Origin of the sequence: Microbacterium elymi (assembly GCF_021582895.2) — a bacterium.
GTDB lineage: Bacteria > Actinomycetota > Actinomycetes > Actinomycetales > Microbacteriaceae > Microbacterium > Microbacterium humicola.
The window spans coordinates 975,151-1,032,821 of the sequence record NZ_CP091139.2 but is presented as its reverse complement, the minus strand read 5'-3'; the positions used below and the strand labels follow the sequence as shown (position 1 = coordinate 1,032,821).

The 57,671-nt window shown below is 68.9% G+C and carries 39 protein-coding genes, 3 rRNA genes and 16 pseudogenes (2 of these 58 only partly in view); 54 read left to right on the top strand and 4 right to left on the bottom strand.

Going from position 1 to position 57,671, the window contains the following annotated elements; all coding sequences use genetic code 11:
• Both L2X98_RS05525 and L2X98_RS05520 read left to right on the top strand, forming a co-directional pair.
• On the top strand, positions 1-1,345 hold the 3' portion of the coding sequence (locus tag L2X98_RS05525; protein ID WP_259612581.1) for an ATP-binding protein. It extends 272 nt beyond the left edge of the window; only the last 1,345 of its 1,617 coding nucleotides appear in the window; its start codon lies off the left edge, out of view; its stop codon occupies positions 1,343-1,345.
• The gene (locus tag L2X98_RS05520) at positions 1,318-2,100 is read left to right on the top strand and encodes a hypothetical protein (protein WP_259612580.1); all 783 of its coding nucleotides are present in this window, start codon (positions 1,318-1,320) and stop codon (positions 2,098-2,100) included. The genes L2X98_RS05525 and L2X98_RS05520 overlap by 28 nt, the downstream gene beginning before the upstream one ends.
• A gap of 32 nt (positions 2,101-2,132) precedes the next feature.
• Here L2X98_RS05520 and L2X98_RS05515 read toward each other — a convergent pair.
• The 3 pseudogenes from L2X98_RS05515 to L2X98_RS05505 form a co-directional block, all read right to left on the bottom strand.
• Positions 2,133-2,958: pseudogene (locus tag L2X98_RS05515) on the bottom strand (ABC transporter permease).
• Positions 2,955-3,955, bottom strand: a pseudogene (locus tag L2X98_RS05510) (ATP-binding cassette domain-containing protein). The pseudogenes L2X98_RS05515 and L2X98_RS05510 overlap by 4 nt, the downstream one beginning before the upstream one ends.
• A 100-nt stretch (positions 3,956-4,055) precedes the next feature.
• Positions 4,056-4,861: pseudogene (locus L2X98_RS05505) on the bottom strand (spermidine synthase).
• Positions 4,862-5,069: 208 nt separating this feature from the next.
• Between L2X98_RS05505 and L2X98_RS05500 the strand changes: the two are divergent.
• The 6 genes and pseudogenes from L2X98_RS05500 (at position 5,070) to L2X98_RS05465 (ending at position 16,001) form a co-directional block, all read left to right on the top strand.
• Complete coding sequence (locus L2X98_RS05500) at positions 5,070-5,825, top strand: LamB/YcsF family protein (protein ID WP_259612579.1); 756 nt, start codon at positions 5,070-5,072, stop codon at positions 5,823-5,825.
• 10 nt (positions 5,826-5,835) lie between these two features.
• Positions 5,836-6,900, top strand: a pseudogene (locus L2X98_RS05495) (5-oxoprolinase subunit B family protein); the annotation flags it as partial.
• Positions 6,872-7,519 (top strand): 5-oxoprolinase subunit C family protein, encoded by a 648-nt coding sequence (locus L2X98_RS05490; RefSeq protein ID WP_259612578.1) that lies wholly within the window; start codon positions 6,872-6,874, stop codon positions 7,517-7,519. The pseudogene L2X98_RS05495 and the gene L2X98_RS05490, both read left to right, overlap by 29 nt.
• Before the next feature lie 266 nt (positions 7,520-7,785).
• A pseudogene (gene rpoB, locus L2X98_RS05485) lies at positions 7,786-11,284 on the top strand (DNA-directed RNA polymerase subunit beta).
• A gap of 48 nt (positions 11,285-11,332) precedes the next feature.
• Positions 11,333-15,211, top strand: a pseudogene (gene rpoC, locus L2X98_RS20120) (DNA-directed RNA polymerase subunit beta').
• A 172-nt stretch (positions 15,212-15,383) separates the two neighbouring features.
• Entirely contained in the window at positions 15,384-16,001 is a 618-nt protein-coding gene (locus L2X98_RS05465) for a hypothetical protein (RefSeq protein ID WP_259612576.1), read from the top strand.
• Positions 16,002-16,098: 97 nt separating this feature from the next.
• On the opposite strand, the pseudogene L2X98_RS05460 reads toward L2X98_RS05465, so the two are convergent.
• Positions 16,099-17,574, bottom strand: a pseudogene (locus L2X98_RS05460) (glutamate-cysteine ligase family protein).
• A 113-nt stretch (positions 17,575-17,687) separates the two neighbouring features.
• On the opposite strand from L2X98_RS05460, the gene L2X98_RS05455 reads away from it, so the two are divergent.
• The 46 genes and pseudogenes from L2X98_RS05455 to rpsE all read left to right on the top strand — a co-directional run.
• The gene (locus tag L2X98_RS05455) at positions 17,688-18,293 is read left to right on the top strand and encodes a M20/M25/M40 family metallo-hydrolase (RefSeq protein ID WP_259612575.1); all 606 of its coding nucleotides are present in this window, start codon (positions 17,688-17,690) and stop codon (positions 18,291-18,293) included.
• A gap of 137 nt (positions 18,294-18,430) precedes the next feature.
• Complete coding sequence (locus L2X98_RS05450) at positions 18,431-19,099, top strand: M20/M25/M40 family metallo-hydrolase (RefSeq protein WP_259612574.1); 669 nt, start codon at positions 18,431-18,433, stop codon at positions 19,097-19,099.
• An 815-nt stretch (positions 19,100-19,914) separates the two neighbouring features.
• A complete protein-coding gene (locus L2X98_RS05445; RefSeq protein ID WP_259612573.1) occupies positions 19,915-20,718 on the top strand; it encodes an ABC transporter in 804 nt (267 codons plus the stop codon).
• 3 nt (positions 20,719-20,721) lie between these two features.
• Positions 20,722-21,228 (top strand): DUF6121 family protein, encoded by a 507-nt coding sequence (locus tag L2X98_RS05440; protein WP_259612572.1) that lies wholly within the window; start codon positions 20,722-20,724, stop codon positions 21,226-21,228.
• A 54-nt stretch (positions 21,229-21,282) separates the two neighbouring features.
• Positions 21,283-21,927 (top strand): annotated as a pseudogene (locus L2X98_RS05435) (spermidine/putrescine ABC transporter substrate-binding protein).
• A gap of 395 nt (positions 21,928-22,322) precedes the next feature.
• On the top strand, positions 22,323-23,426 hold the full coding sequence (locus tag L2X98_RS05430) for a serine/threonine-protein kinase (RefSeq protein WP_435526251.1): 1,104 nt from the start codon (positions 22,323-22,325) through the stop codon (positions 23,424-23,426).
• A gap of 574 nt (positions 23,427-24,000) precedes the next feature.
• Positions 24,001-25,176, top strand: a pseudogene (locus tag L2X98_RS22125) (Ig-like domain-containing protein); the annotation flags it as partial.
• 500 nt (positions 25,177-25,676) lie between these two features.
• Entirely contained in the window at positions 25,677-26,180 is a 504-nt protein-coding gene (locus L2X98_RS22120) for an Ig-like domain-containing protein (RefSeq protein ID WP_435526269.1), read from the top strand.
• The gene (locus tag L2X98_RS05420) at positions 26,174-26,698 is read left to right on the top strand and encodes a cadherin-like domain-containing protein (protein ID WP_259612569.1); all 525 of its coding nucleotides are present in this window, start codon (positions 26,174-26,176) and stop codon (positions 26,696-26,698) included. The genes L2X98_RS22120 and L2X98_RS05420 overlap by 7 nt, the downstream gene beginning before the upstream one ends.
• Before the next feature lie 2,764 nt (positions 26,699-29,462).
• Complete coding sequence (locus tag L2X98_RS05415) at positions 29,463-30,428, top strand: AAA family ATPase (protein ID WP_259612568.1); 966 nt, start codon at positions 29,463-29,465, stop codon at positions 30,426-30,428.
• Entirely contained in the window at positions 30,425-31,147 is a 723-nt protein-coding gene (locus tag L2X98_RS05410; protein WP_259612567.1) for a hypothetical protein, read from the top strand. Before L2X98_RS05415 ends, L2X98_RS05410 begins: the two co-directional genes overlap by 4 nt.
• Positions 31,102-31,854: a DUF58 domain-containing protein gene (locus L2X98_RS05405; RefSeq protein ID WP_259612566.1), complete on the top strand. Its 753-nt coding sequence runs from the start codon at positions 31,102-31,104 to the stop codon at positions 31,852-31,854. Before L2X98_RS05410 ends, L2X98_RS05405 begins: the two co-directional genes overlap by 46 nt.
• 1,504 nt (positions 31,855-33,358) lie before the next feature.
• On the top strand, positions 33,359-33,898 hold the full coding sequence (locus L2X98_RS05400; protein WP_259613202.1) for a transglutaminase-like domain-containing protein: 540 nt from the start codon (positions 33,359-33,361) through the stop codon (positions 33,896-33,898).
• Between the two features lie 466 nt (positions 33,899-34,364).
• Positions 34,365-34,991: a DUF5684 domain-containing protein gene (locus L2X98_RS05395; RefSeq protein WP_259612565.1), complete on the top strand. Its 627-nt coding sequence runs from the start codon at positions 34,365-34,367 to the stop codon at positions 34,989-34,991.
• Between the two features lie 747 nt (positions 34,992-35,738).
• Positions 35,739-35,933, top strand: coding sequence for an FHA domain-containing protein (locus L2X98_RS05390; RefSeq protein WP_259612564.1), 195 nt, complete (start codon positions 35,739-35,741; stop codon positions 35,931-35,933).
• A 1,211-nt stretch (positions 35,934-37,144) separates the two neighbouring features.
• The gene (rpsL, locus tag L2X98_RS05385) at positions 37,145-37,513 is read left to right on the top strand and encodes a 30S ribosomal protein S12 (RefSeq protein ID WP_017201609.1); all 369 of its coding nucleotides are present in this window, start codon (positions 37,145-37,147) and stop codon (positions 37,511-37,513) included.
• 5 nt (positions 37,514-37,518) lie between these two features.
• Positions 37,519-37,989, top strand: a complete 471-nt coding sequence (gene rpsG, locus L2X98_RS05380) for a 30S ribosomal protein S7 (RefSeq protein WP_259612563.1) — start codon at positions 37,519-37,521, stop codon at positions 37,987-37,989.
• A 166-nt stretch (positions 37,990-38,155) separates the two neighbouring features.
• Positions 38,156-38,872, top strand: a pseudogene (locus L2X98_RS05375) (GTP-binding protein); the annotation flags it as partial.
• Between the two features lie 64 nt (positions 38,873-38,936).
• Positions 38,937-39,437, top strand: a pseudogene (locus L2X98_RS05370) (EF-Tu/IF-2/RF-3 family GTPase); the annotation flags it as partial.
• Positions 39,438-39,495: 58 nt separating this feature from the next.
• Positions 39,496-40,221, top strand: a complete 726-nt coding sequence (locus tag L2X98_RS05365; protein WP_259612562.1) for a translation factor GTPase family protein — start codon at positions 39,496-39,498, stop codon at positions 40,219-40,221.
• Positions 40,222-40,414: 193 nt separating this feature from the next.
• A pseudogene (gene tuf / locus L2X98_RS05360) lies at positions 40,415-41,606 on the top strand (elongation factor Tu).
• Positions 41,607-41,748: 142 nt separating this feature from the next.
• Entirely contained in the window at positions 41,749-41,961 is a 213-nt protein-coding gene (locus L2X98_RS05355) for a hypothetical protein (protein ID WP_259612561.1), read from the top strand.
• 525 nt (positions 41,962-42,486) lie between these two features.
• Positions 42,487-44,012 (top strand): 16S ribosomal RNA (locus L2X98_RS05350).
• A gap of 367 nt (positions 44,013-44,379) precedes the next feature.
• Positions 44,380-47,487 (top strand): 23S ribosomal RNA (locus L2X98_RS05345).
• 114 nt (positions 47,488-47,601) lie between these two features.
• Positions 47,602-47,718, top strand: a 5S ribosomal RNA gene (gene rrf / locus L2X98_RS05340).
• Together the 16S, 23S and 5S rRNA genes form the textbook arrangement of a ribosomal RNA operon.
• Before the next feature lie 236 nt (positions 47,719-47,954).
• Complete coding sequence (locus L2X98_RS05335) at positions 47,955-48,233, top strand: hypothetical protein (RefSeq protein WP_259612560.1); 279 nt, start codon at positions 47,955-47,957, stop codon at positions 48,231-48,233.
• A 58-nt stretch (positions 48,234-48,291) separates the two neighbouring features.
• Positions 48,292-48,594 (top strand): hypothetical protein, encoded by a 303-nt coding sequence (locus tag L2X98_RS05330; protein WP_259612559.1) that lies wholly within the window; start codon positions 48,292-48,294, stop codon positions 48,592-48,594.
• 11 nt (positions 48,595-48,605) lie between these two features.
• Positions 48,606-48,923, top strand: a complete 318-nt coding sequence (locus L2X98_RS05325) for a hypothetical protein (RefSeq protein ID WP_259612558.1) — start codon at positions 48,606-48,608, stop codon at positions 48,921-48,923.
• A 611-nt stretch (positions 48,924-49,534) separates the two neighbouring features.
• Positions 49,535-49,843, top strand: coding sequence for a 30S ribosomal protein S10 (gene rpsJ, locus L2X98_RS05320; RefSeq protein ID WP_029145857.1), 309 nt, complete (start codon positions 49,535-49,537; stop codon positions 49,841-49,843).
• An 8-nt stretch (positions 49,844-49,851) separates the two neighbouring features.
• Positions 49,852-50,511 (top strand): 50S ribosomal protein L3, encoded by a 660-nt coding sequence (rplC, locus tag L2X98_RS05315; RefSeq protein WP_259612557.1) that lies wholly within the window; start codon positions 49,852-49,854, stop codon positions 50,509-50,511.
• 4 nt (positions 50,512-50,515) lie between these two features.
• Positions 50,516-51,174 (top strand): annotated as a pseudogene (rplD, locus tag L2X98_RS05310) (50S ribosomal protein L4).
• Positions 51,171-51,470, top strand: a complete 300-nt coding sequence (gene rplW, locus L2X98_RS05305) for a 50S ribosomal protein L23 (protein WP_259612556.1) — start codon at positions 51,171-51,173, stop codon at positions 51,468-51,470. Before rplD ends, rplW begins: the two are co-directional and overlap by 4 nt.
• 26 nt (positions 51,471-51,496) lie before the next feature.
• Complete coding sequence (rplB, locus tag L2X98_RS05300) at positions 51,497-52,336, top strand: 50S ribosomal protein L2 (protein WP_259612555.1); 840 nt, start codon at positions 51,497-51,499, stop codon at positions 52,334-52,336.
• Between the two features lie 13 nt (positions 52,337-52,349).
• A complete protein-coding gene (gene rpsS, locus L2X98_RS05295) occupies positions 52,350-52,631 on the top strand; it encodes a 30S ribosomal protein S19 (protein ID WP_259612554.1) in 282 nt (93 codons plus the stop codon).
• Between the two features lie 22 nt (positions 52,632-52,653).
• A pseudogene (gene rplV, locus L2X98_RS05290) lies at positions 52,654-52,980 on the top strand (50S ribosomal protein L22); the annotation flags it as partial.
• Between the two features lie 66 nt (positions 52,981-53,046).
• Complete coding sequence (gene rpsC / locus L2X98_RS05285; RefSeq protein ID WP_259613201.1) at positions 53,047-53,790, top strand: 30S ribosomal protein S3; 744 nt, start codon at positions 53,047-53,049, stop codon at positions 53,788-53,790.
• Positions 53,790-54,209 carry a 50S ribosomal protein L16 gene (rplP, locus tag L2X98_RS05280; protein WP_017201586.1) on the top strand — a complete coding sequence of 140 codons (420 nt, stop codon included), beginning with the start codon at positions 53,790-53,792 and terminating at the stop codon, positions 54,207-54,209. Before rpsC ends, rplP begins: the two co-directional genes overlap by 1 nt.
• Positions 54,209-54,520, top strand: coding sequence for a 50S ribosomal protein L29 (rpmC, locus tag L2X98_RS20115; RefSeq protein WP_354002929.1), 312 nt, complete (start codon positions 54,209-54,211; stop codon positions 54,518-54,520). The genes rplP and rpmC overlap by 1 nt, the downstream gene beginning before the upstream one ends.
• A 3-nt stretch (positions 54,521-54,523) precedes the next feature.
• A complete protein-coding gene (gene rpsQ / locus L2X98_RS19445) occupies positions 54,524-54,859 on the top strand; it encodes a 30S ribosomal protein S17 (protein WP_274637617.1) in 336 nt (111 codons plus the stop codon).
• On the top strand, positions 54,860-55,228 hold the full coding sequence (rplN, locus tag L2X98_RS05260) for a 50S ribosomal protein L14 (RefSeq protein ID WP_259612553.1): 369 nt from the start codon (positions 54,860-54,862) through the stop codon (positions 55,226-55,228).
• A 2-nt stretch (positions 55,229-55,230) separates the two neighbouring features.
• Positions 55,231-55,572, top strand: a complete 342-nt coding sequence (gene rplX / locus L2X98_RS05255; protein WP_259612552.1) for a 50S ribosomal protein L24 — start codon at positions 55,231-55,233, stop codon at positions 55,570-55,572.
• Positions 55,572-56,161 (top strand): annotated as a pseudogene (gene rplE / locus L2X98_RS05250) (50S ribosomal protein L5). Before rplX ends, rplE begins: the two are co-directional and overlap by 1 nt.
• 85 nt (positions 56,162-56,246) lie before the next feature.
• Positions 56,247-56,645, top strand: a complete 399-nt coding sequence (gene rpsH, locus L2X98_RS05245; protein WP_259612551.1) for a 30S ribosomal protein S8 — start codon at positions 56,247-56,249, stop codon at positions 56,643-56,645.
• Between the two features lie 6 nt (positions 56,646-56,651).
• Entirely contained in the window at positions 56,652-57,188 is a 537-nt protein-coding gene (gene rplF, locus L2X98_RS05240) for a 50S ribosomal protein L6 (protein WP_259612550.1), read from the top strand.
• 2 nt (positions 57,189-57,190) lie between these two features.
• Positions 57,191-57,550 (top strand): 50S ribosomal protein L18, encoded by a 360-nt coding sequence (gene rplR / locus L2X98_RS05235; protein WP_259612549.1) that lies wholly within the window; start codon positions 57,191-57,193, stop codon positions 57,548-57,550.
• A 20-nt stretch (positions 57,551-57,570) separates the two neighbouring features.
• Positions 57,571-57,671 (top strand): annotated as a pseudogene (gene rpsE / locus L2X98_RS19440) (30S ribosomal protein S5); it runs 592 nt beyond the window's last position.

The window sequence follows — 57,671 nt, the reverse complement described above, 5'->3', positions numbered from 1 at the left end:
GCTGCGCGTCCTCACCACGAGCCGCACCCCGCTCGCGGTCGCCGGCGAGGTCACCTATCCGCTCCCGCCGCTCTCGGTCGACGGCGCGGAGGCCCGCGACGGCGCGGATGCCGGCGGCCCGGCCGATACCGGCGACGAGGCGTCCACGGCGGGCGAGATCGAGAGCCCCGCCGTCCGGCTGTTCCTGGATCGCGCGCGCGCCGTGCGCCCCGGCGCGACGCTGCCGAAAGACGTGATCACCCGGCTGTGCACGCACCTGGACGGCCTGCCGCTGGCGATCGAACTGGCGGCGGCCCGGGTGCGGACGATGACCCCCGAGCAGATCGAGGCGCGGCTGCAGGACCGCTTCGCGCTGCTGACCACGGGCGACCGCACCGCGCCCGAACGCCATCGCACGCTCGAGGCCGTGATCGGCTGGAGCTGGGACCTGCTGGACCAGCAGGCCCGCCGCGCGATGGCGATGCTGGCCGTGCTGCCGGCCGGATTCACGGTCGAGACCATGGCCACGGTCCTCGGCGAGCCCGCCGACGACGTCGTCGACCGGCTGGTGTCGCAGTCGCTGCTGCTGGTGGGCGAGCGTCCCGACACCGGGCAGGTGCGGTTCCGGATGCTCGAGACCGTCCGCGAGTACGCGCTGGCGCGACTGGCCGACACCCCCGGGGGTGTCGAGGATGCCTGGGCCCGCGTGACCGATTGGGCCTGCCGGTTCAGCACCGACCGCCTGGGGCAGGTCTTCGAGCGCGAGGTGAACCGTCAGGTGCGCGCCGAACACGACAACCTGATCTCGGTGCTGCGCCGCTCCATCGACGCGGACGACGACGCGGTCACGGTGCTGCTGTTCGCCCTGCTCGGCCAGGGCTGGATGGTGCAGGGCGCATTCACCGAGCTCGCGGCGTTCGCCCCGGTCGTCTTCGACGCGGTCGCCCGCACCGGCGAGCGCGAAGTCCCGGTCGACGCCCTCATCGTGACCCTCATCTTCGGCGCATTCGTCCTGCGCGCCGAAGGCGAGCCGCGCGCGCTGCGGTTCCTCGCGCGCATCCGTATCCTCCGTCGCCGCCATCCGGACATGGACAGTCTGCTCGGCGCGTTCGCCGATGCGGTCCTGGCGATCCTCCAGGCCGGCGCATCGCGCCGCACCGATCGCATCTTGGCGGCGTTCGAGCGGCTCCGCGCCGCGCCCGATCTCGCGACCCGACTGCTCGGCGAATCGCTGCTGTCGCAGTTCGCCGAGAACTCCGGCGACATGCACACCGCGCTCGAGTCGGCCACCCGCGCGTGGCAGCTGGCGAACGCAACCCGGCACAGTGGTTCGCCGCGATGGCGGCGTCCTCGATCGCCCAGCTGAGCAGTCAGATGGCCCAGCCCGCGGCGGCGCTGAAATGGCTCGCGATCGCGGCGGAGGAGTACGCGCAGTTCGGTGCGTTCGAGCAGGATCGGCAGCTGGAATGGCTGCGCGGGGCCAACCTGGCCGCTCTCGGCGAACTCGACGCCGCCCGCGACGTGTTCCAGGCCCTCACCGAGGGGCGCGAGATGACCGAGGACGGGCTGGAGGCGGCATCCATCGGCTGGTACGGACTGGCCGAGATCGATCGCGCCTCCGGAGCCGGTGCGGACGCCGGTGCGGCATTCGAGCGCGCGCTGTCGATGTTCCGGTCCGGTGACCAGCGCGGATCGCCGTGGTACCTGATGCTGATGGCCGGCACCCTGTCGGCCGCGACGTTCGACGACCTGTTCACCGAGCCGGCGCGCAGCCGCTGGGCGCGCCGACTGCGAGGACGGATGCTGGCGGTCGCGCGGATGCGGTCGGAGTTCCTCGACGCCCCGGTGGTGGGCACCGTCCTGATGGGGTGGTCGGCGTGGGCGATGGATCACCCCGAGCGCCGTGATCGGGCGCTGGCGGCGCTCGCGCTCGGCGAGCGGCTCGGCGCCCGGCAGGATCTGCTCAGCCTGCACTGGACCGAGCACTTCGCACACGCCGAGCGCGTGGCCGGCGCCGAGCGGGTGGCCGCGGCGCGGGACGCGATCGCCGGGCTGCCACGGGAGGACGCGGTGCTCCGCGGACTCGCCGTGCTGCGCGAGCCGAGCGCCCCCGGCCGCTGAGCGACCGGGGGCAGGGCGGCGAGTGCCGCCGGTCAGGCCTTGCGCATGTAGGCGCGGACGGTCAGCGGGGCGAAGATCGCCACGATCACGGCGGCGCCCAGCAGCGACACCCACGCATCCGAGGTGAAGGCGCCGTTGTTGGCCAGTTCGCGCACCGCGGTGACCAGATGCGAGACCGGGTTGATGTTTGCGAACCAGGCCAGCCAGCTGGGCATGCTGTCCACGGGCACGTACGCGTTGGACAGGAACGTCAGCGGGAACAGCACGAGCATCGAGATGCCCTGCACGCTGCCGGCGGTGCGGGCGATGACCCCGAAGAACGCGAAGATCCAGCTGATCGCCCATGAGCAGACGATCACCAGCAGGCCGGCCAGGACGACTTCGCCCAGACCTCCGGCGGGGTGGTAGCCGATCACGAAGCCCATCGCGAACGTGAGCGTGGTCGCGATGGCGTAGCGCACGGTGTCGGCCAGGAGTGCCCCGGACAGCGGGGCGATGCGCGCGATCGGCAGCGACCGGAACCGGTCGAACACGCCTTTGTCCATGTCCTCGCGCAGCTGGGTGCCGGTCACGACCGAGGTGGTGATGACGGTCTGCACCAGGATGCCCGGGATCAGCGACGGCAGGTAGCTCTGCACGTCGCCGGCGATCGCGCCGCCGAACAGGTACGCGAACATCAGGGTGAAGATGATCGGCTTGCACCGTCACGTCGACCAGCTGCTCGGGCGTGCGGCGGATCTTGATCAGTCCGCGGTACGCCATGGTGAAAGTGTTGGCCACGCTCTGGCGGATGCTGGGGCGGTTGCTCAGCCGGCGATCGGCTGCCGGGACGATCCGGTCGGCGGTGAGGGTGGTCATGCCGGTACCTCTTCCTTCTCTGCGTTCTTCTGCGCGGCCTCGGCCTGATCGGTCGCGTCGTGTCCGGTGATCGCCAGGAACGCCTCGTCCAGGGTCGGCTTCTGCACGCTCATCTCGGTGAGGTGGATGCCCTCGTCCCGCAGCGTGATCAGCAGGTCGGCGACGCGGTCGGCGTCGGCCATGGGGGCGGTGAGGCGGGATGCCTCGGGGAGAGCGTCGCCGTCGTCCCGAGGACGCGCTCGATGGCGCGCAGGGCGTCGGCGGTGTCGGCCGGATCGGCCAGCCGCAACTGCAGGCTCGAGGTGCCCACCGATGACTTCAGCTCGTCGGCGGTGCCCTCGGCCGCGACCTTGCCACGGTCGATGACCGCGATCCGGTCGGCCAGCTGGTCGGCCTCGTCCAGGTACTGCGTGGTCAGCAGCACCGTCGAACCGGTGGATACCAGCTCGCGGATCGTGTCCCACATCTGCCCGCGGGTGCGGGGGTCCAGCCCGGTCGTCGGCTCGTCCAGGAAGATCAGCGGAGGCTGGGCGATCAGGGATGCCGCCAGGTCGAGGCGGCGGCGCATGCCGCCGGAGAACTTCTTCAGCGGCCGGCGCGCGGCATCCGTGAGTCCGAACCGCTCGAGCAGGTCGACGGACTTGCTGCGGGCCTCGGCCCGCGACAGGCCCAGCAGGCGCGAGAAGATGATCAGGTTCTCGGTGGCCGACAGCGTCTCGTCGACGGACGCGAACTGTCCGGTGACGCCGATCAGCTGGCGCACGATGTTCGGCTCGCGCACGACGTCGTGGCCGAAGATGCGGCCGGAGCCGCCGTCCGGACGCAGGAGCGTGGCGAGCATGTTGATGGTGGTGGTCTTGCCGGCGCCGTTCGGTCCGAGCACCCCGTAGACGGTGCCGGTCTTGACCCGCAGGTCGACGCCGTCGACCGCGCGGTTCTGCCCGAACACCTTCACCAGGGAGTCGGCCTCAACGGCCCAGTCAGTGGAAATTGTCATGCGACAAGGATCAGCACCCGGCCTGTCATGGCGCTGTCGCGGCGCTGTCGCGGCGCTGTCGCCGGCTTTCACCTGCTGTCGCCGGCGCCCGGCCCGCGTGTCAGCGCTCGAACAGCGAGGAGTTCGGCTTCGGCGACGGGACGGCATCGGCATCCGTCACCGGCGCCAGCGACCCCACGAACTCGTCGAGCTCGCGGCCCTCGGCGACCTTGGCCGGGTGGGGGCCGGCGGCCATCAGGCGCGGCAGCCAGCGGGTGGGCAGCTCGGCTGCGGATGCCGCGACCACCAGATTGCCGAAGCGGCGGCCCTTCAGCGTCTGGACCTCGGCCAGCACGATCACGTGCGGCAGCACCGCCCGCACCGTCGCGACCTGCCGCCGCGCGAACGCGAGTCCGGCGCCGTCGGCGACGTTCACCAGCAGCACCCCGTCGGGGGCGAGCAGGCGGGATGCCGCGGTGTAGAACTCGACGGTGGTCAGGTGCGCGGGGGTCTGGGCTCCGGCGTACACGTCCGAGACCAGCAGATCGACCGTGCCGGTCAGCGCGGTGGGCAGGCGGGCCAAGCCGGCGCGGGCGTCTGAGATGCGGATCCGGATCGATGCGGCGCGGGCAGCGGGAGCTCGGCGCGCACCAGGTCGACCAGCGCCTGCTCGAGCTCGATCACCTGCTGCCGCGAACCGGGACGCGTGTGCTCGATGTAGCGGGGGATGGTCAGGGCGCCGGCCCCGAGGTGCACCGCGGTCAGCGGCTGGCCCGGCATCCCCAGCTGGTCGATCACCGCGCCCATCCGAGCCACGTACTCGAAGTGCAGGTGGGACGGGTCATCCAGATCGACGTGCGACTGGGGCGTCGCCCCGACCAGCAGCTCGAAGCCCGAGGCGAACGGGCTCGGCACGATCCCGGCCATCGTCCCGTCGGACAGGCGCGCCTTCGGGAACTCCGCGTCCCGCTGTCTGGTCCTGCCCACGCGACCACCGTACCGTCGCGGCGGCGTGCAGAACTCCGGAGAAATCGACCGGGCGGCGCCGTATCAGCCCCTGAGCCGGCCGCCCGCGCGCGAATCTCCGGAGTTCTGCACGGGTGACCCGCCGCACGACCCGGGCTACCGTGGAGATATGGACGCGATCGACCTGAACGCCGACCTCGGCGAGACCGTGGACGGGGCGCCCACGGCCGACGACGAGGCGATGTTCGCCCTCGTCTCCAGTGCCAGCATCGCGTGCGGGGGGCACGCGGGGGATGCCGCATCCATGCACGCCGCCGTCGAACGCGCCGACCGCACCGGCGTGGCGATCGGCGCGCATCCGTCCTACCCGGATCGGGCCGGCTTCGGCCGCTCGCCGATGCGGATCGGGCAGTTCGAGCTGCATGCGGTGCTGGCCGAGCAGCTGTCGTCCCTCTCGGACGCCGGCGCCGACATCCGGTACGTCAAGCCGCACGGCGCGCTCTACCACGCCGCCGGCGCGGACCCCGAGCAGGCCGGGGCGGTCGTGCAGGCGGTCGCCGAGCTCAGCGAGCGGGTCGGCCGCGGCATCCCGATCCTCGGTCTCGGCGACGCGCTCGCCGAGGCGGCGACCGCGATCGGCCTGCCGTTCTTCCGCGAGGCGTTCCTGGACCGCGGCTATCTGCCCGACGGCTCGCTCGTGCCGCGCGGCGAGCCCGGCGACCTCGTGCACGATCCGGCCGCGGTGGCCGCGCGCGCGGTGCGGCTGGCCCGCTCCGGCGAGGTCGAGGCGACCGACGGGACCGTGGTCGAAGTCGACGCGGCATCCTTCTGTCTGCACGGCGACACCCCCGAATCCGTCGAACTGGCGCGTGCGGTGCGGGCGGCGCTGGACGCCGCCGGCATCGCCGTGCGCGCGCCCTGGTGAGGTGACCCCGATGCGCATCCTTCCGTTCGGTGATCTCGCGGTGCTGATCGAAGCGGATGCCGCGGACCCGTCGCACGCCCTGCGCGAGGTGCTCGCCCTCAGCGCCCGGCTGGCGGCATCCCGCCCGGCCGGGGTCGTCGACGTCGTGCCGGCCGCGCGGACGGTGCTCGTGCAGGTCGACCCGCAGGTGCTGGCGCTGTCGGCGGCGCGGACCTGGATCGAGCGCACTGCGGAGGCGCCCGAATCGGCGGCAGCCGCACCCGTGCCGCGCACGGTGGAGCTGCCGATCGTCTACGACGGCCCGGACCTGGCCGAGACCGCCGCGCTGCTCGGGCTGAGCCCGGAGGCGCTCGCGCGCCGGCACCTCGAGGCGGACTGGACCGTCGCCTTCACCGGGTTCGCCCCCGGATTCGGGTACCTGGTCAGCGAGGACTGGCCGTTCGACGTGCCGCGACGGAGCGCCCCGCGCACCCGCGTCCCGGCCGGCGCGGTCGGGCTGGCCGGCGCATTCTGCGGCGCCTACCCGCGCGCGACACCCGGCGGGTGGCGCCTCATCGGCACCACCGGTGCGCCGCTGTTCGACCCGGATGCCGCCGATCCGGCCCTGCTCGCGCCGGGGAACCGCGTCCGGTTCGTCGAGGCGGCCGCCGCGCGTGTGCAGAACTCCGGAGATCCGGCCCGCGCCGGCGCCGTTCGGGCCGATTCTGGGCCATCCGCGGCGGAATCTCCGGAGTTCCGCACGCCGCGCACGCCGCGCGGCGCCCCCGGACCGGAGGACGCGCCCGGACCGGAGGACGCCCCCGGACCGGAGGACGCGCCAGAAGCGGCGCTGCGGGTCGTCGACCCGGGGCTGCTGGCGACCGTGCAGGACCTCGGCCGTCCCGGCCATGCGGCGCAGGGCATCGCCCGCTCGGGCGCGCTCGACCGCGGCGCCCTGCGCACCGCGAACCGGCTGGTCGGCAACCCCGAGGACGCGGCCGGGATCGAGATCACGATGGGCGGCTGGCGCGCCGTCGCGCAGCGCGACCTGTGGTTCGCCGTGGCCGGTGCGTGGGGCCCGGTCCATCTGGACGGGCACGAGCTCGATCCGTACGAGTCCTACGCCTGGCCGGCCGGCGCCGAGCTCGCACCTGGACTGGTTCGCCCACGGCGCCCGCGCCTACCTCGCCGTCCGCGGCGGCATCCGGGCGCCCCTCGTGGCCACCTCGCGGGCCAGCGACATCCTGGCCGGGATCGGGCCGTCCCCGCTCGCCGCCGACGATGTGCTGGCCACGGCGGATGCCGCGGCTGTGCCGATCCCTCCGGCCGAGGTGATGCCGTGGGGTGCGCCGGATGACGAGGACCTCGAGATCCGGCTGGCCCCCGGCCCTCGCGGGGACTGGTTCACCGCCTCCGCCCGGACCGCGCTGTTCGACGCCGTGTGGACCGTCTCGGCGCGGGCCGACCGGGTCGGGCTGCGGCTGGACGGCCCGGCGCTGGAGCGCGCCCGCACCGACGAGCTGCCCAGCGAGGGGATGCTGCCGGGGGCGATCCAGGTGCCGCCGGACGGCCGGCCGACCATCCTGCTGGCCGACGGTCCGGTCACGGGCGGCTACCCGGTGATCGCGGTCGTGACGGATGCCGCGCTCGACCTGATCGCGCAGGCACGGCCGGGCACCCGCATCCGATTCCGGCACGCGCCGCCCGCCGTCTGAGCGGAATCGGCGGGTTATACCGCAGGATCGGACACTCGTCAAGAATCCGACTGGACATGAAGGGCCTGGCGGCCTATAGTTGGTAGTTGCGCTCTGGTTCCCCCTGCCTTCATATGGTGGTCGGCCGTGCCCGTGTGCCCCCGCTGTTCCCGATGGACCTGGCATCCGATGGGCGGCGACGTGAGGCGCTCGGGGTTCGGGGATCCGAGCACGCCATCTGTCGACAAGGAACCGAAGCCCGCCCCGGGCTCATGGAGGTTATCCCCTTGGTCGCTGCGCCCAACGCATCCACCACCACCCCCAAGAACGGCCGCGGAGCATCCCGCCTCTCGTTCGCCAAGATCTCAGACACGCTGACCGTCCCCGATCTGCTCGCGCTGCAGACGGAGTCGTTCGACTGGCTCATCGGCAACGACGCGTGGAAGGCGCGCGTCGCCGAGGCGCAGGCCGCCGGCCGAGGCGATGTCCCCGAGCACAGCGGTCTGGAGGAGATCTTCGAGGAGATCTCGCCGATCGAGGACCTCAGCGAGACGATGCAAGCTGAGCTTCACGAACCCGTACCTGGAGCCGGAGAAGTACTCGATCGAGGAGTGCAAGGAGCGCGGCAAGACCTACGCCGCCCCGCTGTACGTCGAGGCCGAGTTCATGAACCACCAGACCGGTGAGATCAAGACCCAGACGGTCTTCATGGGCGACTTCCCGCTGCAGACCGGCAAGGGCACGTTCATCATCAACGGCACCGAGCGCGTCGTCGTCTCGCAGCTCGTCCGCTCCCCGGGCGTCTACTTCGACCGGACGCCGGACAAGACCAGCGACAAGGACATCGTCTCGTCGCGGATCATCCCCAGCCGCGGCGCCTGGCTCGAGTTCGAGGTCGACAAGCGCGACCAGGTCGGCGTGCGCATCGACCGCAAGCGCAAGCAGTCCGTCACCGTGTTCCTGAAGGCCCTGGGGCTGACCAGCGAAGACATCCTGAACGAGTTCGCGGGCTTCGAGTCGATCGAGGACACGCTGTCCAAGGACACGATCCTCACCAAGGAGGACGCGCTCCGCGACATCTACCGCAAGCTCCGTCCGGGCGAGCAGGTGGCCGCCGAGGCCGCCCGCGCCCTGCTGGACAACTTCTACTTCAACCCGAAGCGCTACGACCTGGCCAAGGTCGGCCGCTTCAAGATCAACCAGAAGCTGGGCGTCGAGTCGCCGCTGTCCGAGTCGGTGCTGTCCGTGCAGGACATCGTCGCCACGATCAAGTACCTCGTCCGCCTGCACCGCGGCGATGTCACGTTCGAGGGCCGCCGTGGCGGCAAGGACGTCGAGATCCGCCTGGACATCGACGACATCGACAACTTCGGCAACCGCCGCATCCGCGCGGTCGGAGAGCTGATCCAGAACCAGGTCCGCACCGGACTGTCCCGCATGGAGCGCGTCGTCCGCGAGCGCATGACCACGCAGGACATCGAGGCGATCACCCCGCAGACCCTGATCAACGTGCGCCCCGTCGTCGCGGCGATCAAGGAGTTCTTCGGCACCTCGCAAGCTGTCGCAGTTCATGGACCAGAACAACCCGCTCGCGGGACTGACCCACAAGCGCCGCCTGTCGGCGCTGGGCCCCGGCGGTCTGTCGCGTGAGCGCGCCGGCGTCGAGGTCCGCGACGTCCACCCGTCGCACTACGGCCGGATGTGCCCGATCGAGACGCCGGAAGGCCCGAACATCGGCCTGATCGGCTCGCTCGCATCGTTCGCCCGCATCAACGCGTTCGGGTTCATCGAGACCCCGTACCGTCGCGTGCTGGGCGGCAAGGTCACCGAGCAGATCGACTACCTCACCGCGAGCGAGGAGAACGACTACATCGTGGCCCAGGCGGGCGCCGAGCTGAAGGCGGACGGCACGTTCGTCGAGGAGCGGGTGCTTGCCCGTCGCGGTCAGGGCGGCGAGGTCGACCTGTTCCACGTCGAGGACATCGGCTACATGGATGTCTCGCCCCGCCAGATGGTGTCGGTGGCGACATCCCTCATCCCGTTCCTCGAGCACGACGACGCGAACCGGGCCCTGATGGGCGCGAACATGCAGCGTCAGGCCGTCCCGCTCGCCGCCAGCGAGTCGCCCGTGGTCGGCACCGGCATGGAGGGCTACACCGCGATCGACGCCGGTGACGTGATCACCGCCGAGAACGCCGGTGTGGTCAACGAGGTCTCGGCCGACAAGGTCACCGTGCAGCTGGATGCCGGCGGCACCCAGGAGTACTACCTGCGCAAGTTCGACCGCTCCAACCAGGGCACCTGCTACAACCAGCGCGTCGTGGTCTCGGCCGGCGACCGGATCGAGGTCGGCGAGGTCATCGCCGACGGTCCCGCCACCGAGAACGGCGAGCTGGCGCTGGGCAAGAACCTGCTGGTCGCGTTCATGACGTGGGAGGGCTACAACTACGAGGACGCGATCATCCTCAGCCAGAACCTGGTGAAGGACGACACCCTCTCCTCGATCCACATCGAGGAGTATGAGGTGGACGCCCGCGACACCAAGCTCGGCAAGGAGGAGATCACCCGCGACCTGCCCAACGTGAGCCCGGACCTGCTGAAGGACCTGGACGAGCGCGGCATCGTGCGTATCGGCGCCGAGGTGCGCCCCGGCGACATCCTGGTCGGCAAGGTCACGCCCAAGGGCGAGACCGAGCTGTCGGCCGAGGAGCGACTGCTGCGCGCGATCTTCAACGAGAAGAGCCGCGAGGTCCGCGACACGTCGCTGAAGGTGCCGCACGGTGAAGAGGGCACGATCATCGCGGTCAAGGAGTTCAACGCCGAAGAGGGCGACGACGAGCTCGGCAACGGCGTGAACCGCCGTGTCGTGGTCTACATCGCCCAGAAGCGCAAGATCACCGCCGGCGACAAGCTGGCCGGCCGCCACGGCAACAAGGGCGTCATCTCCCGCATCCTGCCGGTCGAGGACATGCCGTTCCTCGCCGACGGCACCCCGGTGGACGTCATCCTGAACCCGCTCGGCATCCCCGGCCGGATGAACTTCGGCCAGGTGCTGGAGACCCACCTCGGCTGGATCGCCAAGACCGGCTGGAAGGTCGAGGGCAACCCCGACTGGGCCACCGAGCTGTCCGACCAGGCCCGCGAGGCCGCCCCGGGCACGAAGGTCGCCACCCCGGTGTTCGACGGTGCGCGCGAGGACGAGGTCGCAGGGCTTCTCGACTCGACGCTGCCGACGCGCGACGGCGACCGGCTGATCGACTCCACGGGCAAGACGTTGCTGTACGACGGCCGCAGCGGAGAGCCGTTCCCGGCTCCCATCTCGGTCGGCTACATGTACATCCTGAAGCTGGCACCACCTGGTGGACGACAAGATCCACGCCCGCTCGACCGGTCCGTACTCGATGATCACCCAGGCAGCCGCTGGGCGGCAAGGCGCAGTTCGGCGGCCAGCGCTTCGGCGAGATGGAGGTGTGGGCGCTCGAGGCCTACGGCGCCGCGTACGCGCTGCAGGAGCTGCTGACGGTCAAGTCCGACGACATCCTCGGCCGCGTCAAGGTGTACGAGGCCATCGTCAAGGGCGAGAACATCCCCGAGCCGGGCACGCCCGAATCGTTCAAGGTGCTGATGAAGGAGATGCAGTCGCTCTGCCTGAACGTCGAGGTCCTCTCGGCCGACGGCACGGCGGTCAACCTGCGTGACACGGATGACGAGGCCTTCCGCGCTGCGGAGGAGCTCGGCATCAACATCTCCAGCCGGTTCGAGTCCTCGTCCATCGACGAGATCTGATCCGACCAGGCCCACACTCAAGCTTTCACAAGGCACACAGGAGAACCAGTGCTCGACGCAACAACTTTCGATGAGCTTCGTATCGGTCTGGCCACTGCCGACGACATCCGTCGTTGGTCCTATGGCGAGGTCAAGAAGCCCGAGACCATCAACTACCGCACCCTGAAGCCCGAGAAGGACGGTCTGTTCGGCGAGCAGATCTTCGGGCCCTCCCGCGACTGGGAGTGCGCGTGCGGCAAGTACAAGCGGGTCCGCTTCAAGGGCATCGTCTGCGAGCGCTGCGGCGTGGAGGTCACCAAGAGCTCCGTCCGTCGTGAGCGGATGGGGCACATCGAGCTGGCCGCCCCGGTCACCCACATCTGGTACTTCAAGGGCGTCCCCTCGCGGCTCGGCTACCTGCTGGACATGGCGCCGAAGGACCTCGAGAAGGTCATCTACTTCGCCGCGTACATGGTCATCTCGGTGGACGAGGATGCGCGCCACCGCGACCTGCCCACGCACGAGAACAACCTCCGGCTGGAGATGAAGACGATCGCGGACCGCCGCGACGCCCGCATCGCCACGCGCATGCAGAAGCTGGAAGAGGACCTCACCGCCCTGGAGGAAGAGGGCGCCAAGGCCGACCAGAAGAAGAAGACCAAAGACGCCGCCGAGAAGGAGATGACCTCGATCCGCAAGAACGCGGACGAGCAGATCGCCAAGCTCGAGCGCGTCTGGGAGGACTTCCGCACCCTCGAGGTCGGCGCCCTCAAGCCCGAGGACGACGTGTTCCACGAGCTGCAGGACCGCTTCGGCCAGTACTTCGAGGCCTACATGGGCGCGGAGTCGATCCAGCGCCGCCTGCAGGCGTTCGACCTGGCCGCCGAGTCCGAGAATCTGCACCTGCAGATCGCCGAGGGCAAGGGCCAGCGCAAGATCCGCGCGATCAAGCGACTGAAGGTCGTCAACTCGTTCCTGTCCACCGGCATGAGCCCGGCATCGATGGTGCTGGACGTCGTCCCGGTGATCCCGCCCGAGCTTGCGCCCGATGGTGCAAGCTGGACGGCGGCCGGTTCGCGACATCCGATCTGAACGACCTGTACCGTCGCGTGATCAACCGCAACAACCGCCTCCGTCGCCTGATCGACCTCGGTGCCCCCGAGATCATCGTGAACAACGAGAAGCGGATGCTGCAGGAGGCCGTCGACGCGCTGTTCGACAACGGCCGTCGTGGCCGCCCCGTGACCGGCACCGGCAACCGGGCGCTGAAGTCGCTGTCCGACATGCTCAAGGGCAAGCAGGGCCGGTTCCGCCAGAACCTGCTCGGCAAGCGCGTGGACTACTCGGGCCGTTCGGTGATCATCGTCGGTCCGACGCTGAAGCTGCACCAGTGCGGTCTGCCCAAGCAGATGGCGCTCGAGCTGTTCAAGCCGTTCGTGATCAAGCGTCTGATCGACCTCGGTCACTCGCAGAACATCAAGGCCGCCAAGCGCGCGGTCGAGCGCACCCGTCCCGAGGTGTGGGACGTGCTCGAGGAGATCATCCGCGAGCGTCCGGTGCTGCTGAACCGTGCGCCCACGCTGCACCGTCTGGGCATCCAGGCGTTCGAGCCGCAGCTGGTCGAGGGCAAGGCCATCCAGCTTGCACCCGCTGGTGTGCGCCGCCTTCAACGCCGACTTCGACGGCGACCAGATGGCCGTGCACCTGCCGCTGTCGGTCGAGGCGCAGGCCGAGGCCCGCATCCTGATGCTGGCCTCGAACAACATCCTCAAGCCCTCGGACGGCCGTCCGGTCACCCTGCCTTCGCAGGACATGATCATCGGCCTGCACCACCTGACCACGGTCAAGGCGGGCGCGAGCGGCGAGGGCCGCGTGTTCGGGTCGGTCGCCGAGGCGATCATGGCCCGCGACGAGGGCACGCTCGACCTGCAGGCGAAGGCGCGCATCCGCATCCCGGAGCTCACCTTCCTCGAGGGTGAGGCGCCCGAGAACTACGAGCGCTACGGGCTGGTGGATGCCTCGCTCGGCCAGGTGATCTTCAACGACACCCTGCCGAAGGGCTTCCCGTTCGTGCGCGGCCAGGCCGACAAGGGCAAGCTGAGCCAGATCGTGAACAAGCTGGCGGAGGAGTACCCCAAGGTCACCGTCGCCGCCGCGCTGGATGCGATCAAGGACGCCGGCTTCTACTGGGCCACCCGTTCGGGCGTGACCGTCGCCCTCTCCGACGTGATCACCCCGCCGAACAAGGCCGAGATCGTCGGGCAGTACGAGAAGCAGGCCGCGAAGGTCCAGGGCCAGTACGAGAAGGGTCTGACCACCGACGCCGAGCGTCGGCAGGAGCTCATCAAGATCTGGACCGAGGCGACCGACGAGATCCAGAAGGCGATGCGGGACAACTTCCCCGAGGACAACACCATCAACCGCATGGTGTCCTCCGGCGCCCGCGGAAACTGGCTCCAGATCCGGAACATCGCCGGTATGCGAGGCCTCGTGAACAACCCGAAGGGCGAGATCATCCCGCGCCCGATCATCTCCTCGTACCGCGAGGGGCTGAGCGTGGCGGAGTACTTCATCGCCTCGCACGGTGCCCGCAAGGGCCTGGCCGACACCGCGCTGCGCACGGCCGACTCCGGGTACCTCACCCGGCGTCTGGTCGACGTCTCGCAGGATGTCATCATCCGCGAGGACGACTGCGGCACGAACAAGGGCCTGGAGTTCACGATCGCCGCGCCCGGCGCCGACGGCACCCTGGTGCGTGACAGCAACGTGGAGAACTCGGTGTTCGCCCGGACGCTGGCCACCGACGTGGTCACCGACGGCGGCGAGGTCCTCGCCGAGGCCGGACAGGATGTCGGGGACGTGCTGATCAACCGTCTGGTCGAGGCGGGTGTGCAGACCATCAAGGTGCGGTCGGTCCTGACCTGCGACTCGGCGGTCGGCGTCTGCGCCCGCTGCTACGGCCGCTCGCTGGCCACCGGCAAGATGGTCGACATCGGCGAGGCCGTGGGCATCATCGCGGCCCAGTCGATCGGCGAGCCCGGCACCCAGCTGACCATGCGCACGTTCCACACCGGCGGTTCCGCGTCGGCGGAGGACATCACGCAGGGTCTGCCGCGTGTGCAGGAGCTGTTCGAGGCGCGCACCCCGAAGGGTGCCTCGCCGATCGCGGAGTCCGATGGACGCATCACGATCGACGAGACCGAGAAGAGCCGCAAGGTCATCCTGACCCCCGACAACGGCGACGAGCCGCACGTCTACCCGGTCCTGCGGCGCGCGACGCTGCTGGTCGAGGACGGGCAGCACGTCTCGGTCGGCCAGCCGCTGCTCGTGGGCACGCTGGACCCGAAGGAGATCATGCGCGTCCAGGGTGCGCGCACCGTGCAGAAGTACCTCGTGGACGGCGTCCAGGGGGTCTACCGCTCGCAGGGTGTGCCGATCCACGACAAGCACATCGAGGTCATCGTGCGCCAGATGCTGCGGAAGGTCACCGTGGTCGACCACGGCGACACGAAGCTGCTGCCCGGTGAGCTGGTGGACTCGCGTCGGTTCATCGACATGAACCGCGGTGCCGTGGCCGAGGGCAAGCGCCCGGCCTCGGGTCGTCCCGAGCTCATGGGCATCACGAAGGCGTCGCTTGCGACCGAGTCGTGGCTGTCGGCCGCGTCGTTCCAGGAGACGACGCGCGTGCTGACCCAGGCCGCGATGGAGGGCAAGAGCGACCCGCTCGTGGGCCTGAAGGAGAACGTGATCATCGGAAAGCTGATCCCCGCCGGCACCGGACTGTCCAAGTACCGGAACGTCGTGGTGGAGGCCACCGAAGAGGCCAAGAGCGAGCGGTACCCCAACCGCATCTTCGCCTCGGACGGCGCGTACAGCGACACCGACCTGAGCTACGTCGACTTCGACAGCTTCTCGACGGACGACTTCACGCCCGGCCAGTACAACTGACCCGGGACGAGCCCGGCCGCACCGCGGTCGGGCTCGACCCCGGCATCGCGAAAGGCTCCGGCATCCGCCGGGGCCTTTCGCTTTGCCGTGCACAGGCTCGCACCCTCCCTCCGCGGGTCGCGGGACGGATGCCCCCGCCGCCGCTTACCGTGGAGGGCAGGGGAGGAAGGGCATGATCGGGGGACGAAAGGCGTGGATCGCCTGGCCGGCGGGTCTGCTGTGCGCCGGCGTGGTGGCCGGGCTGGCGTGGCTGGCCGCCCCCGGAATCCCGGCGGCCGTGCAGTTCGCCGGAGACCTGCTGCGCTCCGCCACGGCGGCCGAGCAGGCCGCCTCGGCGCCGGCGACGGCGCGGCCGATCGAGAGCATCGGCACGGCCATCACCGACGACTGCCGGTCGCTGTATCCGGACAAGCTGTGGGTCCAGCTCAGCTGGCAGCCGCACGTCGTCCTCGACCAGTCGCAGGACCCGCCGGCCACCGCCGCGACCGGGGTGCGCGACGCGCTCACCCCCGACGTGCTGATGACCTGCGCGTGGCGCGACCGGGACGGCGGCACGGTGGTCACGACGCTCGCGAAAGTGGATGCCGCGGCCGCCGCGGTCGCCCGCCCGGGGTTCGCGAGTCAGGGCTTCCACTGCACGGACGCCGGCGGCGGCATCCGCTGCGCCCGGACCAGTGGCCGCACGACCGAGGAGAACGTGGTCCGCGACGGGATGTGGCTGTCCACGACCGAGCAGGCGTGGCATCCCTCCGGCTACACCGACGAGCTGGTGCGTCGGCTCTGGCCGTAAACGGTACGGCGCCTCGGTCAGGTCCCTCAGCGACGGGCACTTCGTCTCGCTGCGCTCGCTCAGCGCGAGGCGCAGCGACCGAGACGAAGGGCCGGTCTTACGGGAGGTCCCAGGTGTGCACCGGCTCGTTGGCGTGCATGCCCTCGGCGTACAGCGCGAGCATCTCGGTGAGGGCGCGATCGCGATCCATGCCCCGATCCTCGAGCGCGCGGACCGCGGCGACCTGCCACGAGGCGCCGTTGACCCGGCGCTTGCACCGCTCCTCGACGATCGTCAGGTAGCGATCCCGCACGGCGGCCGACACTCCCCACAGCGACAGGCCCTCGTCCGCGAGGGGGAGCAGGCGCCGCAGGATCAGCTCGTCCCAGGGCACCTCGCCCAGTCCCGGCCAGTAGAGGGTGGCGTCGACGCCCCGGCGGGCGCCCTCGGTGAAGTTCGACTGCGCCGCATCGAAGCTCATCTTGGTCCACACCGGACGCTCTTCGGCCGCCAGCATCCGCAGCGCCCCGTAGTAGAACGCCGCATTCGCGAGCACGTCGACCACGGTCGGACCGGCCGGGAGCACCCGGTTCTCGACCCGCAGATGCGGGCGTCCGTCCACGACGTCGTACACCGGCCGGTTCCAGCGGTAGACCGTGCCGTTGTGCAAGCCGGGCTCCTGCAGCTTCGGTGCGCGGCCGGCGGCGAGCTCGGCCTCGGGGTCCTCGTCGCTGGTCTCGGCAGGCAGGGCGGGGAAGTAGCGGACGTTCTCCTCGAACAGGTCGAAGATCGACGTGATCCACCGCTCGCCGAAGAACACCGGCGGCCGCACGCCCTGGTTGCGCAGCTCGGGCGAGCGGGTGTCGGTGGCCTGCAGGAACAGCTCGGTGCGCGTCTCGGCCCACAGCTGCCTGCCGAACAGGAACGGCGAGTTCGCCCCCAGGGCGAGCTGGGGGCCGGCCAGCAGCTGGGCGGCGTTCCAGTTCGCGGCGAACTCGGCGGGCGAGACCTGCACGTGCAGGCTGCACCGAGGTGCAGGCCGACTCCGGGGCGATCGACGGCGAGAAGATGCGCAGCGACTCGGTGCCGGCGATGTCCAGCTCGAGGTCTTCGCGGCGCGCCGAGAACACGGCCTCGTCCAGGGCGGCGTAGCGCGCGTTCGCGCTCATCCACTCGCCCTCCAGATGCTCCGGCCGCAGGGTGGGGAGGATGCCGATCATCACGATGCCGGCCCCCGCCTCTCGCGCCTTCTCCTCGGCGTGGTTCATCGAGGAGCGCAGCAGCCCTCCAGCTCGAGCGCCGCCGCCCCCGGCAGGGGGCGGGGCGAGACGTTCAGCTCGATGTTGTACCGGCCCAGCTCGGTCTGGAACGCCGGATCGGCGATCGATTCCAGCACCTCGGCGTTGGCCATCGCCGGCTGCCAGTCGGCGTCGACGAGGTTCAGCTCGATTTCCAGGCCGGTCAGCGGCCGGTCGAACTCGAACGCGTGGTCGCGCAGCATCCGCTCGAACACGTCCAGGCAGCGCTGCACCTTCGCCCGGTACTGCTTGCGCTGCTCGCGCGTGAACACGGTGCTGCCGACGTCATCACCCATGGCGACTTCCTGATGCCCGGTCCACTGTGGGCCGGTGCGTCTGGTGCGAGCTAAGCACATCCGCCGCCGGCAGGCACGTGCTCGGTCGCGCGACGCCGCCTACGCTGGTGCCGATGGGCCAGCGCGGCGGGAGGCGGATGATGCACGGACCAGGCGAGGATGCCGCGGCCGCAGACCGCGCGCAGGTGGGCGGCAGGCGGGTGATGCGCGGAGCGGGGCAGGATGCCGCGGCCGCGGACCGCGCGCAGGTGGGCGGCAGGCGGACGATGGCCGGAGCGGGGCAGGATGCCGCGGCCGCGGACCGCGCGCAGGCCGCGGCGGTCGACCCCGGCGCCGGCCGCGGCCCGGCGTGGCTGGATGCCGCGCTCGCCGAGCACCTGCCCGCGCTGGTCGGTCTGCGTCGGCGGATCCACGCCCACCCCGAGCTGTCCCGGCACGAGACGGCCACGACCGCCCTGATCCACGACACCCTGACGGCGGCCGACATCCCGGCCCAGGTGCTGCCCGGCGGGACGGGCGTGGTCGCCGAGATCGCCGGCCGGGCCGCGGCATCCCATCCGGTGATCGGCCTGCGCGCGGACATCGACGCCCTGCCGCTGATCGAGGGCAGCGGCCTGCCGTTCGCCTCCACCGTGCCCGGGGTCGCGCACGCGTGCGGGCACGACCTGCACACGACCGTGCCTGCTGGGCGCGGCGCTGGCGCTGCGGTCGGCGCCTGATCTGGCCGGAAGCGTGCGGCCGCTGTTCCAGCCCGCCGAAGAGGTCATGCCGGGCGGCTCGCACCAGCTGGTGGCCGCCGGCGCCCTGCGCGGCGTCGACCGTCTGTTCGCGCTCGCACTGCGACCCGCGGATCCCGGTGGGGCAGGTGGCCCTGAGGGTGGGGCCGATCACCTCGGCCTGCGACATGATCGAGCTCGAGGTGGAGGGTCCCGGCGGCCACACCTCGAGGCCGCACCTCACCGTCGACGTGGTGGGGGCGCTGTCGGCGGTCGCCTCGCGGCTGCCGCTGCCGGTGAACCGGCGACTCGATCCGCGCGCGGGTGCGCTGCTGGTGTGGGGCGCGATCAGCGCGGGCCAGGCATCGAACGTCATCCCGCGCCAGGGGTCGCTGCGGGGAACCCTGCGCATCCTCGACCGGGCCGCGTGGGAGCACGCCGAGCCCGTGGTCACCGAGCTGATCGCCCAGCTGCTCGCGCCGAGCGGGGCGGAGTACCGGCTCACGTACATCCGCGGCGTCCCGCCGGTGGTCAACGACGCCGCGTCGGTGGCGCTGGTGCGCCGGGCCGTCGAGACCGGGCTGGGCCGAGAGGCCCTCGGCGAGGCCGAGCAGTCCGCCGGGGCGGAGGACTTCGCCGTGCTGCTCGAGCACGCGCCCGGGGCGCTGGCCCGGCTGGGCGTGTGGGACGGGCTGGCGCCGCAGGTCGATCTGCACTCGCCTCGATTCCGGGCCGACGAACGTGCGATCGCGGTCGGGGTGCGCACTCTCGTGCACACGGTGCTGGCCGCAACCGGCCGCGACGCCTGACGCGCCGGGTCTCGGCATCCGGCTCGCGCTACCGTTTTCCGCTTCCGCGCCCGTTCGTTATGGGCGCGGATGCTGATTTCGACAGCGCGAACGGTTAGCGCCAGTTCGCGCTCGACTGGAGCGCGCCCGGCCGTGCTGGCACTCTGGCGACTGGTGGTGGTCCCTCGCTTCTGCGCGTCTCGGGCCCCGTGACTGCTCGCGCTACCGTTTTCCGCTTCCGCGCCCGTTCGTTATGGGCGCGGATGCTGATTTCGACAGCGCGAACGGTTAGCGCCAGTTCGCGCTCGACTGGAGCGCGCCCGGCCGTGCTGGCACTCTGGCGACTGGTGGTGGTCCCTCGCTTCGGCTCGCGCTTCTGCGCGTCTCGGGCCCCGTGACTGCTCGCGCTACCGTTTTCCGCTTCCGCGCTCGTTCTTTATGGGCGCGGATGCTGATTTCGACAGCGCGAGCGACCTGCACCGCGTCCGACCGCCGGGCCCGACCGCATTTCAGACACGGCGACACGGTTCCGGGACGCGCGTGGTGGGCGACGGTAGCCTCGTAGACAGGGGACCGTCCCCATGTGAGGAGTCCTGCGATGAGTGATCCCCGGGAGCCCATGGGCGAGCCCGTCGAGGAGCCGACGCCCGTCGCCGATGTGGTGGGCCAGGCGCACGAAGGGCTGGCAGAGGCCGAGGCGGCACGCCGCAACCCGACGATCGAGGAGCAGAATGCGTCTGCCGACGAGGCCGCAGCGCGGCAGCCCGCGGCGCCGGAAGCGGATGCTGCGTCCGCCGACGCCGACGAGTCCGCATTCGCCACCCCTGAGTTGAACGATGCCCACGCCGCGGGAGACACCCGCGCCGACGCTGCCGACGCCGCGGCAGCCGACCGTGCTCGGCAGCCGACCGTGCTCGGCAGCCGACCGTGCCGCGGCAGCCGACCGGCCCGCGGGCGGGGACAATGCCGAACCTTCCACGACCGCGGTGGACGAGGCATCCGCTGCCCGGTCGAACCCGCGTACGTCGCACCGGCCGCCGTGCCGACTCGGCAGCAGCCCCAGCCGCGGCAAGCCGCAGCCGATCTTCGTGCAGGCGCCGGAAGAGCCGCGGCCACGCGGCAACCGCGCTGCGGCCGGCGGCATCGGCATCATCGCCGCGATCTGCTTCGCGGTGCTGTATCTGGCCGCCGGTCTGGCGATCGGCCTGGTCACCGGCGACCTCACCGGCGACAAGGTCGGCTCGTGGCTGTCCGGCGAGCTGACCACGTGGGGCCTGTGGGTTCCGACCGCGGTGTTCTTCCTCGCGTTCTGGCTGCTGGGCGCGATCATCAACCGCGGCCGCTGGGGCGTGTGGGTGATCCTCGGCCTGCTGGTCGGCCTCGCCGCGTACGGCGGGCACCTGCTCGGACAGCTGTTCGAGGCGCAGTTCTGGATGATCACTGCCCAGCAGGGTGCCCAGATCGTGCAGGATCAGCTGTTCGCCCCGCTCGCCATCGCGGCGCTGGTGATCGCGCGCGAGCTGACGATCTGGTTCTCGGCGTGGATCGCCGCCCGCGGCAAGCGGATGACCGAGTTGAACATCGAGTCGCGCCGCGAGTACGAGCGGACCCTCGAGGCAGGGCCCCAGCTGGCCGACTGAGTCATGTCCGGGGCGCCGGGCGGACCCGGTCGCGCACCGACCCCGTCGGGCGGCGGGGTTCCGCCGCTGATCGCGCTGGCGTTCGCGACGGTCCTGTTCGGTGCGCTGGTGATCGGCGGACTGGGAGGCACGAGCCTGCTGACCGGGCGCGATGTGATCTCGGCGCCGGGCTTCGGGCAGTTCCCGGGAGTGGCGGGAGTGGTCGCCGCGATCGTTGCGTTCGCGCTGGTGCTGTGGGCGGCGCTGCGCCAGCCGCGCCCCTCCTTCTGGGCCGGCGTCTGGGCGGCGGCGGCGTGCACGATCGTCTACCTGGCGGCCGTGTGGGTGGCCGGCGCTGTGCAGACCGGCGACGTCGTGCTCCCGGCATCCGTCGTCGAACGGCTGGTGACGGGAGGCTTCATCTTCGTCGTCGCCGGCGCGGCTCTGGTGGCGGGCTGGGGCGGGGTCGCGTTGGCCCGAAGTCGCGGTGGACGGCCGCGATGGCCCTGGGAAGACGACGAATCGCCCTGATGAACGCGGCGAAAAGACGCCGATGAGCGGATGCTGCGCGTTACGGTGGTGTGCGTGGAGCGATCGCTCGAGACCCAGGTGAGCCAGGCTGTCGACGCCTGGCTGCGGTGGCTGCCGCGCTGGGAGCCGGCCACGCATCGCGGCCGGGTCGCCGTGTGCCGGCGGTGTCTGGGTTCGCCGGTGCTGTCGGCGGCGGGACTCGGTGCGGACGTGCCGCATGCGGTCCAGCACGGGCTGTCCACGCGGGTGAAGGCGATCATCGACCAGTCGGTGGCCGAGTACACGGCCCGGAATCTGCCGATGCTGCAGGGGAGCTCGATCAGCAGGCCGCGCGCAATCGTGCGCGCAGCTATCGCCCGATGGAGGGTCTGGATCCGGAGTTCGAGGGGATGCCGCTGGATCCTGAGCCGCAAGCCCGGGGCGCCGTTCCTGTTCACGCTGTCGGGGATGGCCGATGAGGCGGATGCCGGTGTGCCGGCGCTGCCGCCGCTCAGCGACGAGGCCAAGGCGGCGCTGCGCCAGGAGGTCGGCCTGGCCGACGAATACGCGAACATGATCGGCCGCGAGGTCTGCTCGATCCTCCTCAGCCACCGGCTGCGCATCCAGGCCGCCGTGACCGAGTACGTCGAGCCGCAGGTCGCGGCGCTGCTGGACGAGCTCACCCGGTCGCTGGACTCGCCCTTCGACCCCTCAGACTGACCCCGCCCTTCCCCTCGAAATCGTACGATGTGGCCGGCTGCACATGAAACCTGGCCAAAATTGATGTGCACTCGGCCAGATCGTACGATTTCAACGACCGCGGGGATGTCGCGCAAGCCGGGCGATCTCGCGCGACCGCGGGGATGTCGCGCAAGCCGGGCGATCTCGCGCGACCGCAGGGGATGTCGCGCAACCGGGCGAGTCGCGGCAGCGCGGCAGCGCGGCAGTGGCGGAGCGAGCGGGTGGGCCGCGGCACGACCCCGGTCCGCGATTTGCTACCATTACCAGGCCTGACCGCTGTCTGCGCGCCGCGCGGGATGGCCTGTCGACTCAGAGCGCGAAGAAGCAGCGGATGGGGGTCCGGGATGCCGAAGCGCCTGCCTTCGACGCCGCCCGTGCTTCCCGGCCTGGCCTATGTGCGTCCGCTCGGTTCGGGCGGATTCGCCGACGTGTTCCTGTATGCCCAGGACATGCCCCGGCGCCAGGTCGCGGTCAAGGTGCTGCCGGCCGGCGTGCACGACACCGACATGCTGCGCATGTTCAACGCCGAGGCCGACGTGCTCGCCCACCTGTCTGCGCACCCGTCGATCGTCACGGTCTATCAGGCCGGCATCTCGGCCGACGGCCGCCCGTACATCGTGATGGAGTACTGCCCGGGTTCGCTGGCCAAGCGCTACCGCCAGGAGCGCATGCCGGTCGACGAGGCCCTCACCATCGGCGTGAAGATGGCCAGCGCCCTGGAGTCGGCGCACCGCGCGGGCCTGGTGCACCGCGATGTCAAGCCCAGCAACATCCTCATCACCACCTTCGGCACCCCGGTGCTGGCCGACTTCGGCATCTCGTCCTCGCTCGCCCCCGGCGGCGAGGAGGTCCTCGCCATGAGCGTGCCCTGGAGCGCACCCGAGGTCGTGGCCGAGCAGACGGCCGGCACGGTCGCCAGCGAGGTCTGGGGCCTGGGCGCGACCGTGTACTCGCTGCTGGCCGGCTACAGTCCGTTCGAGCGGCCCGAGCCGGGCCAGAACACCCGCGAGCACCTGCGCCGCCGCATCCTGCGGGCGGACTTCCCGCGGATGTCGCGGCCCGACGTGCCCGCCGGGGTGCAGAACGTCCTGGCCGTGGCGATGGCGCGCGAGCCGCAGGACCGCTATCCGAGCGCACTCGCGTTCGCGCAGGCGCTGCGCGACGCGCAGCACGGCATGGGCTTCCCGCCGACGCCGCTCGAGGTGGCCGAGGACGAATGGGTGCCCGGCGATCAGACGGTCGACTTCGCGGATGCCGCGGCCCGCGGGCCCGCGATCTCGTCGGTGCCGCACGACTCGCGTCGTCGCACGACCGAGCCGCCGCCGCTGATCTCGCGCGCCCGGGACGAGGACGCGGACATCTCCGCCCCGACGACCTCGGTCCGGCGACGGGTCTGGCCGTGGATCCTCGTGGCCGCCATCGCCGGCGCCGCCGCCGTCCTCGTGATCTGGGCCGTGCTGGCCGGGACCGGGGGCTGAGGTGCGCCGCCGCTCGCTGATCGCGACGATCGTCGCCGTCGCCGCGGTGGCGGCGTCCATCGTCACGATCAGCATCGTGTGGCCGGGGCTGGACGCCCGCTCCACGCCGCCAGAGAACAGCTCGGTCTGGGCGCTGCAGACCGGCGACGGGCGCCGGTACGCGCGGGTGAACACCGCCATCGGCGAGCTGGACACGGTGCGCAAGCGTCTCCAACCCGTCAGCGGTCGCGCAGACCGGCCAGGACGCTTTCCTGTTCTCCGAGTCGTACGGCAAGCTCACCCGGATCGACGCGGCGCTGCCGGCCGACCTCGACGACGCGACGCTGCGCGAATCCCCTCCACCCCGGCCGGCACCGTCGAAGCGGCGGTGTCGGGGGACTTCGTCGCCTACCGGACCGATGCCGGTGCGGTCTACGCCGGCACTCTGTCCGGCGGCGACGCCGTGCTCGTCGACCCCAACCCGGCGAAGACCCCGGACGGCGACGAGGCGGCGCAGGGCGAGACGCCGTTCAGCGCCCGGGCGATCGCGGTGGACGGCGCGGGCGTGGTGTTCGCGTATTCGAAGGCCGCGCGCATGGTGGTGCGCTACCGCATCACGGACGGCGCCGTGCTCGGCCGCGATCCGGTGGACGGGCCGGCGGCGGATGCCGCGGTCGGCCTGACCGCGGTGGATGGCACCTGGTTCCTGATCGCGCCGGACAGCGGCACGGTATGGCGCCGCGGCGACACGGCCACGCACAAGATCACGCTCGTCGGCGATGTCGCCTATGGTCGCGCGCAGGCCACCGGCGATGCGGCCTGGCTCGCCGACGACACCGGGCTGGTGCGGCTGCCCGCCGACGGATCGGCCCCCGAGCGCGTGGTCGGGGGCTCGACCCGCGATCTGGGCACCCCGGCGCGCCCCGTCGTCGACGACGGCGTCGTCTTCGCGGCCTGGCTCGGTGCCGACGGCGGCACGGCCTGGAACTCGGATGCCGGCCAGAGCGACCTGGACTACGCCGACAAATCGCTCGCCGACGAGCGGCGTCCGGTCTTCACCGGCACCGGGGCGGGCCTGATCATCAACGACACCCGCAGCGGCTGGGTGTGGAACGCCCACACCTCCGCGCTCCTGCCCTCCAGCCAGGACTGGTCGCTCGATGACCGCACCGCCCCCGAGACCGCGCCCAGCGATGAGCGGGCGCAGGTGGTGATCGACCCGAAGCCGCCGGTGGCCGAGCCGGACGCGTTCGGCGTGCGCGCGGGGAGCCTCGCCAGCCTGCCGGTCCTGCTCAATGACCACGACCCGAACGAGGACGTGCTCAGCATCGATCCGTCCAGCGTCAGCGGACTGGATCCCGGCTTCGGCTCGCTGTCGCTGACCGACAACGGGCAGCGACTGGCCGTGCACGTGGCTGCCGACGCGGCCGGCTCGGCCACGTTCCGCTACCGGGTCACCGACGGCACCGCCCCCGATGGCCTCTACTCCGCACCGGTGACCGTGACGCTCACGGTCTCGCCGGACAGTGCCAACGCCGCGCCCAAATGGTGCGGAGTGAGCGGATGCCTCGCGGCGTGGCCGTCGCCGCAGGTGGCCCCCGGCGGCACGGTCACGATCCCCGTGCTCAACGGATGGGTCGACCCCGATGGCGACCCGCTGATGCTGCTGTCGGCCACCGATCAGAGCGGGGCGGGCGCGGTCGGCGTCACCCCCGCGGGCGATGTGGTCTACCAGCATTCCGACGCGTCCGAGCGCGATCCGCAGATCGCACAGCTGAAGGTCGTGGTCGGGGACGTCCGCGGCGCCACCACCAGCCGCACGCTCACCGTCCGCATCTCACCCAAGCCGAAGCTCAGCGCCGAATCGTTCACCCTGATCGAGACGCAGGGCAGCGGCCTGACCGTCGATGTCGGCGAACATGTCTCGGGCACGCAGGGGCGCCTGTCGCTGACCTCGGTGCGCGTGCTGGACGAGGCCGCCGCCGAGGCGGTCGCCGGCTCGGGCGGGACCACGTTCGACTTCAGCGCCGGCAAGCCCGGCGTCTATCGCGTCGCCTACACGGTGACCGACGGCATCAGCGAGGCCTCGGCCACCGCCCGCATCACCGTGCTGCCCGAAGATGCCCCCGCCCAGCTGGCCACCGCCCCGGTCGTGGCCTTCGTGCATCCGAGCAGGATGTCACGCTCGACGTGTTCACCGCGGTCAGCAACCCCACCCGGCGGGTGCTGCTGCTCAGCGACGTCCAGCCGTCGGCCGCCTCGGGGGCGACGATGTCGGTGGATGTCGTGGGCCAGAACTACCTGCGCGTGTCCGGCAGCACGGCCGACGGGTCGCCCGGCCGCCTCGGCACCATCCGCTACACGGTCTCGGACGGCACGAACGACGCCGGCTCGCAGATCAGCGGCGAGGCGACGGTGTACCTGCTGCCGTCGCCGTCCGACCTGGCCCCGATCGCAGTGGACGACGCGGTCGTCGTCCGCGCCGGCGCTCAGGTCGACATCCCGGTCCTGGACAACGACGTGGCCGCCGCCGGCGGCACCATCATCCTCAACCCCGCGTCCGTGCAGTCCTCTGCCCGGGGCGCGCTGGCGTTCGCCTCGGGACGCAAGCTGCGCTACCTCGCACCGTCCGCCCCGGGCGACTACCGGATCGAATACTCGGTGTACACCGCCGGCTCGCCGTCGCTGGCCGACACCGCGGTGGTGCGGGTGAAGGTGATCGCCGACCAGTCCAACCGCGCCCCCGGCCGCGCACGCTGGAGGGCCGAGTGCTGACCGGGCAGAGCACCAGCATCCCGTTCCGCTCGTTCGGCGTCGACCCCGACGGCGACGACGTGAGCCTGGACCGGATCGTCACGCAGCCGCGCAGCGGCTCGGCGACCATCTCGCCGGACGGCGAATCGATCGTCTACGCGAGCGTCCCCGGCTTCCACGGGCAGGTCTCGTTCACCTTCCGCGTGGCGGATGCGTTCGGGGCGACCGGCATCGCCACCGTGCGCGTGGGCGTGCTCGACGAGCAGGCCAACCCCAGTCCGGTCACGTTCACCGACTACGTGCAGCTCGCAGGTCGGCGCCGACAACTCCGTGCGGATCAACCCGCTGGCCAACGACGTGGACCCCTCCGGCGGCACGCTGAAGCTCACCGACATCCGTCCGGACGCGGTGCAGACCCTCCTGGACGGCAGCGAGAACCCCGAGTTCGCGCGCCTGCAGCGCATGATCACCGCCACCACGGACGCGCAGGTGCAGATCAGTGCCGGCACCACCCCCGGCACGGTGTCGTTCCTGTATGACGTGACCAGCAGCACCGGCAACACCGGGCGCGGCCTGATCGTGGTCCGAATCGTCCGCGACGCGGTGCCGGACTATCCGGTCGTCACCGACACCGTGCTCACCGCCGCGACCCGCGAGAGCTTCCCGTCCGGGGTGGATGTCGTCACCGGCAACGTGTCCTGGACCGGCGGCGACGTCGCCGACCTCAAGCTGGACCTGTGGGGCACGGTGCCCGGGGTGCACGTGCAGGGCAACCGGATCTTCGGCGACGTGCCCGAGCGGTCCCGGATCATCCCCTTCTCGCTGACCGGCACCACCGCCGCCGGCGACGAGGTGACCTCGTACGGGTTCCTGCGCATCCCCGGGCTGAACGATCTGTCGCTCACGCTGAAGCCGGACGTGTCGGCGCAGCGGGTGACCGAGAGCGATTCGGTGACATGGGACATGGCCGACCTGGTGAGCATGCCCACCGGGGCCACCCTCGAGGTGGGCCCGGACCTGAGCGTGTCCACGTCGCGGAAGGAAGCGGCGTGCACCCGCGAGTCCGGCACGAAGGTGCGGTACGACGCGGGCGCCGGCGCGCCCTGGCGGGACGCGTGTGTCGTGCCGGTGCGGCTGGCCGGGCAGAAGGACTGGACGTTCCTGTCCGTGCCGATCACCGTCACCGCCCTCGACCCGGTGCCCGAGCTCGCCTCGGCGTCGATCACGGTGAGCCCCGGCGCGTCCACCACCTACGACCTGCGGACGATGACGACCTGGCAGGGGCGCACCGACTGGGACCACATCGTCTACCGCGCGTCGTACACGGGGAGCGATTTCACCGTCGTCCAGGACGGGAGCACGCTGACCGTCACCGGGGCGGATGACGCGCCCACCGGCTCCGAAGAGGTGGCGGTCATCGATGTCACCAGCCATCCCGGTGTCGCGCCGGCCCGCCTGATCCTGCGGGTCGGTGCCGTCCCCAGCACGCTGCCGCGGGCCGGGACGGTGACCACCACATGCTCTCAGGCGGACGGCTCCTCGTGCACCGTCGATGTGATCGGCGCGTCCGGCGAGGTGAACCCGCTGCCGGGCACGCCGCTGGCCCTCACCGACGTGCGCGACGCGGGCACGTGCACCGGGGTCACATTCGCGGTGCAGGATGCCGCGCACGTGCGCGCCGCGTGGGGCAAGGATGCCCCGGGTCAGACATGCACCGCCTCGTTCTCGGTCCGCGATGCCCAGGGGCGGAAGACGGCCGGCGACCGGGACGGACAGGTCCTGCTCGACCTGCAGGGATTCCCGAAGGCGCCGACCGCCCTGGTGCAGTCCGGCTACGACAGCGGGCAGGTCACGCTCCGGGTGGATGCCGGACCCGCACGGCTGGCCTACCCGGCGCTGACCGGGTTCGTCATCCGCTATCAGGGTCAGGTGGTCGCCCGCTGCACGCCGGACGGCACGTGTCCGGTGATCTCCGCGCCCAACGGCGAGCAGCGGACCTACACCGCCAACGCGGTCAACCGGGTGGGGGAGTCCAGCGGTTCCGCCAGCACGGTCGCCTGGGCCTATGACGCCCCCGCGACGCCGACCGGCCTGAGCGCGGCGCCGGTGCCCACGTCTTCCGGCGACGGAGGCGTCGTCTCGGTGCGGGTCGACGGACTCGACCCGAGCCAGACCGCCGGCGTGCGGCTGAGCAGCGAGGCCGGCGAGACCGTGGACGTGCCGCTGCCGCCGGGCCAGACATCCCTCACCGTCCCGACCTACCGCATCGCCACGAACTCGGCCTCGCGCCTGACCGCGACGCCGTACTCGCGCTTCTCGCTGCCGCCCGGCTTCGACGGCTCGACGACCGGCCAAGCCATCTCGACGACGGCGAACGGCGTCGGCGCGCCCAAGGATGCGACGCTCACGGTGAAGAGCCAGTCCATCAACAGCGACGGCACGGCGACGATCGTCATGCAGGGCTCGGCGACACGCAACGGCAGCGGATCCACGCTGCGGCTGGGCATCGCTGAGGCGGGATCGGCGTGCCGGGTGACCGACATCGGCACCGCCGCGTCGATCGAGGAGACCTTCACCGCGCGGGTGGGCGACTCGCCCACCTATCGGCTGTGCGCGGAGTCGTGGTTCGACGGCCAGTCCTTCGGACGCACCGAGACGACTCAGCAGGTGGTGGTCAAGCCGACGAACGGCGTCCCGACCCCGCAGGGGTACACGTTCACGGTGGCGGCCAAGCCCGACCTGGCCAGTGGTCGGGCGGAGTGGAAGATCGAGACGAAGCCTACGAGCGGCACGGATCAGAAGCCGGCATGGGCAGATGTCGAGATGAGCGGGTATCCGACATCGATCTTCGATCGGGATCCCGGCATTCAAGTTTGGTACCGGTGGGGTCCATTCGACGGAGACAAGGTCGCGGTTGGACCTTCCTCAGGCAGCGCCCCGTACCAGGTGTGGGCCGACTGGAACGTCGAGAAGTGCGCTGGTGGCGAGACGTTCGTTGTCGGTCATTCCTCCGTGAATTCGCAGAAGGTCGGTGCACGAATCTCCGCTGCTCCGAGTCAGGTGGAGTATCAGGACGCCGATGGCAACGTACTCGACTCACCCTCGGACGGCACGGTTCCCATTGGGGCCGTCTCCGTATCGGGCAGGGCGACGCTCGACTGGTCGCCGACGGGCTGGGATCTCGATGCGCCGGCGCAGCCCATGCGGTTCAGCGGCACCTGCACGCCTAACAATCCGCCTCCCGCTGACCCCACAGACCCACCTGCCGATAACGGCAACTGACCACCTCGACAGGAGAACTGAATGACGATCCCTCAGGAACGGGCCACGTGGTTCGCCGACACGTTCCGCGCGCTCGCCGACAACGTGGAGCACGCCGTGCTGGGCAAGCGGCACGTGATCGATCTCGTGCTCACCGCGATGCTCAGCGACGGCCACGTCCTGCTCGAGGATGTCCCCGGCACCGGCAAGACGTCGCTGGCGCGGGCGCTGGCGCAGTCCGTGCAGGGCACGAACACCCGCATCCAGTTCACTCCCGACCTGCTGCCCGGCGACATCACCGGCATCACCGTGTACGACCAGAAGACCGGCGCTTTCGAGTTCCACGCCGGCCCGGTGTTCGCCAACATCGTGCTGGCCGACGAGATCAACCGCGCCAGCCCCAAGACCCAGGCCGCGCTGCTGGAGGTCATGGAAGAGGGCCGGGTCACGATCGACGCGGTCACGCGCGCGGTCGGCGTCCCGTTCCTGGTGATCGCCACCCAGAACCCGGTCGAGCAGGCCGGCACCTACCGGCTGCCCGAGGCGCAGCTCGACCGGTTCCTGCTGAAGACCTCGCTCGGATACCCCGATCACGCCGCCACCGTGCGCATCCTCGACGGTGCCGCGGTGCCCACCGCCCAGCTCGACCCGATCGTGACCCCGCAGACGCTGGTGAGCATGGCCGACCTGGCCCGTGACGTGTATGCGAACGCCCTCGTGCTCGACTACATCGCGCGACTGGTGGATGCCACCCGCTCGGCCGACCAGGTCCGGCTGGGCGTCAGCATCCGCGGCGCCCTCGCCTTGACCCGGGCGAGCCGCACCCGGGCGATCGCCCAGGGCCGCACCTACGCGACACCCGACGACGTGAAGGCGCTCGCCGTCGCGGTGCTCTCGCACCGGCTCATCCTGCACCCCGAGGCCGAGTTCGACGGGGTCACCCCCGAAGCGGTGATCGGGCAGGTGCTGCTCGACGTGCCACCGCCCAGTCAGCGCGAGGACGCATGAGCCGATCCGTCCGCAGTCTGACCCGCACTGGCCGGCCGGTCATGCCCGAGGGGGCCACCCTCACGGGCACCTTCGGCGCGACCGACGGCACGACGACGGTGCGCACGCGCGTGGCCGCCGAGCAGCGCGGGTGGATCGTGGGCGCGGTCGTGACGACGCTGAGCGGAGCACGACACGTGCACGCCGCGGCGCTGGTCGCCGGCCGATGGCTGGGTCAGACGGTCAACCCCGCGGGGTGGCTGGTGCTGTTCCTGGCCACGATCGGCCTCACCCTGGGGTGGGTGTTCGGCTGGGTCGAGGCGCTGCTGGCCGGGCTCGCGTCGCTCGCGCTGCTGGTGATGAGCATCCCGTTCCTGTTCGGTGCGCGCGGATACGACGTGTCGGTCCACCTGGCCCACGAACGCGTGGTCGCCGGCGATCCGCTCGCCGGGCACATCATCATCCGCAACGTGGGCACCCGCACCGCCCTGCCCGGGCGCCTCGACCTGCCGGTCGGCGACGGCCTGGTCGAATTGGGCGTGCCGCTGCGCCCCGGGCACGACGTCGCCCAGCCCATCGACATCCCGGCGCTGCCGCGCGGCGTGATCACGGTCGGCCCGCCGACGGCGGTGCGCACCGACCCGGTCGAGCGCTGCGCCGCGAGCACGAATGGGACGAGCGGCACGAGATCTACGTGCATCCGCGCACCGAGGCCGTGCCCTCCACCAGTGCCGGCCTGATCCGCGACCTCGAGGGCCGCTCCAGCCGACGGCTCGTCGACGCCGACATGTCGTTCCACGCCATCCGCGAATACGTGCCGGGCGATGCCCGGCGGCAGATCCACTGGAAGTCGACGGCCAAGACCGGGCGGCTGATGGTGCGCCAGTTCGAAGAGACCCGGCGCTCGCGGCTCGCGGTCATCCTCAGCCTGGAACGCGACGAGTACGCGTCACCCGACGAGTTCGAACTCGGGGTGAGCATCGCCGCGTCCCTCGCAGTGCAGGCCCTGCGCGACGGCCGCGACCTGGACGTTGTCACCGGCGCCGAGATCCCGCGCGTGGTGCGGGGGCGGATGCGATCGATCGAGATGATCCAGGCGGGCACGCCCCGCGGACTGCTGGACGGCTTCTCCCGGCTGAACTCGTTCGAGCACACCATGCCGCTGTCCGAAGTGTGCCGGCTGACGGTGGAGGCGTCCGACACCCTCTCCCTCGCATTCGTGGTGTGCGGGTCGGGCACGACGCCCTCGGGCTTGCGGCAGGCCGCCCTCGCGTTCTCGTCCTCGACCGCGGTGGTGGCGGTCGTGTGCGACGAGAAGGCGCCCCCGCGCACCCGACCGCTCGGCGAGCTGACCGTGATGACCGTCGGGCTGCTGGCCGACCTGCCCGGTCTGCTCCTGCGCGGAACGCAGACCGCGTCGTTCTCCGGGGCGGAGGCGCCGGCATGACCGCCTCATCGCGCGCGCGCCGCCCCCTGTTCGCAGCGCCGGATGCTGCGGCCCTGCGCACGCCGCACGTCGCGGCCGGCACCGCCTACGCCATCGGCATGGCGGCCGTGGCGGCCCTCGCCGCCTGGCCGGTGTACGCCGACGTGCGCTTTCTGCTGCTGGCCGCACTCGCCGTCCTGGCCGCGATGGTCGTCTCCACGGCTTGCGACACTGTGGCGCTGGCCGGGATGGGCGACGGTGGCGGCCGCGGGCGTCCTGTTCGTCGTCCTCGGACTGACCGTCGCGGTGCCGCCCGCCGATGCGGCCGGGCTGCTGACATCCCTGCGCGATCTGCTCGTCGGCATCGTGACCGGATGGAAGGACCTGGTCACCGTCGACCTGCCGGTCGGCACGTACCGCAACCTCCTCGTCCCCGCCCTGGTCGTGTTCGAGTGGGGCACGCTGGCCGTGCTGCGCCTGGCCTGGAGACCGGAGCGGTATGGCACCGCGGCCGCCGCCGTCGGGATGGCCATGACCTCGTTCGGGCTGCTGTTCGGCCGCTCGGTGACCAGCGCCCCGATCACGCTCGGCGTGCTCGTGGTGCCGTCCCCGCGCGAGATCGCCTGCGGCGCGCTCGCGCTGACGCTGTCGCTGGCGTGGATGTCCTGGCGGGTCGCCGCCTGGCGCCGCGCCGCGTTGCGCCGCGCCGCCGCCACTCGCGTGCGGATCTCGCGCCGCCGGTCCGGCTCGGACATCCGTCGGGCGGGGCTGGCCGCCGGCATGGTCGCCGTGGCGGTCGTCCTGGGCGCGGTCGTCGGACCGGCGATCGCCGAGGGGCGCACCCGCGACGTGCTGCGCACCGGTGCCGGGCCCGACCAGGCGATCAGCCAGGCCGTCACGCCGCTGAGCGACTACCGCGCCAACTTCGCCGACGGTGCGGTGACCGCGCCGCTGTTCACCGTCACCGCCGTGGACGGTCCGCTGCCGGACCGGATCCGCCTGGCCACCCTCTCGGCCTACGACGGGGTGTCCTACCGGGTGGCCGCGGACGGGAGCGGCGGGCAGTTCGTCCGGGTTCCGGCGCGGCTGCCCGCGGCCGCCGGGACGCCGTCGACCGTGCGCATCGGGATCGAGGGGCTGCGCGGCATCTGGCTGCCCACGTTCGGGTCGCTGGAGTCGGTGCGCTTCCAGGGGGCGGATGCGGCATCCCGCGCCGACGCGTTCTACTACGACGCGGCGGCCGAGGCGGGCGTGCAGATCGACGACGTCGCCAAGGGCGAGCAGTTCGAGGTCGCCGCGACGGTGCCGCGGCTGCCGGCGGTGGAGAGCCTGCGCGCGCCCGGCGCGGATCCGGCAGTGGATGTGCCGGAGAGCGTGAAGACGTGGATCGAGAAGCAGGATGCCGGCACCGGCGGCGCCGGTCTGGCAACGCTGGTGCAGCGACTCCGCGAGCGCGGCTACCTCAGTCACGCCCTCGCGGTGCCCGCCGCCGGCGCCGACTGGATGAAGCCGCTGGGCGCCGGCTATGTGTTCCAGCCCAGTGCCTCGGGGCACTCGCTGGCCCGCATCGACACCATGTTCCGGGCAGCTGCTGGCCCGTCAGGCCGACACCGACAGCGCCTCGCTGGTGGCCGCGACCGGAGACGACGAGCAGTTCTCCGTCGCGGTCGCCCTGATCGCCGAAGAGCTGGGCTTCCCGGCGCGGGTCGTGGTCGGCGCCCGGCTGAGCGGCCCGGACACCGGCGTGCCGCTGTGCGCCGAGGGCGTGTGCACCGGCGGCACCATCACCGCGTGGACCGAGGTCCGCTCGGCGTCCGGGCAGTGGGTGCCCATCGACATCACCCGCAGCACACCGAGGGCGCACAGAACACCGTCACCCGCCAGCGCGATCCCGAGAACCCCACCGACGTGCGGCCGCAGACGGCGCAGCAGGTCGATCCGCCCGACCCGACGCGACAGGAATCGGACGACGCCGCCCCGCCGCGCGACGACGAGCAGGGACTGGCCGCCCTCTGGGCGTCGCTGCGCATCGCCGGGATCGCCGCACTCGGACTGCTGCTGGTGACCGGGCCGTTCCTCGCGATCGTGATCGCCAAGACCGTCCGCCGCCGCACACGCCGCACCGCCGCCACCCCGGCCGAGCAGGTCGCCGGGGGCTGGGACGAGTATGTGGATGCCGCGGTGGACGCGGGCCTGCCCGCACCGACCATGCAGACCCGCAGCGAGCTGGCCGCCGTCTACGCGACGCCGCGCGGCGCGGTCCTGGCCGTCGAGACCGACCGCGCGGTCTTCTCCGACGAGGCGGCCACCGACCAGGACGCCACCCGGGTGTGGTCGATCGTGGAGGAGGAGCGCCGCGGACTCGCGGCATCCGTCCCCCTATGGCGCAGGGTCCTGGCCGCCGTATCGTTGAAGTCGTTCGTCCGCGGCCTCGCGCCGCGGACCCGGCAGCGTCGCGACCCCGGCCGCACGCGGATCATCCCCAGTACCGAGAGGAGGGGGCGCGCACAGCACGCGGCGCCCGCCCAACCATGAACGACAGCGCCATCGCAGCGGCCGTCGGGTCCGTTCTCATCTCCCTGCTGATCGCCGCGGCGTTCTACGTCTGGGTCGCCCTGGCCCTGCAGGCCGTGTTCCGCAAGACCGGCGAAGAGGGTGGAAGGCCTGGGTGCCGATCCTCAACGGCGTCACGCTGCGAGCTGGGCGGAGTCAGCGGGTGGTGGATGCTGCTGCTCCTGTTCCCGCCGGCGGCGATCGTCGTCTACGTCTTCCTGATCATCGCGTGCCACCGGCTCAACGTGGGCTTCGGCTACGGGGCGGGCATGACCGTGCTGGCCGCGCTCCTGTTCCCCGTCTGGGCGAGCGTGGTCGGATGGTCTGCGAACCGCTGGATCGGGGCATCCCCGGCCGCCGCGCACCGCGCCGGCCCGGTCCGCACCGGGGCCCCGGCTCCGGCGCACGGCGTGCCGCCGCGCCCGCAGGCTCTTGCCTGGCGCAGCGAACCGGCGGGCGGGGCCGGCGCGGCGTCGTCTGGATTCGCCCCGGCGCCGTCTGGCGGAGGGTCTCTCCCCGGCCCGGCCGCAGCCGCAGGATCGGCCGCGGGCGTCGGGGCGCCGCCCCGCTGCCGGCGTCTCCTCCGCCCGTCCCGCCGCCGCTGATCTCGGTGCCGCTGACCTCGGTGCCGCTGACCCCGGCGTCCCGGTCGACCGCGGCGTCGGCTGCCGGTCCCGCGCCGGCGACCCGCGCGGCCGCCGCCCGCTCGGCAGCCCGCGAGCCCGTGGTGATCGCGCCGGATGCGTTCGGCGACACCGGCACCGACGGGATGGGCGACCTGCGCGCCCGGCACCAGGCGCCGTTCACCGGATCGACGCCGGTCGTCTCGGCCGCCGATGCGCGGGCCGACGCCGCACGGTCGGCCGCGGCATCCGTCGCCGAACCCGCCCCCGCGGTCCCAGCATCCTCCGCCGCGCCGGTCGACGCGGCCGGACCGCTGCGGGCGGGCGGGCCGATGAGATCCGCCGAGCCGAGCACCACGTCCGCGCCCGCCGACCCGTGGGCGCCCCCGTCGGCCACCCGGCCGCCGCTGCGCTCGCCCGAGCCGTACGGGTTCTCCGACACGTCCGGCGAGGTCTCGGCCGTCGCGGGCGCGCCCGCGCTCGGGGCGCCGATGGCCGCGCGCTCGTCGGTGTCGTCCCTGCGCGGCGAACCCGAGCTCCCGGACGCCGAGTCGGCCTTCGACGAGACGATCGTGGCGGCCCGCAAGCGCAGTGCCTGGATGCTGCTGCCGCCGCTGGGCGCGCCGATCGCGATCGCGAAGGACACGCTCATCATCGGCCGGCGGCCGAGCTTCGACCCGGCGCACCCGACCGCGCAAGCTGGTGCCGATCGCCGACGAGACGCGGACCATGTCCAAGACGCACGCCCGGCTCGAACTGCGGGACGGCACGTGGATCATCACCGACCTCGACTCGACGAACGGCGTCGTGCTCATCGACGTCGACGGCACCGAGATCGAGGTCGCGTCCGGCCGGCCGATGCCGATCGTCGAGCGGTTCCTGCTCGGCGACGCGGAGCTGTCCGTCACCAGCGACACGGACTGATGGCCGGACACGGGTCGCGCCCGGACGAGCCCTTCGACGACACCGTCCCGGTCCGCCGGCGAACGGCGCGCGAGACGGACCCCGATGACCTCGATGAGACGCGTCGCGGATCACCCCGGCGGTCCGGCCGGCCGGCGACGGGGAAGGATGCCGCGACGGGAGGCGACGGGCCCGCCCGCCGCCGCTCGACCTGGACCGACGACGAGCTGGACGAAGAGCTCGCCGACACCGGGTCGCTCTGGTCGACCGGTGCCGGGGACGACGACACGGTGATCACCGACCGCCGCGGAGCGAGCGTGCTGCCCGACGACGCCGACGACGACACCATGGTCGTCCGTCGCCGCAAGCCGCCACGACACGGGTGCGCCGGATGGGCCGGCGTCCAGGCCCCCGTCCCTGGACGAGCCGGACGATCGCACGCGCGCGACGGATCGGCCGCGCAGGGGAAAGACGGACCGCGGACAGACAGGTCGTGGACACACAGGTCGTGGACAGACGGGCGGCGAGCACGCCGGCCACGAACACGCGGACCCCGGACACGCGCTGCCCACGAGCGACCCGATCGCAACCGGAGAGGTGACCGACGAGACATTCGTCGTCCACCGGCGACGGCCGGCTCCGGCATCCACGCCCCTGCCGCCCGCCGGCGCGCGCACGGCGCAGCGGGGTGCGCCCGAGAAGGCGATCTATCGGCCGCGCCCGCCCGAGCCGGCCCGCGTCGACCGTGCGCCGCCCCAGCCGGTGCGCTCGGTCCTGCCCGCGCCGGACGCCGAGCCCGCGCGGTCGGCCGCGACCCGGCGCTCCCGGCTTGCGCACGATCGTGGTGCTGGGAGCGGTCGTGGTGGTGCTCGTGGCGGCCCTGACGGTGGCCCTGGTCGTCCTGATCGGGTCGCTTCCGACCTCGTGAGCGCGGGCGGTCCCCGCGTTTGACCGGATGCCGTCCGCACGCGTATCATTGACCGGGTGTGCGCTCACGCGCGCCCTGCACCGCGCCCTCGTGAGGGGGAACGGCGTGGGACGACGAGCCGCACCTCTCAGGGAACGGCCTGCGAACAGGCCACCCCCACGGCATATCCACCTCCCAAAGCGCGGCGCGTTCGCGTCGAGCCGGCGGATCCACGTGAGCCCGCAGCGATCAGACCCGGAAGGGCCCGGACGCGGCGGGGGAGACACGACGCTGTCACCGTGCAGCACAACAGAGAAGGAAGAACGTGCCAACCATTCAGCAGTTGGTTCGCAAGGGGCGGTCGCCGAAGGTCACCAAGACCAAGGCGCCGGCACTGAAGTCGAACCCACAGCAGGCCGGGGTCTGCACCCGCGTCTACACGACCACGCCCAAGAAGCCGAACTCGGCGATGCGCAAGGTCGCCCGTGTCAAGCTCCGCAACGGCACCGAGGTCACCGCGTACATCCCCGGCGAGGGCCACAACCTGCAGGAGCACTCGCTCGTGCTGGTCCGCGGCGGTCGTGTCAAGGACCTGCCCGGCGTGCGCTACAAGATCGTCCGCGGCGCCCTGGACACCCAGGCCGTGAAGAACCGCAAGCAGGCTCGTTCCCGCTACGGCGCGAAGAAGGGTTGAGTTAGATGCCTCGTAAGGGACCCGCCCCGAAGCGCCCCGTTGTCAACGACCCGGTCTACGGCGCACCCATCGTGTCGCAGCTGGTCAACAAGATCCTCGTCGACGGCAAGAAGTCGCTGGCCGAGTCGATCGTCTACGGCGCCCTCGAGGGCGTCGGGACGAAGTCCGGCCAGGACGCCGTCGCCACCCTCAAGAAGGCGCTGGACAACGTCCGGCCGACCCTCGAGGTCAAGAGCCGCCGCGTCGGCGGCTCGACCTACCAGGTGCCGGTCGAGGTCAAGCCCCACCGCGCCAACACGCTGGCTCTGCGCTGGCTGGTCAGCTACGCCAAGGGTCGTCGTGAGAAGACGATGACCGAGCGCCTCCAGAACGAGATCCTGGATGCCTCGAACGGCCTGGGTGCCGCGGTCAAGCGCCGTGAAGACACCCACAAGATGGCCGAGTCGAACCGCGCCTTCGCCCACTACCGCTGGTGACAGCATCCTCGCCCGCTCGCTCCGAGACCGCACAGCCCGGTCTCTGAGCGAGCGCGGCGAGACGACGGGCCGGTCACCGGCCCGCAGAACTTCGACACGATAAGGAAGACATCCCGTGGCACAAGACGTGCTCACCGACCTCAAGAAGGTCCGCAACATCGGCATCATGGCGCACATCGATGCCGGCAAGACGACGACGACCGAGCGCATCCTCTTCTACACGGGCGTCAACCACAAGATCGGCGAGACGCACGACGGCGCGTCGACGACCGACTGGATGGAGCAGGAGCAGGAGCGCGGCATCACCATCACCTCCGCCGCGGTGACCTGCTTCTGGAATGGTTCCCAGATCAACATCATCGACACCCCGGGTCACGTCGACTTCACCGTCGAGGTGGAGCGCTCGCTGCGCGTGCTCGACGGTGCCGTCGCCGTCTTCGACGGCAAGGAGGGCGTGGAGCCCCAGTCCGAGACCGTGTGGCGCCAGGCCGACAAATACGACGTGCCCCGCATCTGCTTCGTCAACAAGATGGACAAGATGGGCGCCGACTTCTACTTCACGGTCTCGACGATCGTGAATCGCCTGAAGGCCAAGCCGCTCGTGCTGCAGCTTGCCGATCGGCGCCGAGAGCGACTTCGTCGGCGTGGTCGATCTGGTCGAGATGCGCGCGCTGGTCTGGCCCGGCGACGCCAAGGGCGACGTCACGATGGGCGCCAAGTACGAGGTCCAGGAGATCCCCGCAGAGCTGGCCGAGAAGGCCGCCGAATACCGCGAGAAGCTCTCGAGACCGTCGCCGAGTCGGACGAGCACCTGCTGGAGAAGCACTTCAGCGGTGAGGGCCTGACCGTTGCCGAGATCAAGGGCGCGGTCCGCAAGCTCACCGTCAGCGGTGAGCTGTACCCGGTGCTGTGCGGTTCGGCGTTCAAGAACCGCGGCGTGCAAGCCGATGCTGGACGCGGTCGTGGACTACCTGCCGTCGCCGGTGGACGTGCCGGCCATCGAGGCGCACGACCCGAAGGACGAAGAGAAGGTCATCGAGCGCCACCCGAGCCGCGACGAGCCGTTCGCCGCGCTCGCGTTCAAGATCGCGGTGCACCCGTTCTTCGGCCGTCTCACCTACATCCGCGTGTACTCGGGTCACCTCGACTCGGGTGGACAGGTGCTGAACGCGACCAAGGGCAAGAAGGAGCGCATCGGGAAGATCTTCCAGATGTACGCCAACAAAGAGAACCCGGTCGACGCGGTCACCGCCGGTCACATCTATGCCGTCATCGGCTTGAAGGACACCACGACCGGTGACACCCTGGCCGATCTGCAGAAGCCGGTCGTGCTGGAGTCGATGACCTTCCCCGAGCCGGTCATCGAGGTGGCCATCGAGCCCAAGACCAAGGCCGACCAGGAGAAGCTGGGCATCGCGATCCAGAAGCTGGCCGAAGAGGACCCGACGTTCCGCGTCGAGCAGAACGCCGAGACCGGCCAGACCGTCATCAAGGGCATGGGCGAGCTTGCACCTGGACATCCTCGTGGACCGCATGAAGCGCGAGTTCAAGGTCGAGGCCAACGTGGGCAAGCCCCAGGTCGCGTACCGCGAGACGATCCGTCGGGCCGTCGAGCGTCACGACTACACCCACAAGAAGCAGACGGGTGGCTCGGGCCAGTTCGCGAAGATCCAGTTCGCGCTGGAGCCGATGGACGTCACGGCCGAGAAGATCTACGAGTTCGAGAACAAGGTCACCGGCGGTCGCATCCCCCGCGAGTACATCGAGCCGACCAACCAGGGCTTCCAGGACGCCATGCAGGTCGGCGTCCTGGCCGGCTACCCGATGGTCGGCGTGAAGGCGATCCTCAACGACGGCGCCTCGCACGACGTGGACTCGTCCGAGATGGCGTTCAAGATCGCCGGTTCGATGGGCTTCAAGGAGGCCGTCCGCAAGGCGAACCCGGTGATCCTCGAGCCGCTCATGGCCGTCGAGGTCCGCACGCCCGAGGAGTACATGGGCGACGTCATCGGCGACCTGAACAGCCGGCGTGGACAGATCCAGGCGATGGAAGACGCGCAGGGTGTCAAGGTCATCCGCGCGCTCGTCCCGCTTTCCGAGATGTTCGGCTACATCGGCGACCTGCGCTCGAAGACCTCGGGCCGGGCCGTGTACTCCATGGAGTTCGACAGCTACGCCGAGGTCCCCAAGGCCGTGGCCGAGGAGATCATCCAGAAGAACAAGGGCGAGTGATCGTCCGGATGCCGCGGCCCGCCGGGTCGTCGAGCCAGTGATGCGAGCCGACGCGTCGGCCGTGGCATCCACACCCTCATAACTTCACACACAACACCCAAACCCTCTCTACTACACTGAGAGACATCCCCGTAGCGAACCGGTCGCAATCCAGTGCCCGGAATCCCTACACGACCGTCCTGAGGAGGACCCAGTGGCGAAGGCCAAGTTCGAGCGGACCAAGCCGCACGTGAACATCGGAACGATCGGTCACGTCGACCACGGCAAGACCACGCTGTCTGCCGCGATCTCGAAGGTGCTTGCAGACAAGTACCCGTCGGACGTGAACGTCATCCGCGACTTCTCGTCGATTGACTCTGCTCCCGAGGAGCGTCAGCGCGGTATCACGATCAACATCTCGCACATCGAGTACGAGACCCCGAAGCGTCACTACGCTCACGTTGACGCGCCGGGCCACGCCGACTACGTCAAGAACATGATCACCGGTGCCGCTCAGATGGACGGCGCGATCCTCGTGGTCGCCGCCACCGACGGCCCGATGGCTCAGACCCGCGAGCACGTGCTGCTGGCCAAGCAGGTCGGCGTGCCGTACCTGCTGGTCGCGCTGAACAAGGCGGACGCGGTCGACGACGAAGAGATCCTGGAGCTCGTCGAGCTCGAGGTCCGCGAGCTGCTGTCCAGCCAGGGCTTCCCCGGCGACGACGCTCCCGTCGTGCGCGTCTCGGCGCTGAAGGCGCTCGAGGGCGACGAGAAGTGGACCCAGTCCATCCTCGACCTCATGCAGGCCGTCGACGACAGCGTGCCGGACCCGGTGCGCGACCGCGACAAGCCGTTCCTGATGCCGATCGAGGACGTCTTCACGATCACCGGTCGTGGCACCGTCGTGACGGGCCGCGCCGAGCGCGGCACGCTCGCCCTCAACTCCGAGGTCGAGATCGTGGGTCTGCGTCCGACGCAGAAGACGACCGTCACCGGTATCGAGATGTTCCACAAGCAGCTCGACGAGGCGTGGGCCGGCGAGAACTGCGGTCTGCTGCCGCGGCACCAAGCGTGACGAGGTCGAGCGCGGACAGGTCGTGTCCAAGCCCGGTTCCGTGACCCCGCACACCAACTTCGAGGGCACGGCGTACATCCTGTCCAAGGACGAGGGTGGGCGTCACAACCCCTTCTACACGAACTACCGTCCGCAGTTCTACTTCCGCACCACCGACGTCACCGGCGTCATCTCGCTGCCCGAGGGCACCGAGATGGTCATGCCCGGCGACACCACCGACATGTCGGTCGAGCTGATCCAGCCGATCGCCATGGAGGACGGCCTGGGCTTCGCGATCCGTGAGGGTGGCCGCACCGTCGGCGCCGGCACGGTGACCAAGATCCTCAAGTGAGTCGCTAGCGACCCACGCGAAAGGGGCCGGATCCTTCGGGATCCGGCCCCTTCGCATGTCCGTAGGCCTGGTGCGGCGCCGGAGAAGCCGTGATACTGGAGACCACATACGCGCCGCGCGGCGCCGAGGGGGAGGAACCTCCATGGGTATCGATGACATCATCGGCAAGGGCAAAGAGCTGTTCGAGCAGAACAAGGACAAGATCGACGACGCCCTGCACAGCGAGCAGGCCGAGGGCATCAGCGACAACGTGCTGGACGGCGCCGCCGACCTCGCGAAGAAGGTCGCACCCGGGTCGGCGGACAAGATCGACGAGTTCCGTGACGCGGCCGACAAGCAGGTCGGGAACGAGTAGCGACGCGCGTCGGACGGGGTCTCGCCGGCGCGATCGTGCGTCGGCGGGGCCCCGCGCGCATCCGATTTTGCACCGGCGCGATGATCGCGTACAGTGGTACTTGTTCGCCCCAAAGGGGAGAGCGGAGAGGCCGGAGGGCCCCGCCCCCTCAAGCAGCGAACCGCCTCCCACACCGGATCTCCTCGGAGCCTCGCGTGTGAGAGAAACTCGAACCGCAGGAGACGGCGGTCGGCACAGAGCTTTGGCTCGCGTGATCGACTTGACGGAGGTCCTGCATCGGGTATGATTGGGAAGTTGCCCTGCGCGATGGATTTTGTCCGGGTTGTGGGTGCGTCCGGTCTTTGAGAACTCAACAGCGTGCACTTGTCAAATGCCAAATTTTATCCTCGTCGGCCGGTTTTTGCTGGTCGTTGAGAATTCCTTTGGATCAATTTTATGGATTGTCAGTGATGGCATTCTGGTTGGTCATGGTTGAACTCGCTGCAAGCGTCTGCCGTTTTCCCGGTGGTGTTGTGGCATCGTTTTTTTACGGAGAGTTTGATCCTGGCTCAGGATGAACGCTGGCGGCGTGCTTAACACATGCAAGTCGAACGGTGAACCAGGTGCTTGCACTTGGGGATCAGTGGCGAACGGGTGAGTAACACGTGAGCAACCTGCCCTGGACTCTGGGATAAGCGCTGGAAACGGTGTCTAATACTGGATATGAGCTGTGGCCGCATGGTCTGCAGTTGGAAAGATTTTTCGGTCTGGGATGGGCTCGCGGCCTATCAGCTTGTTGGTGAGGTAGTGGCTCACCAAGGCGTCGACGGGTAGCCGGCCTGAGAGGGTGACCGGCCACACTGGGACTGAGACACGGCCCAGACTCCTACGGGAGGCAGCAGTGGGGAATATTGCACAATGGGCGGAAGCCTGATGCAGCAACGCCGCGTGGGGGACGACGGCCTTCGGGTTGTAAACCTCTTTTAGCAGGGAAGAAGCGGAAGTGACGGTACCTGCAGAAAAAGCACCGGCTAACTACGTGCCAGCAGCCGCGGTAATACGTAGGGTGCAAGCGTTATCCGGAATTATTGGGCGTAAAGAGCTCGTAGGCGGTTTGTCGCGTCTGCTGTGAAATCCCGAGGCTCAACCTCGGGCCTGCAGTGGGTACGGGCAGACTAGAGTGCGGTAGGGGAGATTGGAATTCCTGGTGTAGCGGTGGAATGCGCAGATATCAGGAGGAACACCGATGGCGAAGGCAGATCTCTGGGCCGTAACTGACGCTGAGGAGCGAAAGGGTGGGGAGCAAACAGGCTTAGATACCCTGGTAGTCCACCCCGTAAACGTTGGGAACTAGTTGTGGGGTCCTTTCCACGGATTCCGTGACGCAAGCTAACGCATTAAGTTCCCCGCCTGGGGAGTACGGCCGCAAGGCTAAAACTCAAAGGAATTGACGGGGACCCGCACAAGCGGCGGAGCATGCGGATTAATTCGATGCAACGCGAAGAACCTTACCAAGGCTTGACATATATGGGAACGGGCCAGAAATGGTCAACTCTTTGGACACTCGTATACAGGTGGTGCATGGTTGTCGTCAGCTCGTGTCGTGAGATGTTGGGTTAAGTCCCGCAACGAGCGCAACCCTCGTTCTATGTTGCCAGCACGTTATGGTGGGAACTCATGGGATACTGCCGGGGTCAACTCGGAGGAAGGTGGGGATGACGTCAAATCATCATGCCCCTTATGTCTTGGGCTTCACGCATGCTACAATGGCCGGTACAATGGGCTGCGATACCGTGAGGTGGAGCGAATCCCAAAAAGCCGGTCCCAGTTCGGATCGTAGTCTGCAACTCGACTACGTGAAGTCGGAGTCGCTAGTAATCGCAGATCAGCAACGCTGCGGTGAATACGTTCCCGGGTCTTGTACACACCGCCCGTCAAGTCATGAAAGTCGGTAACACCTGAAGCCGGTGGCCCAACCCTTGTGGAGGGAGCCGTCGAAGGTGGGATCGGTAATTAGGACTAAGTCGTAACAAGGTAGCCGTACCGGAAGGTGCGGCTGGATCACCTCCTTTCTAAGGAGCATCTGGGGATCTTCGGGTCTTCCAGGCGCCAGGTCATCACCGGATGTGTGGTGCTGGTTAGCTCATGGGTGGAACATTTGACATGGCATCAGCGCAGCTGATTCTTGCTAGTACGCCGTTTTCGGATGGTTGGAAGGTGGGGGTTGGGGAGCGGGGTGTCTGCACGTTGTTGGGTCCTGAGGGACTGGCCGTGGCCGCCTTTCGGGGTGGTTGGTGGTTTCCTCGTGGGCTCGTTCCTGTCGCCGGTTGGTGGTGGGGGCGGGTGCCGCCCGTACTTTGAGAACTACACAGTGGACGCGAGCATCTTAAAGAAATAATTTGGCCGACCCCTTTTTTGGGGGTTGGTCTGCTCATGTGATTTCAAGTCTTTAAGAGCGAACGGTGGATGCCTTGGCATCTGGAGCCGAAGAAGGACGTAGCAATCTGCGATAAGCCTCGGGGAACTGATAAGCAAGTTTTGATCCGAGGGTGTCCGAATGGGGAAACCCCGCCAGGCGGCGTGCCGACCTGGTGACTCCCGCCTGAATGTATAGGGCGGGTAGAGGGAACGTGGGGAAGTGAAACATCTCAGTACCCACAGGAAGAGAAAACAACCGTGATTCCGTGAGTAGTGGCGAGCGAAATCGGAAGAGGCTAAACCGTGCACGTGTGATATCCGGCGGGAGTTGCGTGTGCGGGGTTGTGGGACTTTCCTGGCTGTTCTGCCGAGCAGCCGGCGTGACAAGAGAGTATAGGCGAATCGTCTGGGAAGGCGAGCCATAGCAGGTGAGAGCCCTGTAGCCGAAATGCTTGTTCTTGGCGCGGAGAGTATCCCAAGTAGCACGGGGCCCGAGAAATCCCGTGTGAATCTGTCAGGACCACCTGATAAGCCTAAATACTCCCAGATGACCGATAGCGGACAAGTACCGTGAGGGAAAGGTGAAAAGTACCCCGGGAGGGGAGTGAAATAGTACCTGAAACCGTTTGCTTACAAACCGTTGGAGCAGCCTTGGTAGCTGTGACAGCGTGCCTTTTGAAGAATGAGCCTGCGAGTTAGCGATATGTGGCGAGGTTAACCCGTGTGGGGTAGCCGTAGCGAAAGCGAGTCTGAACAGGGCGTTCAGTCGCATGTCCTAGACCCGAAGCGAAGTGATCTATCCATGGCCAGGCTGAAGCGACGGTAAGACGTCGTGGAGGGCCGAACCCACTTAGGTTGAAAACTGAGGGGATGAGCTGTGGATAGGGGTGAAAGGCCAATCAAACTTCGTGATAGCTGGTTCTCTCCGAAATGCATTTAGGTGCAGCGTTGCGTGTTTCTTGCCGGAGGTAGAGCTACTGGATGGCCGATGGGCCTCAACAGGTTACTGACGTCAGCCAAACTCCGAATGCCGGTAAGTGAGAGCGCAGCAGTGAGACGGTGGGGGATAAGCTTCATCGTCGAGAGGGAAACAACCCAGACCACCATCTAAGGTCCCTAAGCGCGTGCTAAGTGGGAAAGGATGTGGAGTTGCTTTGACAACCAGGAGGTTGGCTTAGAAGCAGCCACCCTTGAAAGAGTGCGTAATAGCTCACTGGTCAAGTGATTCCGCGCCGACAATGTAACGGGGCTCAAGCACGCCACCGAAGATGTGGCATTGACACTTGTGGTAGGCCTTCGTGGTCCAGCCGTGTTGATGGGTAGGAGAGCGTCGTGTGGCCGGTGAAGCGGCGGGGTGACCCAGCCGTGGAGGCCACACGAGTGAGAATGCAGGCATGAGTAGCGAAAGACGTGTGAGAAACACGTCCTCCGAAAGACCAAGGGTTCCAGGGTCAAGCTAATCTTCCCTGGGTAAGTCGGGACCTAAGGCGAGGCCGACAGGCGTAGTCGATGGACAACGGGTTGATATTCCCGTACCGGCGAAGAACCGCCCCAGTCAATCCAGTGGTGCTAAGAGTCCTAGCGTGGCGTTGCCGGATCCCTTCGGGGTGATGGTTGCTGCGTGAACGCTCGACCCCATGCTGGTGCGGCTAGCGTATTAACAGGTGTGACGCAGGAAGGTAGCCCAAGCCAGGCGATGGTTGTCCTGGTGCAAGTGCGTAGCCCGAACGGTAGGCAAATCCGCCGTTCATCAAGGGTGAGACACGATGCGGATGAAAAGTGGGTGATCCTATGCTGCCAAGAAAAGCATCGACGCGAGGTTCCAGCCGCCCGTACCCCAAACCGACTCAGGTGGTCAGGTAGAGAATACCGAGGAGATCGAGATAATCGTGGTTAAGGAACTCGGCAAAATACCCCCGTAACTTCGGGAGAAGGGGGGCCATCCACTTATACCGCCTTGCGCGGGAAAGGGTGTGGTGGCCGCAGAGACCAGTGGGTAGCGACTGTTTACTAAAAACACAGGTCCGTGCCAAGTCGCAAGACGATGTATACGGACTGACGCCTGCCCGGTGCTGGAAGGTTAAGAGGAGCGGTCAGCCGCAAGGCGAAGCTCGAATTTAAGCCCCAGTAAACGGCGGTGGTAACTATAACCATCCTAAGGTAGCGAAATTCCTTGTCGGGTAAGTTCCGACCTGCACGAATGGCGTAACGACTTCCCAACTGTCTCAACCACGAACTCGGCGAAATTGCATTACGAGTAAAGATGCTCGTTACGCGCAGGCAGGACGGAAAGACCCCGTGACCTTTACTATAGCTTGGTATTGGTATTCGGTGTGGCTTGTGTAGGATAGGTGGGAGACGGTGAAGCCCGGACGCTAGTTCGGGTGGAGTCATTGTTGAAATACCACTCTGGTCACTCTGGATGCCTAACTTCGAACCGTGATCCGGTTCAGGGACAGTGCCTGGTGGGTAGTTTAACTGGGGCGGTTGCCTCCCAAAGAGTAACGGAGGCGCCCAAAGGTTCCCTCAACCTGGTTGGCAATCAGGTGTCGAGTGTAAGTGCACAAGGGAGCTTGACTGTGAGACTGACAGGTCGAGCAGGGACGAAAGTCGGGACTAGTGATCCGGCAGTGGCTTGTGGAAGCGCTGTCGCTCAACGGATAAAAGGTACCTCGGGGATAACAGGCTGATCTTGCCCAAGAGTCCATATCGACGGCATGGTTTGGCACCTCGATGTCGGCTCGTCGCATCCTGGGGCTGGAGTAGGTCCCAAGGGTTGGGCTGTTCGCCCATTAAAGCGGTACGCGAGCTGGGTTTAGAACGTCGTGAGACAGTTCGGTCCCTATCCGCTGCGCGCGTAGGAAGTTTGAGAGGATCTGACCCTAGTACGAGAGGACCGGGTTGGACGAACCTCTGGTGTGTCAGTTGTTCCGCCAGGAGCACCGCTGATTAGCTACGTTCGGGATGGATAACCGCTGAAAGCATCTAAGCGGGAAGCCGGCCTCAAGATGAGACTTCCATACCTTCGGGTGAGAGGCTCCCAGCCAGATTACTGGGTTGATAGGCCGGATGTGGAAGCGCAGTAATGCGTGCAGCTGACCGGTACTAATAAGCCGATGACTTGATAACACACCCCCTTTTTCCTGCGGGTGCTTGCGTCCACTTTGTGGTTCTCGACGTACGGTCGGGCACCGCACACCAGAACAAAGACTTTTGTTGTGCAGACTGAAACGTCAATAGTGTTTCGGCGGCCATAGCGAGAGGGAAACGCCCGGTCCCATTCCGAACCCGGAAGCTAAGCCTCTCAGCGCCGATGGTACTGCAGGGGCGACCCTGTGGGAGAGTAGGACACCGCCGGACTTAAATTGTGAAGAAGCCGCCCCTCGGGGCGGCTTCTTTGCGTTACCCCACCCCTTCCCCGCCCCTCCGCCGAGGTTGTCCTCCCTCCGCCGAGGTTGTGCTCCGTCCGCCGAGGTTGTGCTCCGTCCGCCGAGGTTGTCCCCGCCGGTTCCTCCACAGGTCGGTCGCAACCCGGTTTCTCCACAGATCTCGCATCGGTGGTTCCATCACCTGGTCTCGTGCGGCAGAGTGCCTGCATGCTCCAGCACAACGACACCGCCGGCATCCTGCGTTCGGGACGGATGCCGGGAGTGCTGCCGTTCTCAGGGATCGACGGCGACCTTCTGACCGCGCTTCGCCCGGGCGCCCACGTACTGCGGGCGGAGTGGGAGTCGTTGTTCGCCGAGGGCAGGCTGCGCACACGTGCGCGTGCCGTGGCTCTGCGCGTTGCGCTGGACGGATGCGCGTTCGCATGCGCCACGGCTTGCGGCTCTTCACGGCCTCCCGCTGTACAAGGTCCGTGGATCGCGCGTTGACGTCGCCGTGCCGGGTCCTACGACTCGACACAACGGGCTGGATGTCGTACGACATCACGTGCCGCTACCCGAGAGTGACGTGGTCGTCGTCGACGGGCTTCGGATTACGTCGCTCGACCGCACCGTGTACGACCTGATCCGGACAATCCCGCTCGAGGCGGCAGTGATCGCGTTCGACGCTGCGCTGCACCTGGTCGCGTGGGACGACGATGCCAACGAGTACGACTCTCGAGCCGCCGAGCAGTTTCGCGACCTCGTCCTCGCTCGCGTCCGCACGCACCCCGGGGCTCGCGGCATCCGGCAAGCGCGGTTCGTCGTCGACTTCGCAGATGGGCGCGCGGGATCTCCGGGGAGAGTCTGAGCCGGCTCTGGATGTGGCAGCTGGGGATGCCGACTCCTGTACTCCAGTACCGCGTCGAACTCCCCGGCGGTGGGTACGCGCTTCTCGACTTCGCCTGGCCGGATCTGGGTCGATGGGGCGAGTTCGACGGAAAGATCAAGTACCAGGACCCGGCCCTCCTCGACGGCCGCACGAGCGAGCGGGTCATGGCCGACCAGCGGCAGCGCCAACGCAGGATAGAGCGTTCCACCGGCTGGGAGTGCGGCAGATGGGGCTTCGACGAGATGACGACGATCGCCGATTTCGCCAAGCACCTGCGCACCATCGGTCTGTACGGCGCTCGCGGCTGAGTTTGGCGACGCCAGTGACGGACCCGTTCGTTGATGCAGGGATGGATGACAATCTCGGCGAACGGATGACAATCTCGGCGAACGGATGACAATCTCGGCGAACGGATGACAATCTCGGCGGACCGGGGACAATCTCGGCGGACCGGGGACAATCTCGGCGGACCGGGGACAATCTCGGCGGGGGCGGGGCATCAGCGGGGCGGGGCACGAGGGGGCGGGGCACGGCGGGGCGGTGGGGAGGGGGCGCGATTTGCGACACGCCCGGGATGCACGTAGACTGTTGAGGTTCCATATTCCGGTGTGCGTGTGCGCCGCCGGATCACTGCCAGGGCAGTGCATAGGAGATGCGCGAAGCGCAAAAGCCTAGGCCGCGGGCAGCAGAACACGAGCAGCGCGGGTGCGAACCCGAGACACTGCCACCACATCCCACACTCCACTTCCCGAAATCGGGTCGTGCGCGCGTGGGAGCCGGATGCCTCGCATCCGGTCTGACAGCAGAACAGCGGTGCAGGCATCGCCGACATACGTCGGTGCACGTGCCCGGGCGTGAGAACGCCCCCGTGCGTCCAATGCGCGAGAGCGTAAGACGCGAGAAAGAGAGTGAGCAGACAATGGCGGGACAGAAGATCCGCATTCGCCTGAAGTCGTACGACCACGCCGGCCTGGACTCGTCCGCCCGCAAGATCGTCGACACCGTGACCCGGGCCGGTGCGTCCGTGGTGGGCCCCGTGCCGCTGCCGACCGAGAAGAACGTCGTGTGCGTCATCCGGTCGCCGCACAAGTACAAGGACAGCCGCGAGCACTTCGAGATGCGCACCCACAAGCGCCTGATCGACATCATCGACCCGACGCCCAAGGCGGTCGACTCGCTGATGCGCCTCGACCTCCCGGCCGATGTCAACATCGAGATCAAGCTCTGAGGTCCGACATGGCTGATATCAACACCAAGACTTCGAAGGGACTGCTGGGCACCAAGCTCGGCATGACCCAGGTGTGGAACGAGCAGGGAAAGCTCGTCCCCGTCACCGTCATCCAGATCGCGCCGAACGTGGTCACCCAGGTTCGCACCGCGGAGAAGGACGGCTACAGCGCCGTCCAGATCGCGGCCGGCCAGATCGACCCGCGCAAGGTCACGAAGCCCCTCGAGGGTCACTTCGAGGCCGCCGGGGTCACCCCGCGGCGTCACGTCACCGAGGTGCGCACGGCGGATGCTGCGGACTACTCACTCGGTCAGGAGCTCACCGTGGACGGCACCTTCGATGCCGGCCAGCTGGTCGACGTCGTCGGCACCAGCAAGGGCAAGGGCACCGCGGGTGTCATGAAGCGCCACAACTTCAAGGGCGTGTCGGCTTCGCACGGTGCACACCGCAACCACCGCAAGCCCGGTTCGATCGGCGCCTCGTCGACTCCGAGCCGCGTCTTCAAGGGCATGCGCATGGCCGGCCGTATGGGCGGCGAGCGCGTGACCGTCCTCAACCTCACGGTGCACGCCGTCGACGCCGAGAAGGGTCTGCTGCTCGTCAAGGGCGCCGTCCCCGGCGCGCGCGGCCGCATCGTCTACGTCCGCAACGCAGTGAAGGGTGCCTGAGGCCATGGCTGAGAAGACCCTCGACGTCCGCAAGGCAGACGGCAAGAAGGCCGGCTCGGTCGAGCTGCCCGCCGCCCTGTTCGACGTCAACACCAACATCCCGCTGATCCACCAGGTCGTCGTCGCGCAAGCTCGCGGCCGCGCGCCAGGGCACGCACTCGACCAAGCGTCGCGGCGAGGTCTCGGGCTCGGGCCGCAAGCCCTTCAAGCAGAAGGGCACGGGCAACGCCCGTCAGGGCTCGATCCGCGCACCGCAGATGACCGGCGGTGGCATCGTGCACGGGCCGAAGCCGCGCGACTACGCGCAAGCGCACGCCCAAGAAGATGATCGCGGCCGCCCTGCTGGGCGTGCTCAGCGACCGCGCCCGCGGCGAGCGGCTCCACGTGGTGGACTCGTTCGGCATCGGCGGCGCCCCGTCGACCAAGACGGCCGTGGCCGCCCTGGACGCGTTCCGCGCCACGAAGAACGTCCTCGTGGTCATCGAGCGCGACGACGAGATCACCCGCAAGAGCGTGCGCAACCTCGAGTACGTGCACGTGCTCAGCTTCGATCAGCTGAACGCCTACGACGTGGTCGTCTCGGACGACATCGTCTTCACCAAGGCAGCCTTCGACGCCTTCGTGGCGTCCAAGACCGCCACCACCGAGGAGGTCTCGGCATGACCGCCGTGAACAAGGACCCGCGCGACATCATCCTGAAGCCGGTCGTCTCCGAGAAGAGCTACGGGCTGATCGACGAGGGCAAGTACACGTTCTACGTGGACTCCCGCGCGAACAAGACCGAGATCAAGCTCGCCATCGAGAAGATCTTCGGCGTGAAGGTCGCGTCGGTGAACACGCTCAACCGCGTCGGCAAGGCGCGCCGCACCCGCTTCGGCACCGGCAAGCGCAAGGACACCAAGCGCGCCATCGTGACGCTGAAGTCGGGCACCATCGACATCTTCACGGCAGTCGGCTGACGGTCGGGACAGAGGACTAGAGAACTATGGCAATTCGCAAGTACAAGCCCACGACTCCGGGTCGCCGCGGCTCGTCGGTGGCGGACTTCGCTGAGATCACCCGATCGACGCCGGAGAAGTCCCTGCTGAAGCCGCTCGCCAAGACCGGTGGGCGCAACAACCAGGGCCGCATCACCACCCGCCACATCGGCGGTGGGCACAAGCGCCAGTACCGCGTCATCGACTTCCGTCGCAATGACAAGGACGGCATCAACGCCAAGGTCGCGCACATCGAGTACGACCCGAACCGCACGGCGCGCATCGCGCTGCTGCATTTCGTGGACGGCACCAAGCGCTACATCCTCGCCCCGGAGAAGCTCCGCCAGGGCGATGTCGTCGAGTCGGGTCCGTCCGCGGACATCAAGCCCGGCAACAACCTGCCGCTGCGCAACATCCCCACCGGTACCGTCGTGCACGCCATCGAGCTGCGCCCGGGCGGCGGTGCGAAGCTCGCCCGTTCGGCCGGCGCCGGCGTCCGTCTGGTCGCCAAGGACGGCCCGTACGCCCAGCTGCGTCTGCCCTCCGGCGAGATCCGGAACGTGGATGTCCGCTGCCGCGCCACGATCGGCGAGGTCGGCAACGCCGAGCAGTCCAACATCAACTGGGGCAAGGCCGGTCGCAATCGCTGGAAGGGCATCCGCCCGACCGTCCGCGGTGTCGTGATGAACCCCGTCGACCACCCGCACGGTGGTGGCGAGGGCCGCACCTCCGGTGGTCGTCACCCTGTCACGCCGTGGGGCAAGCCCGAGGGCCGCACCCGCCATGCGAACAAGGAAAGCGACAAGTACATCGTTCGCCGTCGGACCGCCGGCAAGAAGCGCAAGTAGGTAGGAACAGAAGATGCCACGCAGTCTCAAGAAGGGCCCCTTCGTCGACGAGCACCTGCTTCGCAAGGTCTCCGTCCAGAACGAAGCCGGCACGAAGAACGTCATCAAGACCTGGTCGCGCCGCTCGATGATCGTGCCGGCCATGCTCGGCCACACGATCGCCGTGCACGACGGACGCAAGCACATCCCCGTGTTCGTCAGCGAGAGCATGGTCGGACACAAGCTGGGCGAGTTCGCGCCCACCCGCACCTTCCGCGGCCACGAGAAGGACGACAAGAAGGGCCGCCGTCGCTGAGGCGCGGCGCAGAGGAGAAGAAATGGTGGAGTCCATCGCACGCGTGCGACACATCCGCGTGACCCCTCAGAAGGCTCGTCGCGTCGTCGCACTCATCAAGGGCAAGCAGGCCGAAGAGGCCCTTGCCATCCTGAAGTTCGCGCAGCAGAGCGCCAGCGAGCCGATCTACAAGCTCGTGCAGTCCGCAGTCGCGAACGCCCGCGTGAAGGCCGACCAGGAGAACGAGTTCCTGGACGAGCAGGATCTGTACGTGAAGAACGCCTACGTGGACGAGGGGACGACGCTCAAGCGCTTCCAGCCTCGTGCGCAGGGCCGCGCGTTCCAGATCAAGAAGCGCAGCAGCCACATCACCGTCGTGCTGGCGACCCCCGAGGTCGCCGAGGCCGGCGCAGGCAACGAAGAAGGCGAGCAAGTAATGGGACAGAAGGTCAACCCGTACGGCTTCCGCCTCGGCATCACCACCGACCACGTGTCGCGGTGGTTCTCCGACTCGACGAAGCCGGGTCAGCGCTACGCCGACTACCTTGCCGAGGACATCAAGATCCGCAAGCTCCTGCAGTCGAACCTCGACCGCGCGGGCGTGAGCAACATCGAGATCGAGCGCACCCGCGATCGCGTCCGTGTCGACATCCACACCGCCCGTCCGGGCATCGTGATCGGTCGTCGCGGTGCGGAGGCCGAGCGCATCCGCGGTGAGCTGGAGAAGCTCACCGGCAAGCAGATCCAGCTGAACATCCTCGAGGTGAAGAACCCCGAGGCCGACGCTCAGCTGGTCGCACAGGGCGTCGCCGAGCAGCTCAGCGCCCGCGTGGCCTTCCGCCGCGCGATGCGCAAGGGCCTGCAGGGCGCGCAGCGCGCCGGTGCCAAGGGTGTCCGCATCCAGGTCTCGGGCCGCCTCGGCGGCGCCGAGATGAGCCGGTCCGAGTTCTACCGCGAGGGTCGTGTGCCCCTGCACACGCTGCGCGCGAACATCGACTACGGCTTCTACGAGGCTCGCACCACCTTCGGCCGCATCGGCGTGAAGGTCTGGATCTACAAGGGCGACCTCACCAACAAGGAGCTCGCGCGCGAGCAGGCCAACCAGAAGCCTGTCCGTGGCGACCGTCCCCGTCGGGGCCCGCGCAGCGAGGCGCCCGTCGCAGAAGGAGCACCGGCGTAATGCTTATCCCCCGCAAAGTGAAGTTCCGCAAGCAGCACCACCCGGGTCGCAGCGGCCAGGCCACCGGCGGCACGAAGGTCTCCTTCGGCGAGTACGGCATCCAGGCGCTGACCCCCGCGTATGTGACGAACCGTCAGATCGAGTCCGCTCGTATCGCGATGACCCGTCACATCAAGCGCGGTGGCAAGGTGTGGATCAACATCTACCCCGACCGTCCGCTGACCAAGAAGCCCGCTGAGACCCGCATGGGTTCCGGCAAGGGCTCGCCCGAGTGGTGGGTCGCGAACGTCAAGCCGGGTCGCGTCCTCTTCGAGGTCGCCGGCGTCGACGAGCAGCTCGCTCGCGAGGCCCTGACCCGTGCCATCCACAAGCTGCCCCTGAAGGCACGCATCATCAAGCGCGAGGAGGGCGACGCGTAATGGCGATCGGCACCAAGGAGCTGGCCACGACCCAGCTCGACACGTTCGAAGACCAGCGCCTGCTCGAAGAGCTGCGCAAGGCCAAGGAAGAGCTGTTCAACCTGCGCTTCCAGTCGGCCACCGGGCAGGCTGGAGAGCCACGGCCGCATCCGTGCGGTCAAGCGCGACATCGCGCGGCTGTACACCGTGATCCGGGAGCGGGAGCTCGGCATCCGTGCCACCCCCGCGCCGGTCGAGACGGCCAAGGCGAAAAAGAGCAAGGCGAAGAAGGCGGATGCCTCCGCCGACGACGCAGTGAAGGAAGAGGCTGAGTGATGGCCACCGCTAAGAAGGCAGCGGCCGAGGTCGTCGAGACCACCGGCCACGAGCACGCCGAGCACGACGTCCGCGACACGGCCGCCCGTGGGTACCGCAAGGTTCTGCGCGGCTACGTCGTCTCGGACAAGATGAACAAGACGATCGTCGTCGAGGTCGAGGACCGCCGCAAGCACCCGCTCTACGGCAAGATCATCCGCGTGACCAGCAAGGTCAAGGCGCATGACGAGAACAACACCGCCGGCATCGGCGACCTCGTTGTCATCCACGAGACCCGGCCCCTGAGCGCCACCAAGCGCTGGCGGCTGGTCGAGATCCTCGAGAAGGCCAAGTAAATGATTCAGAACGAATCGCGACTGAAGGTCGCCGACAACACCGGCGCCAAGGAGTTGCTCACGATTCGCGTGCTCGGCGGCTCCAACCGCCGCTACGCGGGTGTGGGCGACGTCATCGTCGCCACCGTGAAGGATGCCATCCCCGGCGGAAACGTCAAGAAGGGCGATGTCGTCAAGGCCGTGGTGGTGCGCACCGTCAAGGAGACCCGTCGCGCCGACGGCTCGTACATCAAGTTCGACGAGAACGCCGCCGTGATCCTGAAGAACGACGGGGAGCCCCGCGGCACCCGCATCTTCGGACCGGTCGGCCGTGAGCTTCGCGACAAGAAGTTCATGAAGATCGTCTCGCTGGCACCGGAGGTCATCTGATCATGCCGAACATCAAGAAGGACGACCTGGTGCAGGTCCTCACCGGCAGCGATCGCGGCAAGCAGGGGAAGGTCCTCCAGGTCATCCCCGAGCAGAACCGCGTGCTGGTGGAGGGCGTGAACTACGTCACCAAGCACAGCCGCGTGGGCCAGACCCAGCGCGGGACGAAGACGGGCGGCATCGAGACGATGGAAGCCCCGATCCACATCTCCAACGTCGCCGTCGTCGACCCCTCGACCAAGAAGCCGACCCGTGTCGGCCGTCGGGTCGAGGAGCAGATCAAGGACGGCGAGAAGCGCACCGTCCGCGTGCGCTACGCGAAGAAGTCAGGTAAGGACCTCTGATGAGCACCACCACTGCCGCGGCGGCTGGCAAGATCCAGCCCCGCCTGAAGCAGAAGTACCGGGACGAGATCCAGCAGAAGATGCAGGACGAGTTCGGCTACGAGAACGTCATGCAGATCCCGGGCCTGGTGAAGGTCGTGGTCAACACTGGTGTCGGCGAGGCCGCTCGCGACAGCAAGGTGATCGATGGTGCGGTCGACGACCTCACCAAGATCACCGGGCAGAAGCCGGTCGTGACCAAGGCGCGCAAGTCGATCGCCCAGTTCAAGCTCCGCGAGGGCCAGCCGATTGGCGCGCACGTCACGCTGCGCGGCGACCGCGCCTGGGAGTTCGTGGACCGCCTGATCAGCCTCGCGCTGCCCGCATCCGCGACTTCCGCGGGCTGTCGGACAAGCAGTTCGACGGCCACGGCAACTACACCTTCGGCCTCGAGGAGCAGTCCGTGTTCCACGAGATCGATCAGGACCGCATCGACCGCGTCCGCGGGTTCGACATCACCGTCGTGACCACGGCGACCACGGATGCCGAGGGCCGGGCGCTGCTGCGGTTCCTGGGCTTCCCGTTCCGCGCGGCCGACGCGCAGGCCTGAGCCCACAACTGAACATCATCACCACCACAGGTCGTCCGTCGTGTAACGACGGCCGAAACCTGGTGAACAAAGGAAACATCACCTCATGACCATGACAGACCCGGTCGCTGACATGCTGACCCGTCTGCGCAACGCGAATTCGGCGCACCACGACGACGTTTCGCTGCCCAGCTCCAAGCTGAAGACGAACATCGCCGAGATCCTCAAGCGGGAGGGGTACATCGCCGACTGGGCGGTGGCGGACGCGCGCGTCGGCCAGACCCTGACCCTGACCCTGAAGTACGGCCCGAACCGCGAGCGGTCGATCGCCGGCATCAAGCGCGTCTCCAAGCCCGGCCTGCGCGTGTACGCACGCTCGACCGAGCTGCCCACCGTTCTCGGCGGGCTCGGCGTTGCCATCCTGTCCACCTCCTCTGGGCTCCTCACGGACCGCCAGGCTGAGCAGAAGGGCGTGGGTGGGGAAGTCCTCGCCTACGTGTGGTGATCGACGATGTCGCGAATCGGACGTCTTCCCATTGACATCCCTGCCGGAGTGACCGTCGAGGTCGCCGGACAGGCGGTGCAGGTCAAGGGCCCCAAGGGCGAGCTGTCGCTCACCGTGGCCAGCCCCATCGAGGTCAAGGTCGAGGAGGGCCAGGTTCTGGTCTCCCGTCCCGACGACGAGCGCGAGTCGCGCTCGCTGCACGGCCTGACCCGCACCCTCATCAACAACAACATCGTCGGTGTCACCCAGGGCTACACCAAGGGCCTCGAGGTCGTCGGCACGGGCTACCGCGTACAGCAGAAGGGCGCGGCCGTCGAGTTCGCGCTCGGCTTCTCGCACCCGGTCGTCATCGAGCCGCCGACGGGCATCACGCTCACGGTCGAGGGCAACAACAAGCTCACCGTGAGCGGCATCGACAAGCAGGCCGTCGGCGAGGCGGCTGCGAACATCCGCAAGATCCGCAAGCCCGAGCCGTACAAGGGCAAGGGTGTGCGCTACGCCGGCGAGATCGTGCGGCGCAAGGCCGGAAAGGCTGGTAAGTAAGCATGGCTGTGAAGTCGAAGTCAGACGCCCGCGCGCGTCGCCACGCCCGTCTTCGCAAGAAGATCGTCGGCACGGCCGAGCGTCCCCGTCTGGTCGTCAGCCGTTCGTCGCGCCACGTGTTCGTGCAGCTCGTCGACGACAGCAAGGGTCACACCGTGGCCAGCGCGTCGACCCTCGAGGTGGACCTGCGCTCGCTCGACGGTGACAAGACCGCCAAGGCCCGCAAGGTGGGCGAGCTCGTCGCCGAGCGCGCGAAGTCCGCCGGCGTCGAGGAGGCCGTGTTCGACCGGGGTGGCAACCGCTACGCCGGTCGGGTCGCCGCCATCGCCGAGGGCGCCCGCGAAGGAGGGCTCAACCTGTGAGTGACAACAAGGAGACCGAAGTGACCGCCGAGCAGGCAGCTGGCGAGCAGAACGCCGAGGCCACCACCGCGGCTGCGGCCGACACACCGACGACCGAGCGCGAGCCTCGTCGCGGTGGCCG

Excerpts from the sequence above, each read along its gene's own strand:
- L2X98_RS05520 (WP_259612580.1), top strand. The coding sequence starts at position 1,318 with ATGGCGGCGTCCTCGATCGCCCAGCTGAGCAGTCAGATGGCCCAGCCC.
- L2X98_RS05500 (WP_259612579.1), top strand. The coding sequence starts at position 5,070 with ATGGACGCGATCGACCTGAACGCCGACCTCGGCGAGACCGTGGACGGG.
- L2X98_RS05465 (WP_259612576.1), top strand. The coding sequence starts at position 15,384 with ATGATCGGGGGACGAAAGGCGTGGATCGCCTGGCCGGCGGGTCTGCTG.
- L2X98_RS05455 (WP_259612575.1), top strand. The coding sequence starts at position 17,688 with ATGGGCCAGCGCGGCGGGAGGCGGATGATGCACGGACCAGGCGAGGAT.
- L2X98_RS05445 (WP_259612573.1), top strand. The coding sequence starts at position 19,915 with ATGCCCACGCCGCGGGAGACACCCGCGCCGACGCTGCCGACGCCGCGG.
- L2X98_RS05440 (WP_259612572.1), top strand. The coding sequence starts at position 20,722 with ATGTCCGGGGCGCCGGGCGGACCCGGTCGCGCACCGACCCCGTCGGGC.
- L2X98_RS22120 (WP_435526269.1), top strand. The coding sequence starts at position 25,677 with ATGTCGGTGGATGTCGTGGGCCAGAACTACCTGCGCGTGTCCGGCAGC.
- L2X98_RS05415 (WP_259612568.1), top strand. The coding sequence starts at position 29,463 with ATGACGATCCCTCAGGAACGGGCCACGTGGTTCGCCGACACGTTCCGC.
- L2X98_RS05410 (WP_259612567.1), top strand. The coding sequence starts at position 30,425 with ATGAGCCGATCCGTCCGCAGTCTGACCCGCACTGGCCGGCCGGTCATG.
- L2X98_RS05400 (WP_259613202.1), top strand. The coding sequence starts at position 33,359 with ATGTGTTCCAGCCCAGTGCCTCGGGGCACTCGCTGGCCCGCATCGACA.
- L2X98_RS05395 (WP_259612565.1), top strand. The coding sequence starts at position 34,365 with ATGAACGACAGCGCCATCGCAGCGGCCGTCGGGTCCGTTCTCATCTCC.
- L2X98_RS05390 (WP_259612564.1), top strand. The coding sequence starts at position 35,739 with ATGTCCAAGACGCACGCCCGGCTCGAACTGCGGGACGGCACGTGGATC.
- rpsG (WP_259612563.1), top strand. The coding sequence starts at position 37,519 with ATGCCTCGTAAGGGACCCGCCCCGAAGCGCCCCGTTGTCAACGACCCG.
- L2X98_RS05355 (WP_259612561.1), top strand. The coding sequence starts at position 41,749 with ATGGGTATCGATGACATCATCGGCAAGGGCAAAGAGCTGTTCGAGCAG.
- L2X98_RS05335 (WP_259612560.1), top strand. The coding sequence starts at position 47,955 with ATGCTCCAGCACAACGACACCGCCGGCATCCTGCGTTCGGGACGGATG.
- L2X98_RS05325 (WP_259612558.1), top strand. The coding sequence starts at position 48,606 with ATGTGGCAGCTGGGGATGCCGACTCCTGTACTCCAGTACCGCGTCGAA.
- rpsJ (WP_029145857.1), top strand. The coding sequence starts at position 49,535 with ATGGCGGGACAGAAGATCCGCATTCGCCTGAAGTCGTACGACCACGCC.
- rplC (WP_259612557.1), top strand. The coding sequence starts at position 49,852 with ATGGCTGATATCAACACCAAGACTTCGAAGGGACTGCTGGGCACCAAG.
- rplW (WP_259612556.1), top strand. The coding sequence starts at position 51,171 with ATGACCGCCGTGAACAAGGACCCGCGCGACATCATCCTGAAGCCGGTC.
- rplB (WP_259612555.1), top strand. The coding sequence starts at position 51,497 with ATGGCAATTCGCAAGTACAAGCCCACGACTCCGGGTCGCCGCGGCTCG.
- rpsS (WP_259612554.1), top strand. The coding sequence starts at position 52,350 with ATGCCACGCAGTCTCAAGAAGGGCCCCTTCGTCGACGAGCACCTGCTT.
- rpsC (WP_259613201.1), top strand. The coding sequence starts at position 53,047 with ATGGGACAGAAGGTCAACCCGTACGGCTTCCGCCTCGGCATCACCACC.
- rplP (WP_017201586.1), top strand. The coding sequence starts at position 53,790 with ATGCTTATCCCCCGCAAAGTGAAGTTCCGCAAGCAGCACCACCCGGGT.
- rpmC (WP_354002929.1), top strand. The coding sequence starts at position 54,209 with ATGGCGATCGGCACCAAGGAGCTGGCCACGACCCAGCTCGACACGTTC.
- rpsQ (WP_274637617.1), top strand. The coding sequence starts at position 54,524 with ATGGCCACCGCTAAGAAGGCAGCGGCCGAGGTCGTCGAGACCACCGGC.
- rplN (WP_259612553.1), top strand. The coding sequence starts at position 54,860 with ATGATTCAGAACGAATCGCGACTGAAGGTCGCCGACAACACCGGCGCC.
- rplX (WP_259612552.1), top strand. The coding sequence starts at position 55,231 with ATGCCGAACATCAAGAAGGACGACCTGGTGCAGGTCCTCACCGGCAGC.
- rpsH (WP_259612551.1), top strand. The coding sequence starts at position 56,247 with ATGACCATGACAGACCCGGTCGCTGACATGCTGACCCGTCTGCGCAAC.
- rplF (WP_259612550.1), top strand. The coding sequence starts at position 56,652 with ATGTCGCGAATCGGACGTCTTCCCATTGACATCCCTGCCGGAGTGACC.
- rplR (WP_259612549.1), top strand. The coding sequence starts at position 57,191 with ATGGCTGTGAAGTCGAAGTCAGACGCCCGCGCGCGTCGCCACGCCCGT.